Below are 57262 nucleotides of genomic sequence, written 5' to 3'. Positions count from 1 at the left end.
CCCCGCTGTTCAGCACCGCCGCCCTGGCTGTCGGCTACACCGGTCCTGGCGCCCAGGCCGTCACCACCGTCGCGGCGGCCAACGATGCCTCGGACGATACGCCGGTGGTGTTGCAGGGCCATGTGGTCAAGAAACTGAACAACGACGACAAGTACGAATTCAAGGATGCCAGCGGCACCATCACCGTTGAGATCGACGACGAAGACCTGCCGCCGGTGGCGTTCAACGAGAAGACCCAGGTCAGGCTGACCGGTGAGGTCGAGAAGGGGTTGATGAAGCGCGAGATCGACGTCGACCTGGTAGAAATCGTCAAGTAAGCCGATCGACAGATATCGCCCATGCCGGCGACCGGACCCCGCATATGGATCGCGGGGGCTGGTCGCCGGCATGTTGGTTTAGCGGCTACTGAGTGGCCAGCGGCGGCAGCTTGGCCAGCTTCAAGGCCACCAGCAGCGCCACCACCAGCAGGGCGCTGATGAACAGGCCGATGCCGTTCCACCCGGCCATGTGCCAGAACACCCCGCCCGCCGTCCCGGCGATGCTCGATCCGGCGTAATAGCTGAACAGGTACAGCGATGAAGCCTGGCCCTTGGCCTTGAGGGCGCGCCGGCCGATCCAGCTGCTGGCGACCGAATGGGCGCCAAAGAAGCCGAACGTGAAGATCAGCATGCCGATGATCACCACCGACAACGGGCTGAGCATGGTCAGGGCGAGGCCGGCGAGCATCAGCGAAATGGTGGCCCAGAGCATTTTGCGTCGCCCCAGGCGGTCGGCCAGGGCGCCGATTTTCGCCGAGCTGTAGATCCCCGACAGGTACACCACTGACAGCAGGCCGACGAAGGCCTGATCCATGTGATACGGCTCGGCCAGCAGGCGATAGCCGATGTAGTTGAACAGCGTGACGAACGCGCCCATCAGCACGAAGGCTTCAAGGAACAGCAGCGGCAGGCCGGCATCGCGAAAGTGCATGGTGAAGCCGTCCAGCAGGCTGCGCGGGTGCAGCGAGCGGGCGCGGAAGTTGCGCGATTCGGGGAGGATTTTCCAGAACACCGCCGCGGCGATCAGCGCCAGGCCACCGATCACCAACATCGCCGTGTGCCAGCTGACGAAGTCGATCAGCACCCCGGTGATCAGGCGGCCGCTCATGCCACCAATGGCGTTGCCGCCGATGTACAGGCCCATGGCCAGGCCGATGTGCTGCGGATGGATCTCCTCGCTCAGGTAAGTCATCGCCACCGCCGCCAGGCCGCTCAGGGACAGCCCCACCAGCGCGCGCATCAGCAGCACGCCGTGCCAGCTCGGCATCAGGGCGCTGGCAATGGTGCACAGCGCGGCGGCGAACAGGGCGGCCACCATCACCGGCTTGCGGCCGATGCGGTCGGAAATCGGTCCGGTGACCAGCAGACCGACAGCCAGCAGGCCGGTGGCGACCGAGAGGATCAGGCTGCTCTGCGCGGCGTTGATGGAAAACTCCCGGGACAGCAGCGGCATCATCGGTTGCACGCAGTAGAGCAGGGCGAAGGTGGCGAAACCGCCGGAGAACAGCGCCAGCACCGTGCGCATGAACATCGGCGTGCCTTTTTCGATGTAGACCTCGTTCAGTTGCGCGACGACCTCATCGAGGGCGGTGGGAGGGAGTTCGTGGGCGAGTGGAGCGACAGCGGTTTTCACGGGAGACCTCGGGGGAGCGCAGCCGGTCAGGCAATGGAAAAAAGCATATAGCTGGCTAATGTTTCTTTCCAATATATTGTTCGACCTGATTGATATGTTTTACGACCTAATGAGGCGATCATGGAATTGCGTCACCTGCGTTACTTCATCGCGGTGGCCGAAGAGCTGCATTTCGGCCGCGCCGCCCAGGTTTTGGGCATCTCCCAACCGCCCTTGAGCCAGCAGATCCAGGTGCTGGAGCAGGAGGTCGGCGCGCGCCTGTTCGAGCGCACCAATCGTCGGGTCGAACTCAGCGAGGCCGGCAGGCTGTTCCTCGATGAGGCGCGACAGGTGCTGGCCCAGGTCGACAAGGCGGCGGATGTGGCCCGGCGGGCGCAACGGGGGGAGCTGGGTGAGCTGAAAATCGGCTTCACCTCGTCGGCGCCTTTCAACTCGAGCATTCCCCAGGCGATCTTCACCTTTCGCCAGCGCTTTCCCGACGTGCACCTGAAGCTGCGGGAGATGAGCAGCACCCAGGTGGCCGAGGCGCTACTGGACGAGTCGATCCAGGTCGGCATCATGCGGCCGTTGCCGCTGCCGGACTCCCTGAGCGTGGTGGAGTTGCTGCGCGAACCGCTGGTGGCGGTGCTTAGCTCCAAGCACCCGCTGGTGGCCGGCAGCGAAGCCGGCCTGGCGCTGTCGGCCCTGGCCCACGAACCCTTCGTGTTCTTCCCGCGCAGCTACGGCAGCGGCCTGTATGCGCAGTTGCTGACCCTGGCCCGGGATGTCGGTTTCACCCCGCATTTCGCCCAGGAAGCGGGCGAGGCCATGACCATCATCGGCCTGGTGGCGGCGGGGCTGGGGGTCTCGGTGTTGCCGGCGTCCTACCAGCGCATGCGTATCGACGGCGTGGTCTATCGACCGCTGCTCGACCCCGAGGCAGTCTCGGCGGTGTGGCTGGCGCAGCGCACCGACCAGCGCTCGCCAATGGCCAAGGCCTTTGTCGAGCTGCTGACCCGCAAGGCTGAGTTGTAACGGTCTGCTGGGCAAAGTGCGACATGCTCGCCACGGTCGGCTTGCCGCGACTCGATCGGATCAGGCGCAAAGGCCGTCATGGCCGACGAGTTTACGGAGTCTTGCAACTTACAGACGAAGAGCTCGCTGCCGTCAAAGCCGCTGTACGCAAGGCTTTGGGGCTCTGATACCGACTTTCCTGTGGAAAACGGCAATTGGCCACGGTTGCCGGGCGGCAGACTTCGAGCGACACTGCGCGCGTACCCGAAAGGGACTTGTGAGACTCTGAGGATCCTGGGCAACCAGCCATCGCAGAGCCAGACAGGCAGAGCGCGATGACAAGCCAGCCTGTTTGTGAAAGGGCGCCGAAAGGCGCCCTTTGTCGTTTCCGGGGGATGGAAACTGTGGATCAGGTCATGCCGATTTCATCGGCAGGCGCCTTACTGCACCTTCGCCAGATCGCCGCGCAGCGCGACGCCTGCCATCAGGGCGCCCGCGTGGCATTCGTAGGTTTTCGCGTCCTTGCGCTCGTTGCTCTTGTAGAAGCTGGCAATGTCGGTCACGGCATTGGCGCCGACTTTCTTGGCCGCCTGGTGCAGGGTGATCAGCGCCGATTGCAGGACCCATTCGCAGGCCACTTCGTCGCTCTTGTTGAAGGCATTGGTCTTCTTGTTGGTGACCGCGCCCGCGCTGATCACCGTGACCTTGCCGGCGGGCTGGTTGCCGGCCAGGTAGAACTTCACGCTGCCGTCGATCTTGCCGGTGCTGATGGCTTCGGCGACCACCTTGTCGAACGGCAGGTACAGCGCGGTATCACGGGCCTGGCTGACGCCGGGCAGGGTGCAGAGCAGCAGGGTGGCGGCAGCGGCCAGGGTCTTCAATTGCATGGTGGTCTCCTTGACGTAGAAAGCGGGTAGCGGCTGGCGCTCAATTAGGCGCGGCAATCGCCTGGGCCGAGCTGGACAGCTGTTGCGCGGTCCGTTCGTTCTGGTTGTCCTTCAGCTCGCGCAGGATGCCCTTGTCCAGCAGGCGCACCCAGCGGATGTAGTTCTTGTGGATCTTGCCGTCCGCGTAGCCCATGCCACGGCTGTCGCGGTAGAGGATCTTGTAGTGGGTCGGCGCGTACTGGATGTCGATTTCCACGTGGTATTGCTCGCGCACAGTGATCTCGGCCTGGATCAGCTCCGGGCTGATGCGCTGCACGGTCCACTTGCGGGCGACCAGGTTTTTCAGGATCGCCTGTTTCATTTCCTCATGGTCGGCCTTGAGGGTGGCGGGCAGGACCCGGTCCGGGGTGTACATGCGCTTGCTGGTGCACGAGACGCAGGTCAGCAGGGCCAGCACGATCAGGCAGGCGCGAAGCAGGGAGGGCATTCCATTTTCTCCAGGGGGTAACGTCATTGAGGCCAGCGGCGGAAGATCAGCGAAGTGTTGACGCCGCCAAAGGCAAAGTTGTTGTTCATCACGTACTCGCAGCTCATCTGCCGGAATTCGCCGCGCAGGTAATCCAGCTCGCCGCAGCGCGGGTCGACCGTGTCGAGGTTGAGGGTGTGCACGTAGAGGTCGCGGTTGAGCATCTCGATGCTGAACCAGGACTCCAGCGCGCCACAGGCCCCCAGGGTGTGGCCGAGGAAACTCTTCTGCGAACTGATGGGCATCCGGCTGCCGAACAGGCTGCTGGTGGCCAGTGTTTCGGCAATGTCGCCCTGTTCTGTAGCGGTGCCGTGGCCATTGACGTAACCGATGGCCGAAGGCTCGAGGCCGGCGTCTTCCAGGGCCAGCTCCATGGCCCGGCGCATGGTGGCCTGCTCCGGACGGGTGGTGTGCTGGCCGTCGGCGTTGCTGCCGAAGCCGACGATCTCGGCATGGATATGCGCGCCGCGGGCCAGGGCGTGTTCCAGCTCTTCGAGCACCAGCATGCCGCCGCCCTCGCCGATCACCAGGCCGTCGCGGTCGCTGTCGTAGGGCCGCGGGCTGGTGTGCGGGGCATCGTTTTTCAGGCTGGTGGCGTAGAGCGCGTCGAACACCATGGCTTCGGTCGGGCACAGCTCTTCGGCGCCGCCGGCGAGCATCAGCGGCAGACGGCCGAACTTGATCGCCTCGTAGGCGTAGCCGATGCCCTGGCTGCCGCTGGTGCAGGCGCTGGACGTCGGGATCAGCCGGCCGGTGAGGCCGAAGAAGATGCTGATATTGGCCGCGGTGGTGTGCGGCATCATGCGCACGTAGGAGTTGGCGTTGAGGCCTTCGGCGACCGAGTTCAGCAACATGTTGCCGAACGCCTTGATCTCGTCGGTGCTGCCGGTGGACGAGCCACAGGCCACGCCCATGCGCCCGTCCTTGATCGACTCGTCACCCAGCAGGCCGGCATCGGCCAGGGCCTGCTCGGCAGCCCCCACGGCGAGCCGCGACACCCGGCCCATGCTGCGCAGCTGCTTGCGGGTCCAGTGGTCCGGTACCTTGAAGTCGTCCACGGGGCCGGCCAGGCGGGTATTGAGTTCGCTGAAGCGATCCCATTCGTCCATCCGGCGAATGCCGCTGCGGTTGGCGCCGAAGTTGGCGGCGATGGTGTCCCAGTCGCTGCCCAGCGAAGTGATGCCGGCCATGCCGGTGACGACCACACGTTTCATCAGACCAGGCCTCCGTTCACCGCCAGCACCTGACGGGTGATGTAGGCGGCCTCGGCGGACATCAGGAAGTTCACCGCGCCGGCGACTTCTTCCGGGGTGCCCATGCGCTGGGCCGGGATCATCTTCAGCAATTCGTCCACCGGCACGTTCTCGTCGAGCATGGCAGTGTCGATCAGGCCTGGCGCCACGCAGTTGACGGTGATCTTGCGTTTGCCCAGCTCGATGGCCAGGGCCTTGGCGGCGCCGATCAGGCCGGCCTTGGACGCGCTGTAGTTGACCTGGCCACGGTTGCCGACCTGCCCGGACACCGAGGCGATGCAGACGATACGCCCGGCGGTGCGGCGCCGGATCATCGGCATCATCACCGGGTGCAGGACATTGTAGAAACCGTCGAGGTTGGTGCGCAGCACGGTGTCCCAGTCGTCTTCGCTCAGGGCCGGGAAGGCGCCGTCGCGGGTCAGGCCGGCGTTGAGCACCACACCGTAGTAGGCGCCGTGGGCTTCCACGTCGGCTTCGAGAACGGCCTTGCAGCTGGCGCGGTCGGTCACATCGAATTGCAGGATGCGCGCCTGGCGCCCCAGGGCCTCGACTTCGGCCTGCACGGCCTCGGCTTCGCTGCGGCCACTGCGGCAATGCAGGATCAGGTCATAGCCGCTCTGGGCCAGGCGCAGGGCGATGGCGCGGCCGATACCACGGCTGGAGCCGGTGACCAGTATGGATTCAGTCATGGCTGGACTCCTGTTGATAAAGCGGGTGATTCGTTCAGGTAGCTGTCCGCCTGGGGCGGACAGAACACGTTGAGGCGGGCGACGGCCTGGATGCCGGGGGCACTCAGGTGGCATTCGAATACGCCCATGCCGTTGTCGTCTTGCAGGGAGCGCAAGGCGTGAATCTGCAGTTCGCTGCCGGCCGGGAAGTGGTCCACATTGCATTCGAACTTGCGGGTGCCGAGCAGGAACCCCAGCTCGACGGCCTGGCCTTTCTGGCGCGCATGGCAACCGGCGTAGGCGGCGATGCTCTGGGCCATTATTTCGATGCCGACCCAGGCCGGCAGGCTGCCGTCGGCACGGTTGAACAGGCCATCGGGTTTGACGGTGAGGCGGGTGCGGATCTGCTCTTCATCGAACGCCAGGACCTGATCGATCAGGATCATGTCGCCCGCGTGGGGCAGCAGTTCGGCGAGCGGCCAGTCAATCATGGGGCGTCTCCGATAATCAGGCTGACGTTGTTGCCGCCGAAGGCAAAGGAGTTGCTCATCAGGCAGCGCGGAGCGTTCTGCTCCAGACGTGTGGTGGCGGTGACCCAATGCAGCGGCGGCAGTTGCGGGTCGGCCTGGGCGTCCCATACATGGGGCGGCAGGGCGTGCGCGCTGTTCGCGGCGGACAGGCTCAGCCAGCAGAACGCCGCTTCCAGGGCGCCGGCGGCGCCCAGGGTATGGCCGCTCATGGGTTTGGTCGACGAGCAGGGCACGCCAGCCGGGAACAATTGGTCGACCGCCAGGCTTTCCATGGCGTCGTTGTGCTGGGTGGCCGTGCCGTGCAGGTTCAGGTAGCCGATCTGTCCGGCCTGCAGGCCGGCATTGTGCAAGGCCTTCTGCATGGCTTGCAGGGCGCCGCGCCCGCTGGGTTCGGGCGCGGAAATATGGTGCGCGTCGGAGCTGGCGCCGGCGCCGAGCAAGGCGATCGGTTGTGCGCCGAGGGTTTCCTTGCTCATCAGGAACAGCACGGCGGCTTCACCGATATTGATGCCATCGCGGTTGACCGAGAACGGATTGCAGCGCTGGTCGGACACTGCTTCCAGGGCCGAGAAACCGTTGAGGGTCAGCTTGCACAGGCTGTCGACGCCGCCGCACAGCACCGCGTCGCACAGGCCCAGGTCGAGCAGGCGGCGGGCGCTCATCAGCGCGCGGGCGCTGGAGGTGCAGGCGGTGGAGATCACATAGGCCGGGCCGCTGAGGTCGAGCCAGTCGGCGAGAAAGTTCGCCGGCGCGCCGAGCTCCTGCTGCCGGTAGTCGTAGTCGGCCGGGAAATGCCGGTCGCGCAGGTAGTGGGCGATGCCGCGGCTGGCTTCGTCGATGCCCGAGGTGCTGGTGCCGAGGACGATGCCGATGCGGCTGTGGCCGTAGCGGGCGATGGCCTGGTCGATGTCGCCACGGATCTGCAGGGCGGCCTCCAGCAGCAGCTGGTTGTTGCGGCTGCTCTGCTGTCCCAGCTCCGGCGGAATGCTCGCTAGCGGCCCCTGGACGGCTGCCACCGGCACGCTGCGCTCCGGCACCCAGCCGGCTGCGGCGCGCATGCCGGAGCAGTCGCCGGCAAACAGGCTGCGGGCCACTTGCTGCTTGTCGCGCCCAAGGGCACAGATCACCCCGAGGGCATTCAGGTAGGCCGTCATGAGGCGTTCTCGGCGGTCAGCGGGCTGATGTGGTAGTACAAGCCCTGGGGCAGCTCCAGGCGAAAATCCAGGGCCTGGCGATAGCGGACCTGCCAGTGCGGGGCGAGGTCGCGCTGCGCGCCGTGCTGCCGGGCGGCTGGATAATTATCTCGCAGTTCGCCCGCGGGCGTCAGGGCGAATAGCAGGGCGGCGAACAGTTCGCGGGCCTCCGGGTTCGGCGGCAGCAGGCCATCGGCCTGCCAGCGACCGTCGATCAGTTGCTGGCGCGCCAGGGGAATGCCCAGCGGGTCGAGCAGCGACCAGCGGATGCCCGGCCCTTCGGCCTGGATCACCAGCAGCCAGTCCTGGCGCTGCCCGGCCTGTTGCCGCTCGATATGCAGTTGCAGCGGCAGGGCCAGGCTCGGGGTTTTCTCGGGCAGCGGCGGCTGGCTGGCGCAGGCGCTCAGCAACAGCAGGCAGCCGACGAGCAGGGCACGGATCATCCGGCGGCACCTTCGTGCAAGGGTTTGCGGGCGACCACATTGACCAGGGTTTCTTCCCGTTGGCCAAAGGGTTTCGGGCGGCGCAGGCCGAAGCGTTCGAGCAGCCCGAAGTCCTTGGCACGGCTCCACCACAGATAGGGATAAGACACATTGCGCGGGGTAAATTCAAAACCCTGTCGTCGGATCATTTCCAGGTACTGCGCCGCGCTTTTCTGTACATGCATCGGGTGGCGGAACAGCCAGCGGATCACCCAGGTGTCGATGTAGGCCTCGGTGGATTCGGCGAACAGCAGGTAACCGCCCGGCTTGAGCACGCGATAGAACTCGGCCAGGGCTTTTTCCTGTTCCACCAGGTGGTGAAAGGTCTGGTGGCAGAACAGCAGGTCGACGCTGGCATCGGCCACGTCCAGGGTCGCGCAGTCGCTGCCGATCAGCTCGACCTGCAGGCCCTGGCGCGCCGCCTCTTCGCTGCTGAGTTTGAGGCTGTGCGGGTCGGCGTCCAGGCCGATCAGGCGCCGCGGGGCGAACACCTGGCGCAGGTACTGGAACGACTTGCCCTGGCCGCAGCCGGCATCCAGCAGCACCGGGTTGGCCGGTGGCTGGTTGTCGAACAGGCGGCGCAGGTCGTTGATCGCCACCCGCAGCACATGGTGCTGCCAGGTATGGCTGCGCAGGAACCAGAAGCCGAAGCGGGTTTCCTCGACGTAGCTGGCGCTCAGGTACTGTGGCTGGGCGTCGTTCATGGAGCCTCCATGGCGCAGATTTCCGAGAGCATGCGCAGCCGGCGCTTGGGTTCGCTGACGAACGGGTTGCGTTCGTCCCAGGCATAGCCGGCGAGAATCGAACTGATCATCCGGCGAATCTCCGGCGAGCTGCCCGGGTGGTAGATCACGTCCTGGAAGGTGCCGGCGTACCAGCCTTCGACGTAGCAACGGAAGGTGTCGACACCGCGCTTGAGGGGGATGGCGAACTCTGTTTCCCAATCCACGCTTTCGCCCTGCAACTGCCGATGCAGCACGGCGGCGGCCATGCTCGCCGAACGCATGGCGATGGTCACGCCGGAGGAGAACACCGGGTCGAGGAACTCCGCGGCGTTGCCCAGCAGCGCGAAGCCCGGGCCGTGCAGGGTCTTGACGTTGGCCGAGTAGCCGCCGATTGCCCGCGCCGGGGTGTCCCAGACGGCGTTGTGCAGGACCTTGGCCAGGCTCGGGGTCTCCTCGATGAAACCGCGCAGGCACTGGTCCAGGTCGCCGTCACGACCGTCGAAGTGCTCCTTGGCCGCCACCACGCCGATCGAGCAGCGGCCGTTGCTGAACGGGATGGTCCAGAACCACACATCGCGTTTGCTGGGGTGAGTGGTGATGAGGATCTTTTCCCGCTCGAAAGCCGGGCTGTCGATGTGGTCTTCGATATGGGTGAACACCGCCTGGCGGACCGGGAAGTTCGAGGGTGCTTCCAGGTCCAGCAGGCGTGGCAGCACACGGCCGTAGCCGCTGGCGTCGAGCACGAAACCGGCCTCCACGCGGTACTCGCTGCCGTCTTCGCGCAGCACCTGCAGCTGCGGCCTGGCCAGGTTGAAGTCGGCGCTGACGATGGCCTCGCCATAACGCACTTCAACGCCTTGCAGGGCGGCCTGATCGGCCAGCAGTTTGTCGAAGTCGGCGCGTTGCACCTGAAAGGTGGTGGGCTTGCCCTCGCTGAAGGTGTCGCCGAAATCGAAGGCACTGTAACGCTCGCCCCAGGCGAACGCGGCGCCGTTCTTCAGCTGGAAGCCCGCCGCCTTGACCGCCTCGAGCATGCCGGCCTCTTCGACGAAATCCAGGCAGTGGGACAGCAGGCTTTCACCGATCGAAAAGCGTGGGAAATGCTGGCGCTCGACGATCAGCACGTCGTGGCCTTTGCCCTTGAGCAGCGCGGCGGCGATGGCGCCCGATGGGCCGGCGCCGATCACCACAATCTGGCGGCGTTCCATTTCAACTGTTGGCACTGGGGCTCCTTGCCGGTTCGGCGATGTTCGGGTTCGAAGGGACCAAAGGTGTTCGGTGCAGCCCGGCCAGGGCCGGCATCAGGGTAGCGATCAGGCCCATGAGCATCAGCGCGAAATACAGCGCCGGGCTGATCAGCTGTTGTTGCAGCAGCAGGTTGAGAAAAACGATCTCGCTCAGCCCGCGAATATTCAGCAGCAGGCTTTCCCGCCAGCGGCTGGCGCCCTTGAAGGAGGCGCCGGCCCAGCCCAGGCCGAGCCAGTTGCCGAGCAGCTTGCTGGCAATCGGCAACAGCAGCAACGCCCCCAGTTGCACCCAGCCGAGGCTGTCCATGGCGCTGTGCACATTGATCTGCACGATGCCGAACGTGAGGATCAGCGGAATGGCGATAAAGGTCTGCAAACGGCTCATCCAGGCTGCCTTTAACGGCAGCACTAGCGGCACCTTGAGGGCGGCCATGCACAGCAGGTAGCCGATGCCGAAAATCAGCGCGTTGAGTTTGTAGTGTTCGGCCACCACCAGCAGGCCGAAGAAGCCCAGGCTGTGCAGCAGCGGCTGGCGCAGGCCGAGGCCGCGCAGGAGCAGCGGCAGGCAGGCGCCGGCCAGCGGCAGCAGCAGGCTGCTCAGGTGCAGGCTGCCCTGGGCGACGCCGAACAGGGTCCAGCAGCCGAGGTCGATGAGGATCGCGGTCTGCACCAGGCGCCGGGTGGCCAGCGGCGGGTAGTCGATGTGCCGCAGGTACAGGTACAACACCGGAATTGCGGTAATGGCGAACAGCAGGCCGACCGCCAGGGAACTCAGCCAGGGTTGCGCCGGCAACAGCCAGACCGCCGTGGCCAGGCCGCAGGCGAAGGGAATGGCGAAGCTCGGCAGGGCGATCTTCAGGCTCTGGCGGTCCAGGCGCAGGTCGATCACGTCGCTGAGGATATGCCCCAGCAGCAGGGCGAAACTCAAGCCGTACAGGTTCTTCAGCCAGACCGGCGCGACCAGTTGGGCGCCACTCAACTGCCAGTGCGGCTCGATCCAGAACAGCATCAGCAGCGGCAGGCCGAAGGTCGCCAGCAGCAACTGGCTGACGATCGGGATCAGGCCGAAACGGCTGCCGATGCGGGTGGCGAGCGCGAACAGCAGCAGCGCCATGAGCCAGAACAGGGCAATCATCACAGGGCGGGCTCCGTAACGGTCTGGCGATGGCGCTGGCGACCGGCCCAGGGCGCCAGGATAAAACTGAAGGCCAGGCCCAGGCTCACCGCCAGGCCGAAGTTGCTGACCGCCGGGGTGCTGGAAATCGCCAGCAGGCCGAACGACAGCCAGGTGGTCAGCGCTGCAAGCAAGGTGCCGAGCAGGCTCACGGCGGCCCCGCCGACCTGTTCACGCATGAGGATGGCGTAGTCGACGCTGATGGCGGTCACCAGCAACAGGCCGAACAGGCTGAACAGGGTCAGCGGTTGCCCCAGCCAGCCCAGGCTGGCGAGGCTGCACAGGGCCGCCAGCAGCGGCAGGGCGACCAGGCGTAGGGCGCCGCCGAGGCCGAACGGCAGGATCAGCAGTAAGACGATCAGCACGCAGGAGGCGAGTTTGAGCTCGGCGGCGCTGACCTGGGTGGCAGCGAACACTTGGTTCAGCTCGCCCAGGCGATCCACCAGTTGCACCCCCGGCAGATCCTGCGCCTGGATCCGCAATAGCTGTGGGTTGTTCAGCCCCTGCAGGCTGACCATGGCCGCCACGCCGTTGTCGGTGGGGCCCAGCCACAGGGTGCGGTAAGGCTCGGCCAGCGGGCCTTGCAGGGCCGCGTCGATGTCTTCGTCGGGCAGCGCCCGCAGTTGCGCGAGTTCCGCGTTCAGGGCCGTGACCGGGACTCCGAGATCCAGCAGCGGCTGCCAGTGCCGCGGCAGCGCGTCCAGGGCCTGGCGCAGGCGCTGTTGCTCACTGGGCAGGCTCACCAGTTGGTTGAGCGACAGGTAGCCCTGGAGTTTCTCCAGGTTGACCAGTTGCTCCAGGCGCTCGCTCAGGGCGCCGAGGCGTTCGAGCAGCTGTTGCTGATCGGCCCCGCGCACCAGGAAGAACTGACTGGTGGGCTGGTAGCCGGTAATCCGCGCGATGGCCTGGGCTTCGTTGAGCAGTTGTGGCGGCGCGCCGATCCACTGGCGGATATCGTTTTTGCTGTCGAGCTGCCACAGGCCGCCGGCGCAGAAGGCGATCACCAGCGCCAGCAGCCAAGGGCTGGACACGCGCTTGAGCAACTGCGTGCGCAGGTTCAGCAGCCATTCGGCCACGCGCAGCGGCCATTGCGCCGGTTGCAGCTCGACGCCGCGCAGCAGCGCCGGCAGCAGGCACACCGCGCTCAGGTAGGCACCCAACAGGCCGGCGGCGGAAAACACAGCGATCTGGGTCAGGGCCGGGAACGGTGTCCAGGCCAATGCCAGGTAGCCGATGCAACTGGTGGCCAGGCTCAGGCTCAGCCCCGGCAGGGTCAGGCGCAGGGCTGGCCAGCTGTGCCAGGGGCGCAGGCTCCAGCTCTTGGACAGGTAGTGCAGGGGGTAGTCGACGGCGACGCCGATCAGGCTCGAACCCAGCACCAGGGTCATCACGTGCATATGGCCGAAAAAGACCACGCAGGCCACCGCGCCGAACAGCATGCCCACCAGCACCGGCACGAACGCCAGCAACACCCGCCAGCGACGGAAGGCCAGCAACAGCAGCAGGAGGATACCGACGGTGGCGCCGCCGCCGACCCAGGTGATCTCGCGGGAGGCTTGCTGCTGGCCGTTGGCGGCGTAGAGCAGGCCACTGGCGGCCAGCAGCTGGACGTCGGCCTGGGCGGCCTGTTCACGGCTGTGCTGAAGCAAGGCCGCCACCTGCAGCGGCAGTTGCATGTCGAAGGCGTTGCCGGTGGTGCGTGCTCGCAGCAGCACCCAGCTCTTGCCGTCGGCATCGGCGATCAGGGTGCCGCTGCCGATGTCCAGTTGCACCGCGCCGCGTTGCGGCTGGCTGTTCTGGATGCGCCCGGTCAGGCCCAGCCAGTCGTCCTGGCTCGAGACCAGGCTGAAACCGCTGAAGGGGTCGAACAGCGCCTGTACGCGTTGCTGGATAAAGGCCTCGGGGTGCTCGATCAGTTGCTGGCGATCGGCAGCAGCAAGCATCGCCAGGCGGCCTTGCAGCAATTGCGTGCGCAGCGCCGGCAGGTCGGCCTGCAGGTTCCACTGGACCTTCTCGAACAGCCCGCTGGCCTGCCATTGCTCACCCAGGCGCTGGGCCATGGCGATGGCCTGCTGGCGTTCGGCGTGGCCCACCAGCACCAGCATTTCGCGGTTCAGCGGCTCCTGCATGCGCTGCTCGGCCTTGAGCTCCAGGGCATCGGGGTCGGTGCCCGGCACCAGCTCCATGAGGTTGGCCGACAGCGGCGCGCCATGGCGCCATTGCCAGCCGGCCAGGGCCAGCACGGCCACCAGCAGGAGCAGGAACAGGCGCGGCCACCAGCGTTCACTCGGCAAAGTCATGCTGCTCCGCGTCGCTCAAGGGCTGGTTGCTGATGCTGTCGTGCATCTCCAGCACGGTGCTGTCGCCCTGGGTTTCCAGTAGCTCGATGCGCTGCACCAGTTCGCCACCGTCGATGTTGATCTGGTTGAACACCTGCTTGAGCAGCAGCGAACGTGGGGTCAGGGTCAGTTTCCAGGCCTTGGCGTCGCCGGCCAGGGCCAGCTCGAAGTCCCGTTGCAGGCCGCTGCTGTCGCCTTGCAGCACGGCGAGGAACAGGCGGTTCTGTTCGGCCCCGGCGCTCTTGTTCGGCAGCATTTGCCAGCCGCCGCCATCCCGGCGGGCGATGCCTTTGCCGGTGATGCGGTAGTCCTGTTGCAGCGGTGTTTTCAGCAGCCACAGCAGGCCATGGTTCTTCGCCAGGACGAAGCTGCCCTTACTGGTCAGCGGCTGGGGCAGGGCGCGCAGGTGTTTCTCCTGGACGAAGCTGCCGTGGATCACCTCGGGTCTGGCCAACTGGTCGCTGAGCTGTTGCAGGTCGAAGGCATTGGCCAAGCCTGGAGTGCCCAACAGTACGAGCACGGTAGGAGCGAGCTTGCTCGCGAAAAACCGCAGAACGCCGTGACGTGTCAGGTAGCTCGCGCAATCGTTGACGATTTTCGCGAGCAAGCTCGCTCCTGCAGGAAGCGGTCGGCTCATGGCAGAAGCCTCTCGACGGCATCGGTGAACACCTTGGGCGAGGCCAGTTGCATCTCGCGGCTGGCGATCTCCACCGCCACCTGCACCGAGCTGGCGCGGGTCAGGCGTTCGCCGGTTTCCAGGTCGCTGATCAGGTAGTTGATCTTCAGGCGGTTTTCCCACTCCACCAGGCTGGCGCGGACCTTGAGCTTCTGGCCGAATACCGCGCCGCGCACATAGCGCAGTTGCAGGTCGATCACCGGCCAGGCGTAGCCGGACTCGAGCATCTGGTTGTAGTTGTGGCCGAGCTTGTCGAGCAGGGCGCAGCGGGCCACTTCCAGGTACTTCACGTAGTGCCCGTGCCAGACCACGTGCATGGTGTCGACGTCGAAAAACGGCACCTGGATCTCGGTGTCCGCGTGCAGCACGCCCCGACTACGCATGCAGCCTCCAGTGTTGCTCGGCAATGCGTTGCAGGCACAGGCGCAGTTCGCCTTCCAGGGCGCGGTCCTCGATCACCGGCGGGAAGTCCTTGGCCAGCTCCTGGTGCATGGCGGCCAGGGCTGGCGGCAATGGCCGTGCATCCTCGGCTCGGCCGCGCAGCCAGACGCCCTGGTTGGCGGCCAGCAGGGTGGCTGCGGCGACCTGTTCGGTCAGCTCCAGCACGCGGATCGCATCGCGGGCGGCGATGGTGCCCATGCTCACCTTGTCCTGGTTGTGGCATTCGGTGGAGCGCGAGAACACGCTGGCCGGCATGGTGTTTTTCAGCGCTTCGGCGGTCCAGGCGCTGGTGCCGATCTGCACCGCCTTGAAGCCGTGGTTGATCATGGCGCGGTCCGTCGGGGCGCCGGACAGATTGCTCGGCAGGCCGTGGTTGTAGCGCTCGTCCACCAGCAGCGCGAGCTGACGGTCCAAGAGGTCGGCGACGTTGGCTACCAGGTTCTTCAGGCTGTCCATGGCGAAGGCGATGTGCCCGCCGTAGAAGTGCCCGCCGTGCAGCACGCGTTCGGCCTCGGCATCGATGATCGGGTTGTCGTTGGCGCTGTTCAGCTCGGTTTCGATGAAGCCGCGCAGCCAGCCCAGGCTGTCGGCCAGCACACCCAGCACATGGGGCGCGCAACGCAGCGAGTAGCGGTCCTGCAGGCGGTGCAGCGGCGCGGTCGGTGCGTCGATGGCCAGGTCCTGGCGCAGCCAGGCGGCGACTTGCATCTGCCCCGGGTGCGGCTTGGCGGCGAACAGGCGCTCGTCGAAGTGTTCCGGGTTGCCCTGCAAGGCGACCACGTTCAGCGCGGTGATGCGCGTGGCCAGTTGCAGCAGGTAGTCGGCGCGGGCGAAGGCCAGGCAGGCCAGGCCGGTCATCACCGCGGTGCCGTTCATCAGCGCCAGGGCTTCCTTGGGCCGCAGCACCAGCGGCTCCCAGCCCAGCTCGCGGTGCACCTCGGCCGAGGTTCGGCGCTCGCCGCGGAACATCACCTCACGCTCGCCGGACAGGGTCGCGGCCACGTAGGACAGCGGCGTCAGGTCGCCGCTGGCGCCTACCGAACCCTCTTCGGGAATCAGCGGCAGGATGTCGTGTTCGAGGAACGCCTGCAGGCGCTCCAGCAGTTCCACGCGCACCCCGGACACGCCGTGGCACAGCGACTGCAAGCGCGCCGCCAGCACCGCGCGGGTGGCTTGCGCGTCCAGCAGCTTGCCCAGGCCGCAGCCGTGGAAGGTGTACAGATGACGGGGCAACGCCTCGACGTGCTGCAGCGGCACCGCGACCACGCAGGAGTCGCCGTAGCCGGTGGTCACGCCGTAGATCACGCCTTCCTTGTCCAGCAGCGAATCGAGGAATTGCGCGCCCTTGGCGATGCGCTGGCGGAATGCGCTGTCGTCCTGCAGCCGGGTCGGCGCCTGACGGTTGGCCAGGGCCAGCACGTCTTCGATGCGCAAAGGGAGTTCGCCGAAGGTTACCGGCTCAAGCGGATGCGTCGTCATCGGTCTTCCAGAAAGGGTAAAAGTTGAACCATTGTTGGGGCGCTTCGAGGCAGTACTGGCCCAGACGCTCGGCGTAGCGGGCAGTCCACTGGGCGATGACCTGCTCGCGGTCGCTGCGTTTCCACGCCACGGCCTCGGTGAAGGGTTCGAGGAACACTCGATAGCGACCATTGTTTTTCAGGCACAGCAGCAGGTTGACCGGGCATTTCAGCAGGCCCGCCAGCAGCCACGGCCCCTGGGGAAAGGGCGCCGGATGGCCGAGGAAATCCACCCGCACGTTGCGCCCGCCGTGCAGCGGTACACGGTCGCCGGCAATCGCCAGCCACTCGCCGCGATCCAGGCGCTGGCTCAGTTGCAGCATGACCGCCGGATCCAGCTCGCTGACCTGGATCAGCCGCAGGTTGGTGGCCCCGGCCTCGCCCAGCAGACGATTGAAACGTTCGGCGTGCTTGGTGTGCACCAGCACGTTCATGGTGACCTTCTCGCCCAGCTCGGCCAGGGCGCGGCAGACTTCGAGGTTGCCCAGGTGCGCGCCCACCAGCATCTGTCCGCGGGTGCCGCGCAACTGGTCGCGCAGCCGGGCCGGGTCGACGATCTCGATCTGTTCCAGGCGCAGCTTGCCGTTCCACACGTCGAGCTTGTCCAGCAGGGAGTCGGCGAACGCCATGAACTGGCCGAAGACCCGCCAGTGGCTGGGACGCAGCTCGGCCTTGCCGCTCCAGTCGGCCAGGCGCCGCTGGTACAACCAGGCGCTGCGGCGGGCACCGCGGCCGAACAGGAAAAAGTAGAAAACGATGATGTACAGCACCGGGCTCAACACCCGGCGCCCGAGCACCCGCACGCCCAAGGCGGTGAGCTTCATCAGCCAGAAGCTGCCGCGCTCCTTGTGCTCGGCCCAATGTTGCTTGTCCGGCTGTTTGTCCTGTTTGTCTGGTAGCGCCGTCATGCTTGCCACCGTCGCCAGAGGATCAGCGGCGCGCGCAGCAACATGCCGAAGAACAGCCGGGCGTGCATGCTGGAAATCAGCAGGTTGTCGTGGAACAGGCGAAAGTGCGACAGGCCATCCACCGGGTAACGGACCTGGGTCGGCAACCAGCGCATCGGCTGGTTGCGCCAGGACAGGCGCACCAGAATGTCGGTGTCGAAATCCATGCGCCGGCCGATCTTCACCGAGTCGATCAGCGCCAGGACTGGCGGCAGGGGGTAGACCCGGAAGCCGCACATGGAGTCGGGGATCTGCAACGACAGGGTATTGATCCAGACCCAGACGTGGGTCAGGTAGCGCGCGTAAAAACGGCCCTTGGGCACGCTGGCGTCGTACTGTGGATAACCGCAGACCAGCGCTTCGGGGTGGGTGCGGGAGGTGGCGATAAAGTTATCCACATCGCGCAGGTCGTGCTGGCCGTCGGCGTCCACTTGCAGGGCGTGGCTGAAGCCCAGGCGCGAGGCTTCGCGCAGCCCGGCCATGACCGCGCCGCCCTTGCCCTGGTTGACCGCGAGCTTGACCAGGAACACCTGTTCGCGCTCGGCCAGCTGTTCCAGCACGGCGGCGCAGGCCGGGCTGCTGGCGTCGTCCACCAGCACGCAGGGCAGGCCGCTGGCGAGCAGGGCATCGACCACCGTCGGCACGGCGGCTTCATGGTTGTAGACCGGGATCACGGCGCAGGGGTTATGCATGGGGGCTGTCTCCCAGGCGTCCGCTGCGCGGCCGATCGCAGCCTTCGGCAGCGGCTACAAAAGCCCGCAACGCTGGCAGCAGCAGGGGGCTGCGCTTGCCTGGGGCCAATAACTTATCCACAGGCGTTCTCCAGCAGGATGCGGCCGCTGGAGCAGGCGGCGGTGTCATTGCGGTAGGCAAAGTAGAGTTTGCCGCGCTCATGATCGAAGCGCAGGTGCAATTGCACCTGGTCTCCGGGGCGCACCAGTTGCTGGAACTTCAGTACTTCCATGCCGGCAAAGCGGCCCGGCAGATCGAGCAACTGCTGGCCCAGGGCCAATGCCCAGTCCACCTGGACCACGCCCGGCAGCACCGGGGTCTGGGGGAAGTGGCCGCTGAAGTAGGCCAGGTCCGGCGGGATCGCCAGTTGCAGGCTCCATTCGCCGTCGGCCTCGAGCTGTTCCAGCACTTCCGGCGCCCGTGGGCGCGGGGCCAGCAGCAGGGCTTCGACGTCGGCCTGGGGCAGCTTGCCCTGGCTGTTCAGGGGCAACTGGCGCAGCAGGCGCCAGCGGCGTGGCAGCGCCAGGGCCTCGCAATGCTGGCTCAGGTGCTGGCGCAGCGCTTGGGTGAGGGCCCGACGACCCTGATTGCGCAAGGCGTGCAGGCCTTGTTCGCTGAGGACCAACAGCGCGCCGAGGGAGGCGCGGTTTTCCCGGACCACCCCAAGGCGCGCTTCGGCGACCCAGGCATGCCCGGCCAGGGCCTGTTCCAGCATCGGCAGGGAAATGCGTTTTTCTTCCAGCTTGACGATCCGGTCCAGGCGCCCGAGCAGCTCGAAACGCCCATCGGCGGCGATGCGCGCGGCATCGGCGGTGTGTTCGATATGTCCGGCCGGCAGGTAGGGCGAGGCGATCAGCAGGGCGCCGTCGCTGTCCTGGCTCAGCTCGACCCCGGCGAAGGCTTGCCACAGGCTGTCGCCCTGGCGCCAGGCAATGCCGCCGGTTTCCGAGCTGCCGAGGATCTCCGTTGGCCATTGTCGCAGGCGCTGGTGCAGGCCTTGCGCGGCGTCGGCGGGCAGCGCGCCGCCGGAGGAAAACACCCGGCGCACCGGGCTCAGGGCCGGCCAGTCGAGGTTGTCGCCCATGCGCTTGAGCAACGCCGGGCTGGCGACCCAGGCAAAGGCCGGGTGTTCGCGGCTGGCGCGCTGCAGGTCTTCCGGGAACGGCAGTTGCCGACGGACGAAGGTGCGCCCGGCGCAGAGCGGCCAGAGCACACGGAACAGCAGGCCGTAGATATGTTGGGTGGCGACGCTGCCGATGATGCAGGCCTGGCCCAATCCTTCGCCCCACAGTTGCTCCAGGGCCTCGACTTCGTTGGCCAGCTGGCGCAGGGATTTGTCGATGCGCTTGGGTTCGCCGCTGGAACCGGAGGTGCACAGGCTCAGGCGGCAGGTGTCGAGGTCGAGTTCGGCGGCGGGCAATGGCGGCTGGTCGAAGTCAGCCAAGTGGGCATCACCGGGCTGGTCGGTCAGCCACAGGTCGACCTGGGTCGACCAGCGTTGCCGGGTCTGCGGTTGCAGGTCGGCGGGCAGCAGTACGCTGACCCCGGCGCGCCAGGCGCCGAGCAGGGCGATGGCCAACTCGGCGGCATCTTCCAGGTGCAGGGCCAGGCGCTGTACGCCCCTGGCCCGCAAGCCCGCGGCCAGGCTCAGGGCCTGGTGCTGCAGCTTGCTGTGATCGAGTGCCGGTTCGAGCGTGACGGCCCGTTCCGGCAACGACTTGAGCAGCAGGTGCTCAAGCTTTATCCAATTCATGCGCGGCCTCGTACGCGTTGTCGTAACAGCCATTCAATGGCAAACAGCAAACCCATCAACCCGTAGGCGATCAGGCCGTTGTACAACGTCCACCAGCTCAGCGGCGCCCACAGGGTCAGGGCGGCGGCGAGAAATCCGTTACAGAGGAAAAATACACTCCAGGCGACAGTCACCTGGCGGGTGTAGCGAATCGCTTTTTCCGGCAGTTCCGGCTCGCTGAGGCGGGCCAGGCGTTCGGCCACCGGCGGACCGAATTTCAGGCTCAGGCCGAACAGCGTGAGCATGAAGCCGCTGACCAGCACCGGGTACCAGCGCAATAACGATGGGCTGTCGAACAGCGCCAGCAACACGCAGAAGACCAGGGCCGCGCCCGCCATCAACAGGCTGCCGGGACGCCGTTCGCCGGTCAGGGCCCGGGCCAGCCACAGGCTGCCGAGCAACAGGCCGAACTGCCATGGCGCGAAATGCTCCATGCCGAAATACACCGCAAAGGGATACAACAGGCCCGCCAGCAGCAGGCCAAGGCCGATCAGCCGGCTCATGCGGCCGGCTGGACCAGACGGTATACCGCCTCGACCACGTCATTGACGGTACGCACCGACTTGAATTCCTCGGCGGCGATTTTCTTGCCGGTCTTGCGCTTGATGTGATCGATCAGGTCGACGGCGTCGATGCTGTCGATTTCCAGGTCTTGATACAGGTTGGATTCCAGGCTTACGCGTTCCGGTTCCAGTTCGAAGAGTTCCACCAGGGCATCACGCAAGGTGTTGAAGATGTCGTCGCGAGTTTGCATGGTCCGGTCTCAAGCTGCCTGTTTTGCAGTGACGAACGCCGCAAGGCTCGCCACGTTGGTGAAGTGGTTGCGGGTGTCCTTGGCGTCGGCGTCGATCTTGATGCCGTAGCGTTTCTGGATCGCCAGGCCCAGCTCCAGGGCGTCGACCGAGTCCAGGCCCAGGCCTTCACCGAAGAGCGTCTGCTCGTTGCCGATGTCTTGCACGCTGATGTCTTCGAGGCCCAGGGCATCGATGATCAGCATTTTAATTTCCTGGTGCAGATCGCTCATCTTCGGCGAGCTCCTTAATGAAGTAGTGATGCAAATAATCGTTGAGCTTGCGCGAGGCCTGCGGTGCGGGGCCTTGGGCGGCAAAGGCATACGGGTCTATATCGGCTCCGACGCGAAAACTGAAGTGCACGCGGCGCATCGGGATGCGATACCAGGGTTCGGCCTTGGTCAGGGTGGTCGGGCTGACCTTGATGACCACCGGGGTGATGATTCTCGCACCCCGCAAGGCGATTGCCGCGCCCCCCCGATGAAAGGCCGGCGCCTGGCCCGGCGGGGTGCGGGTGCCCTCGGGGAAGATCACCAGGGTCTGGCCATTGCGCAGGGCTTCGCCGGCGGCGTCGAGCATGTCCATGCTGCCGTCGTTGCTGATGTATTCGGCTTCGCGTATCGGGCCGCGAGTGAACGGGTTCTGCCACAGGCTCTGCTTGACCACACAGTTGGCGTTGCGCACCAGGCCGATGAGGAACACCACGTCGATCAGCGACGGGTGGTTGGCGATGATCATTTGTCCGGGGCGGCCGAGCTTTTCCGCGCCTTCGACGTCATAGGTCAGCACGCCGCTGCGGGCCATGAACCGGATGAACAGCCAGAACAGTCGGCCAATGGTGCGCCGCGCGCGCTGGCGATGCGCTTCGGCGTCGCCGGGCAGGCAGGCGAGCAGCGGGAAAATCACCAAGCGCAGGCACAGGCCACCGAGGCCGAACAAGGCAAAGCTGGCCGCGGTGGCGACCAGGCGCCAGTAGTAGGCGTCGCGGGGTTTTGTGTTTACAGGTTGCGTTGCCAGTTCCATACACGGTTCTTCCAGGCATGTTGGCAGGAGGTCTGCTCGCCGAGCAGGGTACGCAAGAGATTCAGGGCATGGGGCCACCCGGCGCGCGGCGCTTCCTCGGTGGCGGCACCGAGCGTCAGTTGCCACTCTTTGCCGGGGGTCAGCAACAGGCCCACCGCATAGGGAAAAGGCACGTCGTCGATCCAGGTGGCATAGGCGGCGGGCGGCTGCTCTTCGGTGACCACCAGCAGCACTGCCGGGGCGCCTTCCTCGAGCAGCGCCGCGGCCTCTAGCATGCCGTGTTCGAGGCCGTCGCCGGCGGCGGCGAGGGCGGTCATTTCGCTGGTTTCGCCACGCATGATCGACCACAGGCCGATCACCGCGTTGTGCACCGAGAGGCTGAACTGGGTCGGGGACAATGGCTGGTCGGCCGCCAGGTCGCTGAGGATGTCGAAGGTCCGCGGTGTTTCGCCATGCCGGGAAATAAAGACCAACGGTAGTTGTTCCAGGCCTTCGGCCAGCGGCCAGCCCACGCTGAAGGCCATGCGCGCCAGACGGCTGAGGCGCCGGCGTTGCATGGCCGGTAGAAACGACACGTCGGGGGCGGCATCGCTGCTCTCGAGCACGACCGGTTGTCGGCTCCAGGCCTGCCAATCGTCCACGCTTTCGAGCCCAGGGGCCCACGCGCGCCATTGAGCGATGTTGAAGTTGATCACTTGAAAATTCATCCCGCCCCTGCGGGCTTACTTGACGTGGTCAGGCGTTTCGATCGAAGACTCACCTGGCACGGAGCTACAGCCGAGTGGCGCGCATTATCCCGGTGTGACTGGCTGGTAGCAAACATTGGTTATGTTTCACTCAGTGAAAACGGCCCATTCGACAGAAGAAAAGTGTCATTTGGCCATTATTGAGCGGCACCGGGCGGGAGGTGCGCAGACTTTCAGAAAGTCTAGGCCGATTCCGGTCATTGCAACGGGCTTGGCGCTCTGCCGTCAGCGAGGTAGCGAAGCAGCGCTGCTCGCTACTACACTCGGTGATCTTTGATGCAGGGAGGTTCTGACATGCGGCGCGTGGTGTTCAATCAGAAAGGGGGAGTCGGCAAGTCGAGCATTGCCTGCAATCTGGCGGCTGTGAGCGCCAGCGAAGGGTATCGCACGCTGCTGGTGGACCTGGATGCCCAGGCCAACTCCACTCAATACCTCACCGGCCTGACCGGCGACGACATTCCCATGGGGATCGCCGACTTCTTCAAGCAGACCCTGTCTTCCGGACCGTTCTCGAAGAAGAACCAGGTCGATATCTACGAAACGCCGTTCGACAACCTGCATGTGGTGACGGCCACCGCCGAGCTGGCGGATCTGCAGCCCAAGCTTGAGGCGAAGCACAAGATCAACAAGCTGCGCAAACTGCTGGACGAATTGGCCGAGGACTACGACCGGATCTACCTCGACACCCCGCCGGCCCTGAACTTCTACGCGGTTTCGGCGCTGATTGCCGCTGATCGCGTATTGATTCCCTTCGACTGCGACAGCTTTTCCCGCCAGGCGCTGTACGGCCTGCTGGCTGAAATCGAAGAGCTCAAGGACGACCACAACGAGGACTTGCAGGTCGAAGGCATCGTGGTCAACCAGTTCCAGGCCCGCGCCAGCCTGCCCCAGCAGATGCTCGATGAACTGATTGCCGAAGGCCTGCCGGTCTTGCCGGTGTACCTGGCCAGTTCGGTGCGCATGCGCGAATCCCACCAGGCCAGCCTGCCGCTGATCCACCTTGACCCCCGGCACAAGCTGACCCAGCAATTCGTCGACCTGCACAACCTGCTGGAAAGCGCCTGACGCTCTTCTGTAGGAGCGAGGCTTGCCCGCGATAACGGTCTGACAACCGACGACGATGTTGAATGTCAGGCACTCATCGCGGGCAAGCCTCGCTCCTACGGTTCAAGGTGCTTTTGAAATAGCGGTCAGAGGCCCTGGCTGCGCAACCAGCTCATCAACTGCGGTAACGGGAAGGCGCCACTCTGGCGTGCTACTTCCCGTCCGTTCTTGAACAGAATCAGGCTCGGAATCGAGCGAATTCCCAACTGCGCCGACAATTGCTGGTTGGCCTCGCTGTCGAGCTTGGCCAGCCGGCATTTGCCCGCCAATTGCGCCGCCGCCTGCTCGAATACCGGCGCGAAGGATTTGCACGGCCCGCACCAATCCGCCCAGACATCCACCAGCAACGGCAGGTCGCCCTTGATCTGGCTGGCGTAGTCGCCTTGTTTCAGTTCGAAAGGCTGGCTCAGCAACACCTGGCCTTTGCAGCGCCCGCATTTGGGCTGGTCGCCCAGGCGCTCGGCGGGGATGCGGTTCAAACCGTTGCAATGGGGGCAGGGGATCAGCAGTGGATCGGACATGAGGGGGGCTCCGGGATAAGTGGGCGATGGGCGTTATCTGGAGTCTGGCGCAAGGTTTATCAAGCGAGGGGCGGGTCTGTTGCATTCCTTCATACATCTTTGAGATGCGTGGCGGCTGGTGAATCTAGGCTGAAACGGAGCCATGGGTTTATGCCGTTGGTCTGTTCAAGCGCATAGCAACTTGCTATGGCGCGCTTCCGACACTACCGTCTATAGCAATATGCGATAGGGACATTGCATGCATATCATCACCGCCAAACGAATCTGGGAGGCCAAGAGCCGCTGGCCACAATCGGCCAATGCGCTGGAGACCTGGTACAGAAAAGTCAAAAGCCTCAATCCGGCCGATTTTGCAGCCATCAAGGCAGTATTTCCGGCCACCGACAAAGTGGGGGCGTTTCACGTCTTCGATATTGGCGGCAACAAGTTACGAATCATCACCGTGGTGCGTTATGAGGTGCGACGTCTCTATATCAGGCACGTGCTGGACCATCACGAATACGACAAGGGCAGGTGGAAGGAGGAGACCGGATGAACGTTCTGGTGAAGCAGGCGGCGGATCATTGGCATTTCGTGGCCCCTGTGTTGCGTAAACCCAATACTGAAGCCGATTACGATGCATTGGTCGCGGCGCTGGATGAACTGCTGGATCTCATGGGAGAGGACGAGAACCATCCAGTGACTTCGCTGGTGGACATCATCGGCGATTGGATCGAAGCCTACGACGAAGAGCATCGACCGATGCCGATAGCCAGTGGCGTTGACGTCTTGCGCTCCCTGATGCGCGAACACGGCCTGACCCAGAGTGATCTGCCAGGCGTGGGTGCGCAGTCGGTGGTTTCGGAAGTACTGAGCGGCAAGCGCCAGCTCAACCTGCGACAGATCCGCTGGCTGGCCGAGCGCTTCGGTGTTTCGGCCGAGGTATTTATCTGAGGCTCAGGACGAGCAACTGATTTCCAGGTGCTTGCCCCATTCGGGCGGTCGTTCGGCGTAGCTGTCCATGCCGGCCTGTTGTTCGAACGGCTTGCTCAGCACCGCATGCAGTCGGCGCACCTCGGAGTAATCCCCTTGCTCGGCGGCATCGATGGCCTTCTGTGCCAGGTAATTGCGCAGGATGTACAGCGGGTTGACCGCATGCATGCGCGCGCGGCGCTGTTCTTGAGTGTCGTCTTGTTCGCGGGCGACCCGGGCCTTGTACAGATCGGCCCAGGCATCGAAGCCCTGGCGGTCGACGAAGTCGTCGCGCAGCCGGGCCACGGCCAGTTCAGCTGATTCATCCCCCAGGCGGCGGAAGAACAGGCTGTAGTCCACGCCGCTGCCCTGCATCAGTTGCAGCAGGCGCTCCACCAGCTTCTGATCCTCTTCTTCGGCGCTGGTCAGGCCGAGGCGGCGGCGCATCAGGTCCAGGTAATGGGCCTGGAACAACGGCAGGAACAGGCCGAGGGTTTCCCGCAGGGCCTCGACGCTGATGAAGGGCGTCAGGGCCTGGGCCAGGGCACTGAGGTTCCACTGGCCGATCGGCACCTGGTTGCTGAACGAGTAGCGCCCCTGGTCGTCGGAATGGTTGCAGATGAAATGCGCATCGAAGTCGTCGAGGAAGGCGAACGGCCCGAAGTCGAAGGTCACGCCGAGGATCGACATGTTGTCGGTGTTCATCACCCCGTGGCAGAAACCGTAGGCCTGCCACTTGGCGATCAGTTCGGCATTGCGCTCGACTACTTCGCGGAACATCGCCAGGTAGGGTTCCGGCTGTTCCAGGCACTCGGGAAAGTGCATGGCCAGCACGTGCTCGCCCAGCTGTTTCTGCTGCTCGGGGCGCTTTGTGTAATAGAAGTATTCGAAGTGGCCGAAGCGGACATGGCTGGGCGACATGCGCAGCAGCATCGCCGCGCGCTCCTGTTTCTCGCGCCAGACCGGGGTGTCAGAACCGATCACGCACAGCGCCCGGGTAGTCGGAATACCCAGGGCGTGCAGCGCTTCGGAGGCGAGGAATTCACGGATCGACGAACGCAGTACGGCGCGGCCATCGCCCATGCGCGAGTAGGGGGTCTGGCCGGCACCCTTGAGGTGCAGGTCCCAGTGTTCGCCGGCGGCGTTGTACACCTCGCCCAGCAGCAAGCCGCGACCATCGCCTAGCTGGGGGTTGTAGGAGCCGAACTGATGCCCGGAATAGACCATCGCCCGAGGCTCGGCTTCGGCCCATAGCTTGTGCCCGCCGAACAGCTCGGCGAACACCGGGCTTTCGGCGGCCTCGGGGTCCAGGTCCAGCAGCGCCATGGCCGCCGGGCTGGCCACCACCAGGCGTGGATGGTCGATCGGTTCGGGCAGCACATGGGTTGAGAACGCGTCGCCCAGGCGGGCGAAGCGATTGTCGAAGCTCAGTTCGTCGAGGGCTTTCAACGGCCATCTCCAGCAGAATGTCCGAGCATTCTGCTAGGGATAGCGCCCTTAGTCGAGCCTGCTGGAGGGCGGTTCCTGCTGCGGTTTGCCGTCGGGCAGCGGGACGATGGTCTTGGTCTCCGGCTCGATGGGCACCATCTTGTATTCCTGGCCATGGAGGTTCTTCAGGTAGACCTCCATCTGGCGGAACGAGATGTTGATGTGCTGCTTCTTGAACTCGCGGTTGATGAAGCGGTTGACCTCGTCGAGCACCGGGTTGCGGTCCCCCAGCTCGCGCACGTGCATGCGCAGTTCGTGGTCCAGGGTGCTTTCGCCGAAGTTGAGGAAGTACACATGCGGCTCGGGTTCTTTCAGTACCCGCGGGTTATCGCGGGCGGCCTTGAGCAGCAGCTCCTTGACCAGGTCCAGGTCCGAACCGTAGTCGACGCCGAGCTTGAGGGTCACCCGGGTGACGGTGTCGGTCAGCGACCAGTTGATCAGTTGCCCGGTGATGAAGGTCTGGTTCGGGACGATGATGTCCTTGCGATCGAAGTCGGTGATGGTGGTGGCGCGGATGCGGATCTTGCTCACCGTGCCCGACAGGTTGCCGATGGTGATGGTGTCGCCGATGCGCACCGGCCGCTCGAACAGGATGATGATGCCGGAGATGAAGTTGGCGAAGATCGCCTGCATGCCGAAACCCAGGCCCACCGACAGCGCAGCCACCAGCCATTGCAACTTGTCCCAGCTGACGCCGAGGGTCGACAGGGTCGAGACGAAGCCGACGCCGGCAATCACATAGGACAGCAGCGTGGTGGTCGCGTAGGCGCTGCCCTGGGCCAGGTTCAGCCTGGACAGTACCAGCACCTCCAGCAGCCCAGGCAGGTTGCGCGCCAGGGCGAAGGTGATGCCGACGATGATCAGCGCGCCGAGCATGTCGCCGATGCTGATGGGCACCATGCTCATGTTGGCGCCGGTACCGCTGGTGTATTCGTAGAGGGTGATGTTGTCCAGGTAGGAGAACACGCTGATCAGGTCCGACCAGACCCAGTACAGCCCGGCGATGAAACCACCGAGCAGGGCCAGGCGGATCAGGCGCAGGGACTGTTCGTTGACCTTCTCGATGTCCAGGGTCGGCTCTTCGACCACCGCTTCGCCGTCGCCGGCTTCCTTGGCGGCCTGGCGTTTGGCCAGGGCCCGCTGGTAGGCCAGGCGCCGGGCGGCGACGCCCAGCCCGCGGACGAAAGTGGCTTCGATCACCAGCCAGAACATCAGCAGGTACAAGGTATTGATCAGGCGGTCGCTGAGCTTCAGCGCGGTGTAGTAGTAGCCGAAGCATACGGCGATGAACAAAGCGATCGGCAGCGCGGTGAACAGCACCGCCACCGCCTTGCGGAACAGCGAGGCGTTCTGGTGCGTCGGGCTGCTCAGCAGCAGGCGGCTGAGCAGCCAGGCCATCAGGGCGTAGCAGGTGAGGACCACGGCGATGCCGAGCACGTCATCGGCCAGCGCCGCCGGTTGATGTTCGGCCACGGCGACCACCGCCACCAGCGCCATGACCACCAGCCCGAGGCGACGGACCCAGCTCTGGAGGAATTCGACCTGGGGCTTTTCCCAGCGAAAGTGCAGTTCCGCCACGCCGCCGGGGGCGAGGATCCGGTAGGCGGTATAGAACACCAGCCAGGCCTGGGCCATCTGCAGCAGCGCCGCGCCGAGGTTGGCGTTCTGCCCGCGGGCGTCGATCTGCAAGGCCAGGCCGCACAGCGCCAGGCCGAGGGCGACCGGCATCGCCAGCAGGATGTTGACCAGGATCGCCTGCGGCGTGTGCCATTGGCTGTCGCGCTTGAAGTGACCGATGTCCTTGTGAACCTTGTTCAGGCGCAGGTACAGGTTCTTGCGCCGCCACAGCAGGGCCGCGATCAGCAACAGCAATGGCAGGAACAGCAGCGGCCGTTGCGCCAGGCCGTCGGCCAGCTCGCTCAGGCTGGACGACCAGGGCAGGGTGGTGACCTGTTTTGCCAGGCGCAGCGGTATGGTCTGCAGCCATTCGCTGTCCAGCGGCTTGTTGCTGGGAATCCAGAACATCTGTTCGTCGAGGGTTGCGCGCAGGCTTTGCGAGGTGCTCAGCAGTTGCTTCTGGTTGAGCTGCAGGGTGATGGATTCGTTGAGCAGCGCGCTCAGCTCGCGGCTCAGGCGTTCCAGCAGGTCGGCGCGGGTGATGGCCAGGTCCAGCAGGGTTTTGCGCAGCTGCGGGGTGACTTGTTCGGATGGCTGGGTAGCCAGCAGGTTGTCGACGTAACTGCTGGGGCTGCTGATCAGCTCGCGTTGCTGGTTGACCTCGAACTGGTACAGGCGGATGTCGGCGATCTGGTCGGCCAGGTCGCGGTCGAGCCGCAGGTGCGGCAGCGCCTGCTTCTGTTTATAGAGGATCTTCGACAGCAGCAGGCTGCCCTTGAGCACGCTGATCTGCTCGTCCAGCGCGGCATCGCTCTGGGTCACGCTGTCGAGCTGCTGCTTGGTCTGCAGGTTCTGCTGGGTCAACTCGTTGAGGCGGTCGGTGCTTTTGAGCAGGTAGTCGGAGAGCTTCAGGTTGGCCGCGCTTTCGGTGGCCAGGAGGCTGCTGCTGCCGGCCTTTTGCGCTTCGATCGATTGCTGGGTGACGGTTTCCTGGGACTGGGCCAGGCGCTTCTGGTTGATCAGGGTCTGCAGGTCCTGGATTTCCTGCTCCAGGCGCGCGGTCTTCTCCATCAGCAGGTCGTGCTGGCTGTTGCCCAGGTCCTGCAGCTGGCTGTTGCCGGCCAGTTCCTGGCGGCGCAGCGGGATCAGCGCGTTGATCGCCGCCAGTTCGGCATTGAGCTGATTGCGCTGGTCGGCATTGATCGGCTTGCCGGCGTCCTTGCCGTTCTTGAGGATCGTATTGATCTGCTGGGTGCGGGTCTGGCTGCTGCTGATCTCGGCCTGGGCGCGCTCGGGGCGGGTCTGCGCGGTAATCGCCAGGCTGTTGGCCTCGGCCAGGGCTTTCTGCATGTCACCCTGCTGGGTGGTGCGCTCGGTCAGCAACTGTTCGAGCTGCGATACCGGCAGGTTGGCGTAACGTTGGGCCACCGGCACCACCTTGGTGGCTTTCAGGCGGGTCAGCTCGCGCTGGTTCTCGCTGGTCTGGCGCGGGGCATTGCTCAGCTGCTGCTTGAGATCGTTCAGGCGCTGCTCGTAATCCTGCTTGTTCGACAGTTGGGTCAGCGTCTGTTGCAGCACCGCTTGCAGGGCCTTTTGATCGGCTTCCGGCAATTTGCGCTCGGCGATTTTATCCAGGCTCTGCTGGACGGACTCGGCACTGGGCGGCTCGGCCGCTTGCAATGGGCCGACAGAAAGGCTCAGGCCCAGCAGGGCAATGGCGAAAAGGGTACGCAGGATTGGCATAAAGACCGGTCAAGCTGGATGAGAAGTTAGGCAGTTTAGAGGAAGAGTCCGGGGCCCGGGCGACTTCCTTCGGGGAATCTGACGCCCACTTTGCTGATCTTGTTCCCGTCCATCACGGCAACGGTCCAGATGGTGTTGTTCCATTCCACCTGGTCGCCGACCACCGGAGCGCCCCCCACTTTCTGGGTGATGAAGCGGCTCAGCGGCATGTCCGGATCGAGCCCTTCGAGTTTCAGCCCGTACAGCGCCGAAACCGCGCCCAGCTGGGCGTCGCCTTCGAGAACGAAGTCGCCGAAGAAGCGCAGATCGAGGCCCCGTTGCGGTGCCTGGCTGAAGAGTTTTCCGAGGGCTGGCAGGTTGTGTTCATGGCCGATGACACAGAGCAGATCGTCGGCTTCCAGCACCGTACTACCCGACGGATGGAGCAGTTGCTGGTGGCGAAACAGGGCGGCGATACGGGTGCCTTCGGGCATTTTCAGCTCGCGCAACGCTGCGCCGATGCACCATTTTTCCGCGCCGAGGCGGTAGACGAACAGCTCCCATTCGCTGGTGACATGCACTTCCAGGGCGGCGCGGGAGATCGGCGCCGGCTCCGGTGGCACCGTGACCTTCAGCAGCTTGGCGACCCACGGCAGGCTGGTGCCTTGCACCAGCAGGGACACCAGCACGATAAAGAAGGCCAGGTTGAAGTACAGCTGGGCTTCGGGCAGCCCGGCCATCAACGGGAACACCGCGAGAATGATCGGCACCGCGCCGCGCAGGCCGACCCAGGAAATAAAGGCTTTCTCGCGGCCGTGGAAGGCCTTGAACGGCAACAGGCCGACCATCACCGACAGCGGGCGGGCGAACAGGATCATCCACAGCGCCAGGCCCAGCGCCGGCAGAGCGATGGGCAGCAGGTCGTGGGGCGTGACCAGCAGGCCGAGCACCAGGAACATGCCGATCTGCGACAGCCAGGCCATGCCGTCGAGCATATGCAGGATGCCGTGGCGGCTGCGCACCGGGCGGTTGCCGATCACCAGGCCGCACAGGTACACCGCGAGGAAGCCGCTGCCATGCAGAGCGTTGGTCAGGGCGAAGACCACCAGGCCGCCGGCGATCACCAGGATCGGGTACAGGCCGGTGGCCAGGTTGATCCGGTTCACCAGTTGCAGCATCAGCCAGCCGCCGCCCAGGCCGATCAGGCCGCCGATGCCGAATTCGCGCAGCAGATGCCCCAGCAGGCTCCAGTGCAGGCCGGTCTGGCCGCTGGCGAGCATGTCGATCAGGGTCACGGTGAGGAACACCGCCATCGGGTCGTTACTGCCCGACTCGATCTCCAGGCTGGCGGTGACCCGCTCGTTCAGGCCCTTGCCGCCCAGCAGCGAGAACACCGCCGCGGCGTCGGTGGAGCCGACGATGGCGCCGATCAGCAGGCCCTGGATCAGGTTCAGGTCGAACAGCCAGGCGGCCGCCATGCCGGTCAGGCCGGTGGTGATCATCACGCCGACGGTGGCCAGCGATAACGCCGGCCACAAGGCCACGCGGAAGCTCGAGACCCGGGTGCGCAGGCCGCCGTCGAGGAGAATCACCGCGAGTGCGAGGTTGCCCACCAGGTAGGCGGTCGGGTAGTTGTTGAAAATGATGCCACCGCCGTCGACGCCAGCGGCCATGCCCACGGCCAGGATGATCACCAGGATCGGGATACCGAGGCGGGACGAAAGGGAACTCACCAGAATGCTCGCACCTACCAGCAACGCGCCGATCAAGAACAGGCTGTTGATGGTCGTCGCATTCAAAGGCAGTACTCCAGAAGCAGAAAGGCGGGCACAAACTGACCATGCAGTCTGCGTGCCAGCGATTCTAACCTGTTGAAATACGATGCTGTCAAAAAGCTTTTGCGCCTGTTTACAGGCGGCAAAAAATCGCCGCCTGGCGCCGACCACTGACGGACTTCATGGCAGTCCGTAGTGGCTGGCGCAGGCGGCGATCGCAGCTGTTGGCGACTGGGTGCGGGGCCCTACAACGTGAACCGCGCCACCATGTTGTTCAGGTCCACGGCCAGGCGTGACAGCTCGTGGCTGGCGTCGCTGGTCTGGTTGGCGCCGGTGGCCGATTGCACCGACAGGTCGCGGATGTTCACCAGGTTGCGGTCCACTTCGCGGGCCACCAGGGCCTGCTCCTCGGCGGCGCTGGCGATGACCAGGTTGCGCTCGTTGATCTCGTTGACCGCGGTGTTGATGGTGTCCAGTGCACCGCCGGCGCCACGGGCGATGCTCAGGGTCGAGTCGGCGCGCTCGGTGCTGGTGCGCATTGACTCGACGGCGTGCTCGGTGCCGCTCTGGATGCTGCCGATCATGCGTTCGATTTCACTGGTCGATTGTTGGGTGCGATAAGCCAGGGCGCGTACTTCATCGGCGACTACGGCGAAACCGCGTCCGGCATCGCCAGCCCGGGCGGCTTCTATCGCGGCGTTCAAGGCCAGCAGGTTGGTCTGGTCGGCCAGGCCGCGGATCACGTCCAGCACCTTGCCGATGTCGCGCGACTCCTCGGCCAGTTCGCTGATCCTGTTGGCCGAACTCTGCACTTCGCTGCTCATGAGCTCTATGGCGCTGACGGTTTCTCGCACCAGGTTGCGGCCTTCGCTGGCCGACTGGGTGGCGTCGTTCGAAGCCTCGGCGGTGCTCACGGCGTTGCGTGCGACTTCCTCGACGGCGCAGGTCATCTCGTTCACTGCGGTGGCCGCCTGTTCGATTTCGTTGTTCTGCTGGGTCAGGCCGCGGGCGCTTTCGTCGGTGACGCTGTTCAGCTCTTCGGCGGCCGAGGCTAGCTGGCCGGCGGAGCCGGAAATATGCAGCAGGGTCTGGCGCAGTTTTTCCTGCATGGTCGCCATGGCCTGCAACAGACGCCCGGGTTCGTCGCGGCCGTTGACCTGGATGCTCTGGGTGAGGTCGCCTCCGGCGATGTGTTCCGCGGCATGCAAGGCGTCGGCGATGGGCTGGGTAATGCTGCGGGTCAGCAACCAGGCAAACACCACGGTCAGGGTGGTAGACAGGACCAGCAGGGCCACCACCAGGTTGAATGCCGAGGCGTATTCCTCGGCGGCCTGCTCGTTGGCGGCCTTGGAGCGCTGGCTGTTGATCTGTACCAGCAGGTTCAGGACCTTGTTGATCTGCTGCGAGTTCTTCATCAGCTCGTTGTTCAGCACCTCTTGCAGTTCACTCAACTGGTTGTTGCGCGACAGCTCTTTGATGCGCTCTTCGAGCTTGCGGTATTCGGCCAGCAGCTTGAGGTAGTGGTCGTAGGCTTCGCTCTCTTCCGGGCTGCTGACCAGCTTTTCATAGGTGGTGCGGATCTTTTCGATCTGCTGGTTGCCGAGTTCGAGCGACTCGCGGGTCTTGGCCTGCACCTCGGAACCGCGGTTGATCACCAGGCGATAGGACAGCACCTGCAGGCGCAGCATCTGCTGGGTGAACTCGTCGATGCTCTGGATGCTGGGCATGTTGTCGGTGGAGATGGTGACGGTCGCCGCGCGAATATTGCTCATCTGGTTCAGGGCGAAAATGCCCAGGAACAACATCAGGCAGCCGATGAATGCAAAGCCGAGAAATGCCCTCGGTGCGATGTTCATGTTGCGAAGAGACATGGGGATTTACCTCAAGAGTGCGCAATCCATGCCGCGGTGGTTGATAGGGCTCCCCAGACCTATCGCGCGGAAAAATGGATTCTTGAAGCTGGAGCAAGAGTTTCAGAAAGATCTGATGGGCGACGAAGTGTCAGGAACCAGATGGGTGAATGACAGTCTTTAAAGTTCGCAGGCAAGGTCACCCGCCAGGCAGGTCAAGGCGTTGCGCCGGGATAACCCTGGCATCCAGGGTGACTTTTCTTTATCGTACGCGCCCTTTGAAAAATGCTCGGAAAATCAAAATGTTGGAAGCATCCCTAAGCCAATTGGAACAGCTTGTCAGTGACCTGGTGCAACAGAACCAGGAACTGTCGGGCACGAACGAAACCCTCAAGGCAGAACTGGCCCAGGCCAAGGATGAGAACGAAAGCCTGCAACTGAGCCTGATGGAACAGGAAGAGAAGCAAGGCGCCACCGCGGCCCGTATCCAGGCCCTGGTCGAACGCGTCAGCGCCGGTCCTGTCAGCGCATGAGGCAGGGGGCCGACGGGGTAAAAGTCGTCTCGATTCTCGGTGAGGACTACTCGATCAAGGCGCCGGCCGGGGAAGAGCAGACCCTGCTGGATGCCGCGTTGATGTTGAAGGCCACCCTGGCCGAGACCAAGAAGAAATACCCGACGCTGATCGGTGACCGCTTGCTGGTGCTGGCGGCGATGAACCTGTGTTCCCAGCAGCTCGAGATGCAAAAGCGCCATCAGCAGGAACTTGACCGTTACCAAGAGCAAGTCAGCGCCACGGTCGAAGTGATCTCCAAGACCATCAGCCAGAACTGATGGGTTTACCTACAACCTGCAACGCCGTTGCGGTTGTGTCGGACTGATTGTTTTCGCGAGCAGCCGGGCGGCGCTCGATTGCTCGCGATGCTTTTAGCGCTTCAGAACCACTCGTCCTGCATGCCCAGGCAGGTATCGTCCCGTGCTTCCAGCAAGGCCAGTTCGTGATGACAGGCCGGCACTTCCCAGGTCAGGAAGTAGCGCGCCGCCTGCAGCTTGCCCTTGTAGAACCCCACATCCGCCGTGTTGCCCCTGGCCAGGCCTTCCTGTGCGCGAATCGCCTGCTCCAGCCAGCGCCAACCGATCACCGTATGACCGAAGGCTTTCAGGTACAGCGCCGAGTTGGCCAGGCTGCTGTTGACCTTGCCCTGGGCCAGGTCGGTGAGCAGGCCGATGGTTACGCCTTGCAGGCGCGCCACCAGTTTTTCCAGCGGTTGGCGCAGCACCGTCAGGGCTTCGTGGGCCTGGGCTCGCTCGCTGGTGTCGGCGATCAGGCGGATCAGTTGTTTCAACCCCGCGCCGCCGTTCTGCGCCAGCTTGCGCCCCAGCAGGTCCAGGGACTGGATGCCGTGGGTGCCTTCATGGATCGGGTTCAGGCGGTTGTCGCGGTAGTACTGTTCCACCGGGTATTCACGGGTATAGCCGTGGCCGCCGAGGATCTGGATCGCCAGTTCGTTGGCCTTCAGGCAAAACTCCGAGGGCCAGGATTTGACGATGGGCGTCAGCAGGTCCAGCAGTTCGTGGGCCTGTTTGCGCTGGTCTTCGTCGGGCAGGGTGGTGGTGTCGTCGAACAGCCGCGCGGCGTACAGGCCTAGGTCGAAAGCGCCTTCGACATAGGCCTTCTGGGTCAGCAGCATGCGCTTGACGTCGGCGTGCTGGACGATCGACACCGGCGCGGTAGTCGGGTCCTTGCTGTCCGGCAGGCGGCCTTGCGGGCGTTCGCGGGCGTATTCCAGGGAGTACAGGTAGCCGGCGTAGCCAAGCATCACCGCGCCCATGCCGACGCCGATCCGCGCTTCGTTCATCATCTGGAACATGTAGCTCAGGCCGTGGTGCGGCTTGCCCACCAGATAGCCCACACACTCCCCGTTATCGCCGAAGTTCAGCGCCGTGGAGGTGGTGCCGCGCCAGCCCATCTTGTGGAACAGGCCGGCCAGCAGCACGTCGTTGCGCGGGCCCAGGCTGCCGTCGTCGTTGACCAGGAACTTGGGCACGATGAACAGCGAGATGCCTTTCACCCCGGCCGGTGCGTCCGGCAGCTTGGCCAGCACCATGTGCACGATGTTCTCCGACAGCGGGTGATCGCCGCCGGAGATGAAGATCTTGTTGCCCTTGAGCCGGTAGGTGCCGTCCGCCGCCGGTTCGGCGCGGGTGCGGATATCCGACAGCGACGAGCCGGCATGGGGCTCGGTCAGGGCCATGGTGCCGAAGAAGCGCCCGTCGATCATCGGCTGCAGGAAGCGCCGTTTCTGCTCCTCGGTGCCGAAGCTTTCGATCAGGTTGGCCGCGCCCATGGTCAGGAACGGGTAGGAGGTGGAAGCCGCGTTGGCCGCCTGGAAGTGAGCGAAGCAGGCCTGGGACAACAGCGTCGGCAACTGCATGCCACCGGCCTCGAAGCTGCGCGCGGCGTTGAGGAAGCCGGCTTCGAGAAACGCGTCGACCGCGGGTTTCACTTCCGGAATCAGGATCGCCTTGCCGTCTTCATAACGTGGCTCGTTTTCATCGCCTTTGCGGTTGTGTGGGGCGAAGAACTTCTCGGCGATGCTGCGCGCGGTGCCGAGGGCGGCGTCGAAGGTTTCCCGGTTGTGCTCGGCGAATCGCTCGCGCTGGGTCAGGCCCTCGGCATCGAGGACTTCATACAGCTCGAAAGCCAGATTGCGGGAACTGAGCAGCGTCTCGGACATGGCGGCCTACCTGTGATTGGACTCAGCCGAGTCTAGGCGGGTGAATAAACTCTGGATAGCAAGATTGATGAAGGTGATAAAGGTGCCAAACACAGGGGATGGGGACGGCAGGTGTAGCCGCTGTCGAGCGCCAGCGAGGCTGCGATCGCCTGCGCAGCAGGCGCCAAGCCAGACGACCCCATCCATCAGGCATACCGCGTCGCCTGGTTTTACGGGGCTACGCCCCGATCGCAGCCTCGCCAGGGCTCGACAGCGGCTACGGGGGATTTGCGAAGGGCATGAAAAAGGGCGCCGGTGAGGGCGCCCTTTTCATGTTGCTGACTGACGGCTTAGCCGATAGTCATCAGGCTGGCGTTGCCGCCGGCCGCCGCGGTGTTGACGCTCAAGGCGCGTTCGATCACCAGGCGTTCCAGGGCAATCGAGGTTTCGCCTTGCGACAGGCCATGAACCCCGACGATGGCGCCGGCACGCTTGGCCACTTGCTGGCAGACCGCGCGCAGCTGGTCGGAGTGGCCGTGATGCAGGACCGCATCGAACACCACTTCGTCCTTGGTCCAGTCGGCCACGCGCTGGATGCGCGCTTGCACGTCCTTCGGCAGGCGGGCGTAGAGCGCCTTGCCCGGCTCGCCTTCTGGCCAGACTGCCGAACCGCCCACGGCCAGGACGGCCGCCAGTTGGCTCAGCAGGTCGCCTTCGACTTCCGCCAGGCACAGTACGTGTTCGCGCGGCAGGATGGCATAGCTGTTGCGTTCGCCGGTCGGGCCGGCCAGGACGCGGGTGATACCGCTCTGCGACTGCGCCGTGAACTGCACGCACAGGGCGCTGAGGTCCGCCAGCTTGTTGCTGTCGGCCCAGGCTTGCAGGGCGCTCAGCGGCTTACTCATGGCATCGCGCAGACGCACGTCCGGGGCGTTCAGGGCGTCGCCACGGGCGAACGACTGCTCGATGGCGTCGGTCGGACGGGTCGACAGCAGGCGGTACAGGTACAGCGGGCCACCGGCTTTCGGGCCGGTGCCCGACAGGCCTTCGCCGCCGAATGGCTGCACGCCGACCACGGCACCGACGATGTTGCGGTTGACGTAGACGTTACCGGCGTTGACGTTGTCGATCACCTTGGCGATGGTCTCGTCGATGCGGGTGTGCACGCCCAGGGTCAGGCCGTAGCCGGAGGCGTTGATCTGCGCGATCAACTGGTCGATGTCCTTGCGCTTGTAGCGCACCACGTGCAGCACCGGACCGAAGATCTCGCGTTGCAACTCGTCGAAGCTTTCCAGCTCGATCAACGTCGGCATCACGAAGGTGCCGCGCTTGATTTCTTCGCCATCGGCGATCGCCACCTGATACACGCTGCGGCCTTTGTCACGCATGGCCTGGATGTGTTTCTCGATGCCGGCCTTGGCTTCGGCGTCGATCACCGGGCCGATGTCCACGGACAGGCGCTCAGGGTTGCCCAGGCGACTTTCGGCCATGGCGCCCTTGAGCATTTCGATCACGCGGTCGGCGGAGTCTTCCTGCAGGCACAGTACGCGCAGGGCCGAGCAACGCTGGCCGGCGCTGTCGAAGGCCGAGGAGACGACGTCGATCACCACTTGTTCGGTCAGGGCCGAGGAGTCGACGATCATCGCGTTCTGGCCACCGGTTTCGGCGATCAGCGGGATTGGTCGGCCCTGGGCGTCCAGGCGGCCGGCGACGTTGCGTTGCAGCAGGCGCGCGACTTCGGTGGAACCGGTGAACATCACGCCTTTGACCCGATCGTCGCCCACCAGGCGGGCACCGACGGTTTCGCCGCGGCCCGGCAGCAGTTGCAGCACGCCTTCCGGAATGCCGGCTTCGAGCATCAGGCGCACGGCCTGTGCGGCGACCAGCGGCGTCTGTTCGGCCGGCTTGGCCAGTACCGGGTTACCGGCGGCCAGGGCAGCGGCGACCTGGCCGCTGAAGATCGCCAGCGGGAAGTTCCACGGGCTGATGCAGACCACCGGACCCAGCGGGCGGTGCGCGTCGTTGCTGAAATCGTTGCGTGCCTGCACCGCGTAGTAGCGCAGGAAGTCCACGGCTTCGCGCACTTCGGCGATGGCGTTGGCGAAGGTCTTGCCGGCTTCGCGGGCCAGCAGGCCCATCAGCGGCTGGATCTCGCCTTCCATCAGGTCGGCGGCGCGTTCGAGGATCGCCGCGCGCTCGGCCGGCGGCGTGGCCTGCCAGATCGGTGCGGCGTTCAGCGCGCACTGGATGGCGTTGTCGACGTCTTCGACTGTGGCCTCCTGGACATGGCCGACCACGTCACGGTGATCGGACGGATTCAAGACCTGCGCCGGGGTTTCGCTGCTGGAGGCGCAACCGAGCATCGGCGCGGCTTTCCAGTGGTTGTGGGCGGTGGCCAGCAGGGCGCAGGACAGCGACGCCAGGCGGTGTTCGTTGGCCATGTCGATGCCGGCGGAGTTGGCGCGCTCGCTGCCGTACAGGTCACGCGGCAATGGAATGCGCGGATGCGGCAGGCCGAAGCCGCCTTCCAGGGTCGCCATCTGCTCGATCTGGCTGACCGGGTCGGCCACCAGTTCCTGGATGGAGATGGATTGGTCGGCGATGCGGTTGACGAACGAGGTGTTGGCGCCGTTTTCCAGCAGGCGGCGCACCAGGTAGGCCAGCAGGGTTTCGTGGGTGCCGACCGGTGCGTACACGCGGCACGGACGGTTCAGCTTGCCATCGGCGACCTTGCCTACCACCTGTTCGTACAGCGGTTCGCCCATGCCGTGCAGGCACTGGAACTCGTACTGGCCCGGGTAGTAGTTCTGACCGGCGATGTGGTAGATGGCCGACAGGGTGTGGGCGTTGTGGGTGGCGAACTGCGGGTAGATGACTTCCGGTACCGACAGCAGCTTGCGGGCGCAGGCGATATAGGAAACGTCGGTGTACACCTTGCGGGTGTAGACCGGATAGCCTTCCAGGCCTTCGACCTGGGCGCGCTTGATCTCGCTGTCCCAGTAGGCGCCTTTCACCAGGCGGATCATCAGGCGGTGACGGCTGCGGCGCGCCAGGTCGATCACGTAGTCGATCACGTACGGGCAGCGCTTCTGGTAGGCCTGGATCACGAAGCCGATGCCGTTCCAGCCGGTCAGCTGTGGCTCGAAGCACAGGCGCTCGAGCAGATCCAGCGACAGCTCCAGGCGGTCGGCTTCTTCGGCGTCGATGTTCAGGCCGATGTCGTATTGCTTGGCCAGCAGGGTCAGCGACAGCAGGCGCGGGTACAGCTCGTCCATCACGCGCTCGTACTGGGCGCGGCTGTAGCGCGGGTGCAGGGCCGAGAGCTTGATCGAGATGCCCGGGCCTTCATAGATGCCGCGACCGTGGGAGGCCTTGCCGATCGAGTGGATGGCCTGCTCGTAGGACGCCAGGTATTTCTGCGCGTCGTGCTCGGTCAGTGCCGCTTCGCCGAGCATGTCGTAGGAGTAGCGGAAGCCCTTGGCTTCGAACTTGCTGGCGTTGGCCAGGGCTTCGGCGATGGTTTCGCCGGTGACGAACTGCTCGCCCATCAGGCGCATGGCCATGTCGACGCCCTTGCGGATCATCGGCTCGCCGCTCTTGCCGATGATGCGGCTCAGGGATGAGGTCAGGCCGGCTTCGTTGTGGGTGGCGACCAGCTTGCCGGTCAGCAGCAGGCCCCAGGTGGCGGCGTTGACGAACAGCGACGGGCTGTTGCCCAGGTGCGGCTGCCAGTTGCCGGTGCTGATCTTGTCGCGGATCAGCGCGTCACGGGTGCCTTTGTCCGGGATGCGCAGCAGGGCTTCGGCCAGGCACATCAGGGCCACGCCTTCCTGGGACGACAGGGAGAACTCCTGCAGCAGGCCCTGGACGATACCGGCACGGCCGCCGGCGCTCTTCTGGTTGCGCAGTTTCTCGGCGATGGTCGCGGCCAGCTTGTTGGTGGCTTCGGCCATGCTGGCCGGCAGGCGCGCCTGCTCCAGCAGCATCGGTACCACTTCTGGTTCCGGGCGGCGATAAGCAGCGGTGATCGAGGCGCGCAGCACCGATTGCGGCAGGATGCTTTCGGCGAATTCGAGGAAGCACTGGTGGGCGTGGTCGGTCTGTACTTCGCCGGCGTCATCGCCATCGGTGCGGGTCGAACCGCTCAGCTCGGTCAGGGTTGCACCACCCTCGAGTTTTTCCAGGTAATTGAAAATTGCCTGCTTGATCAGCCAGTGCGGCGTGCGATCGATCGAGGTCGCGGCGGCCTTCAGGCGTTCGCGGGTCGGGTCGTCGAGTTTGACCCCAAGGGTGGTGGTAGCCATATTTTTATCCTCATGTTTACCACGGTTGCGTGGCATCAGCTGGCGGCAAGATTAGCCGCGCGCCGAAAGAGGTGCAACCGGGTGCAACCTGTTTTTTATCGGAATAATAGGCAGCTCATCAGGAATTAATTTCTAGTTCCGCAGCGGCGCTTCTGCTTGGTGCTTTTAATTCTGTCGCACCGGGTTTTTGCTCCAAAAAGGAGCAAAAACGCGGCGTTCGCCGGAAAAATCGCTTAGGTGCAACTTATTCTCGCGAAACAGGTTGCACCTTCTTTGAGTTGTTGAATAGCATTCGCGCCCAAGGTGCAACCGGTCCTCGCGACTGGTTCATCGGCTGATGGCTTTCCTGGGGAAACATCAGTCATAAATGCGCGGAGTACCCAGCCGTCTCTCCAACGTAGTCGTTTGAGAGCGGTGGTGCTGACCGCCGCTACATAAAAACAAAGCCAGGGCGTAACTCAATGAGTGCAAGCAATCCAACCTTGATCACGTTCGTGATCTACATCGCAGCTATGGTGCTGATCGGCTTCATGGCCTATCGCTCGACCAACAACCTTTCTGACTACATCCTCGGTGGCCGCAGCCTGGGTAGCGTGGTGACCGCGCTTTCCGCCGGCGCTTCCGACATGAGCGGCTGGTTGTTGATGGGCCTGCCGGGCGCCATCTACATGTCCGGCCTGTCCGAGAGCTGGATCGCCATCGGCCTGATCGTCGGTGCCTACCTGAACTGGCTGTTCGTCGCCGGTCGTCTGCGAGTACAAACCGAACACAACGGCGATGCATTGACGCTGCCGGACTACTTCTCCAGCCGCTTCGAGGACAAGAGCGGGCTGCTGCGGATCATCTCCGCGATCGTGATCCTGGTGTTCTTCACCATTTACTGCGCTTCCGGCATCGTCGCCGGTGCCCGTCTGTTCGAAAGCACCTTCGGCATGCCCTACGAGACCGCGCTGTGGGCCGGTGCCGCGGCGACCATCGCCTACACCTTCGTCGGTGGTTTCCTGGCAGTGAGCTGGACCGACACCGTGCAAGCCACCCTGATGATCTTCGCCCTGCTGCTGACACCGATCATCGTGCTGCTGGCCACCGGTGGCGTCGACACCACCTTCCTGGCGATCGAAGCCCAGGACCCAAGCAACTTCGACATGCTGAAAAACACCACCTTCATCGGCATCATCTCGCTGATGGGCTGGGGCCTGGGCTACTTCGGCCAGCCGCACATCCTGGCACGCTTCATGGCCGCGGACTCGGTCAAGTCGATCGCCAACGCCCGTCGCATCTCCATGACCTGGATGATCCTGTGCCTGGGCGGCACCGTGGCCGTGGGCTTCTTCGGTATCGCCTACTTCTCGGCGCACCCGGAAGTGGCCGGTCCCGTGACCGAGAACCACGAGCGGGTGTTCATTGAATTGGCGAAGATCCTCTTCAACCCTTGGCTGGCCGGTGTGCTGCTGTCGGCCATCCTGGCGGCGGTGATGAGTACTTTGAGCTGCCAACTGCTGGTGTGCTCCAGTGCCCTGACCGAAGACTTCTACAAGGCCTTCCTGCGTAAACATGCTTCCCAGCTGGAGCTGGTGTGGGTCGGTCGTGCCATGGTGCTGCTGGTTGCCCTGGTCGCCATCGCCATGGCCGCCAACCCGGAAAACCGCGTACTGGGCCTGGTCAGCTACGCCTGGGCCGGTTTCGGCGCGGCCTTCGGCCCTGTGGTGCTGATCTCGGTACTGTGGAAAGGCATGACCCGCGACGGCGCGCTGGCCGGCATCATCGTCGGTGCCGTGACCGTGATCCTGTGGAAGCACTTCAACCTGCTGGGCCTGTACGAAATCATCCCGGGCTTCATCTTCGCCAGCCTGGCCATCCTGCTGGTGAGCAAGATGAGCGCGCCGAGCGTCGGCATGGTCCAGCGTTTCGAGGCGGCCGAGAAAGACTACAAGCTCAACCACTGATCGGGAGCCGCTGAGGCGGCGCCCTTGCAGTGACTCGAAAAGCCCGCATTCCCTGGGATGCGGGCTTTTTCATGGGTGCGTTTTGCGCCAGGGAGCTTCCCGACACGACCTGACGCCGGCCGTGGCACAGGGTAAACTTCGCCCCCTGCGCAGGAGCAACCATGAACTATCGTCACGCCTTCCACGCCGGCAACCACGCCGACGTCTTCAAACACCTGACCCTGACCCGCCTCATCGCCCTGATGTCGCGCAAGGAGCAGCCGTTCGCCTATCTGGACAGCCATGCCGGCATCGGCCTGTACGACCTCCAGGGCGATCAGGCCAACCGCACCGGCGAGTACCTGGAAGGCATCGCGCGCCTGTGGGGCGAGCAGGACCTGCCAGCGCTGACCGCCGACTACATGGCGGTGCTGCACAAGATGAACCCCGATGGCGAGCTGCGTTATTACCCGGGCTCGCCCGAGCTGGCGCGGCGCCTGACCCGCCCCCAGGACCGCGTGTTGCTCAACGAGAAGCACCCGGAAGACGGACTGCTGCTCAAGGAAAACATGAAGGGCGATCGCCGGGTGGCAGTCCACCTGGGCGAGGGCTGGCATGTGGCGCGGGCATTGTTGCCGGTGGCCGAGAAGCGCGCGGTGATGTTGATCGACCCGCCGTTCGAACAGCTCGACGAAATGCAGCGTTGCGCCGCGTCGCTGAAAGAAGCCATCGGCCGGATGCGCCAGACCGTGGCGGCCATCTGGTACCCGGTCAAGGATCAGCGGGCGCTACGCCGCTTCTACCAGGACCTGGCCGGTACCGGCGCGCCGAAGCTTTTGCGTGTGGAATTGCTGGTGCACCCGCTGGACACCCCGAACAGCCTGAATGGCTCGGGCCTGGCGATCGCCAACCCGCCGTGGGGGCTTGAAGAGGAGTTGCGCGAGCTGCTGCCTTGGCTGGCGCAGAAACTGGGCCAGACCCAGGGCGGCTGGCAGATGGATTGGCTGATCGCTGAATAATGTGAGGTTGTAGCCGCTGCCGAGGTACGAGGCTGCGATGGGCAGCGAAGCGGCCCCCGAGGGCGCTCCTGCGGACCGCATCGCAGCCTCGTGCCTCGTCAGCGGCTACGGGTCAGATCGGGCAGGTCACGCCTGTGCCGCCGATCCCGCAGTAGCCTTCCGGGTTCTTCGCCAGGTACTGCTGGTGGTAGGCCTCGGCGTAGTAGAAGGTCGGGGCTTCTTCGATTTCCGTGGTGATGGTGCCCAGCCCGGCCTTGGTCAGCTCGGCCTGGAACACTTTTTCGCTGGCCTTGGCCTGCTCCAGCTGGGTCGGGTTGGTGGCATAGATCACCGAGCGGTACTGGGTGCCGATGTCGTTACCCTGGCGCATGCCCTGGGTCGGGTTGTGCAGTTCCCAGAACATTGCCAGCAGTTCCTGGTAGCTGACTTTTTCCGGTTCGTAGACCACCAGCACCACTTCGCTGTGGCCGGTCAGGCCCGAGCAGACTTCTTCGTAGGTCGGGTTCGGGGTAAAGCCGCCGGCGTAGCCCACCGACGTGCTGAACACGCCCTCGCGCTGCCAGAACTTGCGTTCCGCACCCCAGAAGCAACCCAGGCCGAAGATGGCGAATTCCACGTTGCCCGGGAATGGGCCCAGCAGCGGGTTGCCGTTGACGAAGTGTTCGGCTGGCACGGTCATCGGGGTTTCGCGGCCAGGCAGAGCTTGTTCTTTGGTAGGTAGCACGTTTTTGTTCACCAGAATTTCCGAGCGCAGAACCATGATCAGTCCTCTCAGTCAGGGTGGGATTGAGTAATTAACCAGACTTGCAGTTTGCCCGAGTGTTACAGCGCTGTCAGGCGATTGGGCCGCGCGGATAACGTTTGAGCTTGTCGATCAGCTCCGAGCCGGGAATCGGCCGGTCGAACAGGTAGCCCTGGCCGACATCGCAGCGGTGGCGACGCAGGAAGGACAGCTGCTCCGCGGTTTCGATGCCCTCGGCCACCACCTGGATTTTCAGGTTGTGGGCCATGGCGATCACCGCCGAGGTGATTTCCATGTCGTCCTGGTTGGCGGGGATTTCATGGATGAAGCTGCGATCGATCTTGATGATGTCGATCGGGAATTTTTTCAAGTAGCTCAGCGACGAATAGCCGGTGCCGAAATCGTCCATGGCCAGGGTCAGGCCGAGCTTTTTCAACTGGTCGAGTTGCTGGTGGGTGTCTTCGGTGGCTTCCAGCAGCAGGCCCTCCGTCAGCTCGAGCTCCAGCAGCGAGGCGGGCAGCTGTTCTTCCTTGAGGATGCTGGCGATGGAAGCCACCAGGTCCGGGTCGGAAAACTGCTTGGGCGACAGGTTGATCGCCACCTGCAGATTGCCCAGGCCGGCGGCGGTGAGCTGCTTGCTCATGCGACAGGCCTGGCGCGCGATCCATTTGCCGATCGGGATGATCAGGCCGGTCTCTTCGGCGACGCTGATGAACTGGTCCGGGCGGATCATGCCCTTTTCCGGGTGGTTCCAGCGCAGCAGCGCTTCCAGGCCCAGCAGGCGTCCGCTGCGCAGGCACAGCTTGGGCTGGTAGAACACGTCCAGCTCGTTCTGGGTCAGGGCGCGACGCAGGTTGTTTTCCACGAACAGCTTGTAGCTGGCTTCGGCGTTCAAGGCTTCGGTAAACACCTGCACCTGATGCTTGCCGTTGGCCTTGGCCTTGTGCAGCGCCAGGCCGGCGTTGCGCATCAGGGTCTGCGGGTCGCGGCCGTGCAGCGGCGCGCAGGCCAGGCCCACGGAGCCGGTGACGCTGATGAGTTGGTTGTCGACGAACATCGGCTTGTCGAGGGTCATCAGCAGCTGGCTGGCGATCTGTTGGCCGGCTTCCAGGTCGGTGTCGTCCAGCAGTACGGCGAACTCGTTACTGGCGAAGCGCGCCAGGCTGCCGCTGGGGCTCAGGCTGTTGCGCAGGCGCCGGGCCAGGCTGATCAGCAGCTTGTCGCCCGTCTGGTGGCCGAGGCTGTCGTTGATCCGCTTGAAGTTGTCGATGTCCACCAGCAGCAGGCTGATGGGGCTGTCGCTGTCGCGGGCGAAGCGTTCGTCGAGATTGCGGATGAAGGCCGGACGGTTGCCCAGGTTGGTCAGGTTGTCGGTGTAGGCCAGGCGTTCGATGCGCTGCTGGGCGAGCTTGGTCTGGGTGATGTCTTCGTAGATGCCGATGTAGTGGGTCAGTTCGCGGTTGTCGCCATAGACCTTGGAGATCGACAGCTGGCCCCAGTACGGCTCCAGGTTCTTGCGCCGGCTCTTGAATTCGCCCTGCCAGCTGTTGCTCTTGGCCAGGCTGGAGGGCGCGTCGAACAGCAGTTCGCTGAGGTTCTCCAGCGCCGGCAGTTCCGCCAGCCGATGGCCGTGGACTTCCTCGGTGCTGTACTGGGTGATCGCGGTGAAGCTCGGGTTGACGTACTCCACCACGCCGTCGCAGTTGACCAGCAGAAAGGCATTGGCGCTTTGCTCGACCGCGCGCTGGAACAGGTGCAGGGCGCTGGTAGCGGTACGGCGGTTATGGTTGTTGATGACCTGGGCGAACTGGTCGGCCAGCTCGCCGGCAAAGGCGATTTCATCGGATTGCCAGGCGCGGGTGTTGCCCACTTGTTCCAGGCACAGCACGCCGACCACCTGACCGTCGATGCGGATGCTGGCGTCGAGCATGGCGTTGATATTTCGCGGGCGCAGGCTTTCGGCCATTTCCCGGGTGCGCGGATCGCGCATGGCATTGTGCGCATCGATGGCCCGGCTGGTGTGCAGGGCTTCGAGGTAGTCGGGGAAATCGCTGGCGTCGATCGCCTCCGGCAGGATGTATTGCTGCAGGTCGCGGTGATAGGCGCAGATCGGTACCAGCAACTGGCCTTCCAGGTTCCAGATGCTGGCACAGTCGATTTCGTAGATGTCGCAGGCGCTGCGGGTAATCAGCTCGGCGGCTTCCAGCAGGGGGTTGTTGGTGCTGTAGCGCTGGCGGGCCAGGAGCAGGATCAGGTCCTGCTGGGCGCGCACCCGTTCGAGGTGCTGGAGTTGTTCCTGCTGGGCCCGCTGGTTGAGTTCCAGGGCGATTTGCAGGCGGCTGTTCTGGGTTTCCAGGTCGGGCGCGGGGAGCGGCTGATCGTCGTTGAGCAGGCCGTCGACCACCAGGAAATAACCCCGCAGCAGGTGTCGATTGTGCTGTTTGTAGGCTTCGCCGAGTTCCAGCAGGCTGAGTGAGCCCTTGGCGGTGTGCAGGGTGTAGCGAATCAGGTAATGCGGGCTGTGGGTCAGTTGCTGCTGGATCGCGTCGTGCAACTGATAGCGGGCTTCCGGTTCCATCAGGCTGGCATAGGGCGAGCCGACCAGGGCACAGAGCTCGACGGCGGGCAGGCCGAATTGGCGTTCACAGTTCGGGTCGAGAAACAGCAGGGCCCAGCTCGCTTCATTCAGCCGTTCGAAACGCAGCATGCCGAGCCGCGAGGGCACGGGCAACTGCGTCACTACCTCGGCCACCATACGGCTGGCGGCATCGGGTTGGCTTTTCATGGGGAAACTCGCTTGGTAAATGCTGATCGCGCCGGGCTCGCGCCCTCTTTACTGTTGCCTGCGGCAAGGTTGCATCATGCGGCACTGACTGACAAGTGAGATGAAGGCTAAGTGCTATAAGAATCTATCGGCAGCGCGGAAGATTTCTGAAAGCTAATATTTTCTGGTGTTTTACCGGGCTTTGGCCGCTGGTTGCAGCGATTTTTCGGCAAAAAAAGCCCCGCCAAATTGGCGGGGTTGAGGTACGAGCGTGGCGCTCGAAAAGGGTGCAACGGCCGGCTTCCCCATGACAGGGAAGCCGGCCGGGTCTTACAGCAAGATGGTGCGGATATCCGCCAGCAGATCGCTCAGACGCTTGGTGAAGCGTGCAGCAGCGGCGCCGTTGATCACACGGTGGTCGTAGGACAGCGACAGCGGCAGCATCAGCTTCGGCTGGAAGGCTTTGCCGTCCCAGACAGGCTGGATGGTTGCCTTGGAAACGCCGAGGATCGCCACTTCCGGTGCGTTGACGATCGGCGTGAAGCCGGTGCCGCCAATGTGACCGAGGCTGGAGATGGTGAAGCAGGCGCCCTGCATGTCGTCCGCCGAGAGTTTCTTGGTCCGGGCTTTTTCAGCCAGGGAAGCGGCTTCGGCAGCCAGTTGCAGCAGGCTCTTCTGATCGACGTTCTTGATCACCGGTACCAGCAGGCCATCCGGGGTGTCGACCGCGAAGCCGATGTTCACGTACTTCTTGCGGATGATCGCTTTGCCGCTAGGCGCCAGCGAGCTGTTGAAGTCCGGCAATTCCTTGAGCAGGTGCGCACAGGATTTCAGCAGCAGCGGCAGGATGGTCAGCTTGACGCCGGCCTTCTCTGCGACGGCTTTCTGGGCGATCCGGAAGGCTTCCAGCTCGGTGATGTCGGCCGAGTCGAACTGGGTGACGTGAGGCACGTTCAGCCAGCTGCGATGCAGGTTCGATGCGCCAGCCTGCATCAGGCGGGTCATCGGCACTTCTTCGATCTCGCCGAAGCGGCTGAAGTCCACCACTGGAATCGGCGGGATGCCGGCGCCACCGGTTGCGCCGGCAGCTGCCGGAGCTTCCTTGGCCTTCTGCATCATGGCCTTGACGTAAACCTGCACGTCTTCCTTGAGGATGCGACCGTGCGGGCCGCTCGGGCTCACCGCGTTCAGCTCGACGCCGAACTCGCGCGCCAGCTGGCGCACGGCAGGGCCGGCATGAACTTTCGCGCCCGGTTGGGCCGGGGCGGCAGCTGGCGCTGCAGCAGGTGCCGCTGCTGCGGCCGCAGGGGCGGCTTCAGGCTTGGCGGCAGCCGGGGCTGCGGCAGGCGCCGGGGCGGCCGCTGGGGCAGCGCCTTTGACCTTCAGCTTGAGGATCAGGTCGCCGGTGCCGACTTCGTCGTCCAGCTTGATCGCAACGCTTTCCACGATGCCGGCGGCTGGCGATGGAATTTCCATGCTGGCCTTGTCGGACTCGAGGGTGATCAGCGACTGGTCGGCTTCAACGCTGTCGCCAGCCTTGACCAGGACTTCGATGATCTTGGCCTTGCCGGCCGAGCCGATGTCCGGAACGTGGATGTCCTGGACGCTGTCGGCTACCGGGGCGGCAGGTGCGGCAGCAGCCGGTGCCGGAGCAGCAGCGGCCGGAGCGGCGGCCTGGGCAGGCGCAGCGGCGGCAGGGGCGGCGCCGGCCACTTTCAGGGCCAGGATCAGGTCGCCGGTGCCAACTTCATCGTTGAGCTTGACGCTGATGCTCTCGACCACGCCCGCGGCTGGCGATGGGATTTCCATGCTGGCCTTGTCGGATTCGAGGGTGATCAGCGACTGGTCGGCCTCGACGGTGTCGCCGACCTTGACCTGGATCTCGATGATCTGGGCCTTGCCCGACGAACCGATATCCGGCACGTGGACCTGCTGGGTCGAAGCGGCGGCAGGTGCAGCGGCAGGGGCGGCAGGAGCCGGCGCTGCAGCTGGTTTTTTCTCGGCCTTGGCAGCCGGAGCGGCGGCCGCTGGCGCCGCGGCAGCGGCACCCTCGACTTCCAGTTCCAGCAGCTCGTCGCCTTCTTTCAGGCGATCGCCCAGCTTCACTTTCAGGCTCTTGATGACGCCGGCTTTGGGCGCCGGAACTTCCATGCTCGCCTTGTCCGATTCCAGTGTCAGGATGCTCTGGTCGGCTTCGATACGGTCGCCGACCTTCACAAACAGTTCGATTACTTCACCTTCACCGCTGCCGATGTCAGGTACGCGAATGAGTTCGCTCACAAAAAATCTCCTCAGCAGTCCAGTGGGTTGCGTTTTTCCGGGTTGATGCCGAACTTGGTGATGGCCTCGGCCACGACCTTAGGTTCGATGTCACCACGGTCAGCCAAGGCTTCCAGGGCTGCCAACACCACGAAATGACGGTCGACTTCGAAGAAGTGACGCAGCTTCTTGCGGCTGTCACTGCGGCCGAAACCGTCGGTGCCCAGGACTTTGAATTCCTTGGACGGGACCCACTGACGAATCTGTTCAGCGAACAGCTTCATGTAGTCGGTAGAGGCGATGACCGGACCTTTACGGCCGCTCAGGCACTCTTCGACATAGCTCAGCTTAGGCTTCTGGCCCGGGTGCAGACGGTTGCTGCGCTCGACTGCCAGGCCATCGCGACGCAGTTCGTTGAAGCTGGTAACGCTCCACACGTCCGCGCCCACGTTGAATTCTTCACGCAGGATCTTCGCCGCTTCACGGACTTCGCGCAGGATGGTGCCGGAGCCCATCAGCTGTACGTGGTGCGCTGCTTCGCGGGTGTCTTCCTCGAGCAGGTACATGCCCTTGATGATGCCTTGCTCGACACCGGCCGGCATGGCTGGCTGCTGGTAGGACTCGTTCATCACGGTGATGTAGTAGAAGACGTCCTGTTGCTCTTCGGTCATCTTCTTCATGCCGTCCTGGATGATCACCGCCAGCTCGTAGCCATAGGTCGGATCGAAGGTGCGGCAGTTCGGGATGGTGCCCGCCAGCATGTGGCTGTGACCGTCTTCGTGCTGCAGGCCTTCACCGTTGAGGGTGGTACGGCCGGCGGTACCGCCGATCAGGAAGCCGCGGGTACGGCTGTCGCCAGCGGCCCAGGCCAGGTCGCCGATACGCTGGAAGCCGAACATCGAATAGAAGATGTAGAACGGCAGCATCGGCTGGTTGTGGCTGGAGTACGAAGTACCGGCCGCGATGAAGGAGCTCATGGCGCCCGCTTCGTTGATGCCTTCCTCGAGGATCTGGCCCTTCTTGTCTTCGCGGTAGAACATCACCTGGTCTTTATCGACTGGCTCGTAGAGCTGGCCGACGGACGAGTAAATGCCCAGTTGACGGAACATGCCTTCCATACCGAAGGTACGGGCTTCGTCCGGGATGATCGGGACGATGCGCTGGCCGATTTCCTTGTCCTTGACCAGCTGCGCGAGGATCCGCACGAAGGCCATGGTGGTGGAGATTTCGCGGTCGCCCGAACCGTCGAGGATAGCCTTGAGGGTTTCCAGTGGCGGGGTCGGAATGTTGAAGCTCTTGGCACGGCGCTGAGGCACGAAACCGCCCAGTGCGGCACGACGCTCGCTCAGGTAACGGGCTTCGGCACTGCCTTCTTCCGGTCGGAAGAACGGCAGGTTTTCGATTTCTTCGTCCTTGACCGGAATGTCGAAGCGGTCGCGGAACAACTTCAGGCTGTCGACATCGACTTTCTTGGTGTTGTGCGCGGTGTTCTTCGCTTCGCCGGCGCCGGTGCCATAACCTTTGATGGTCTTGGCCAGGATGACGGTCGGTTGCTCTTTGTGGTTGACCGCTTCGTGGTAGGCCGCATAGACCTTGTACGGGTCGTGGCCGCCACGGTTGAGTTTCCAGATTTCCTCGTCGGACAGGTCTTCGACCATTGCCTTGAGTTCAGGCGTGTTGAAGAAGTGCTCACGCACGAAGGCGCCGTCTTTGGCCTTGTAGTTCTGGTACTCGCCGTCGATGACTTCGTCCATGCGGCGTTGCAGGATGCCGTGGGTGTCCTTGGCCAGCAGTGGGTCCCAGAAACGGCCCCAGATGACTTTGTTCACATTCCACTGGGCGCCACGGAACACGCCTTCGAGTTCCTGGATGATCTTGCCGTTGCCGCGAACCGGGCCGTCGAGGCGCTGCAGGTTGCAGTTGATGACGAAGATCAGGTTGTCCAGCTTCTCGCGGCCGGCCAGGGAGATTGCGCCCAGGGATTCCGGCTCGTCGCACTCGCCGTCGCCCATGAAGCACCAGACTTTCTGCTTGCCTGGCTGGATGAAGCCGCGGGCTTCCAGGTACTTCATGAAGCGCGCCTGGTAGATCGCCTGGATCGGACCCAGACCCATGGATACGGTCGGGAACTGCCAGAAGTCAGGCATCAGCCATGGGTGCGGGTAGGAGGACAGGCCGTTGCCGTCCACTTCCTGGCGGAAGTTGTTCATCTGGTCTTCGCTGATGCGGCCTTCCATGAAAGCGCGAGCGTAGACGCCAGGGGAGGCGTGGCCCTGGAAGTAGATCAGGTCGCCGCCATGTTCTTCGGTTGGCGCCTGGAAGAAGTAGTTGAAGCCGATGTCATACAGAGTCGCACTGGAGGCGAAGCTGGAGATGTGACCGCCCAGATCAGAATCTTTCAGGTTCGTACGCATGACCATGGCCAACGCGTTCCAACGTACCAGCGAGCGAATGCGGCGTTCCATGAACAGGTCGCCAGGCATGCGTGCTTCGTGGGTGACGGGAATCGTGTTGCGGTACGGCGTGGTGATGGCGTAGGGCAGTTGCGAGCCGCTGCGGGTCGCGAGTTCGCCCATGCGGGTCATCAGATAGTGAGCACGGTCTTCGCCTTCTTTGTCGAGAACCGATTCCAGGGCGTCCAGCCATTCCTGGGTTTCGACGGGATCGAGGTCTTGCATGGCTTGCTCCAGGGCGGAAAGGCTTCCAGAATCGGTTGCCTGAGTTTGCGACTGGCCTTGTGGGCAGACGATAAAATTCTTGGATTGCCGGAGGTTGATACGGCGGCGTGTAGTTTTACTACAAATCGTCGGCCATTTCAGCCTTTCGAATGTATAGACGAGTAGTAAAACTACAGAAGATTGGCTTGTGGCCTCCTGCTGTGTTGTGAGAATAATCGTTACTGTTGGTCGATTTCCAACACCAATGGGTAAGAATTTGATGCTGGCTGCCAAAATAATAAAAATTTCAGCTATTTCTAACTTTTGTTCGACAGTCCTTCAAGGGCCGCGCCCGCAGAATTTGCCCCGACCGCCCCTTTCTACGCCGATCAAGGATAGCCCATGAGCCTGCCCGCGCTTGCCGAACTCCCAGCGATTCTCCTGCCTTTTGTCAGCCGTGCGGAGCAGTCGTTCCGTAGCGCCGTGGCGACCCTGGACGACGATCATGGGCTCGCCGCCTGGCCCCCCGAACGCTGGGTCGAGTTCGCCCGGGTGAGCGCTGCCAGCGACTTCTTCATTGAACAGAGCCTTCGTGACCCTTTGATGTTGCTGGAGCTGGTGCACGGCGGCGAACTCGACCGCGGCTTCGGCCCGGGCGAGCTGTGCGCGCAGATCGCCGCAGCGGTGCAGCAGGCCACCAGTGAAGACGAACTGGGGCGGGTGCTGCGGCGTCAGCGCAATCGTCATCAGGTGCGGATCATCTGGCGCGACCTGACGCGCCAGGCGGATCTGGTGCAGACCTGCCGCGACCTGTCGGACATGGCCGACGCCTGCATCGACCAGGCCTATCAATGGTTGTACCAGCGCCACTGCGAGCAGTTCGGTGTTCCCACCGGCCGACGCAGCGGCGAGCCGCAGCAGATGGTCATCCTCGGCATGGGCAAGCTGGGCGCCGTCGAGCTGAACCTGTCGTCCGACATCGACCTGATCTTCGCCTACCCCGAAGGCGGGGAAACCGTGGGCGTGAAGCGTGCGCTGGATAACCAGGAATTTTTCATCCGCCTGGGGCAGCGCCTGATCAAGGCGCTGGACCCGATGACCGTCGACGGTTTCGTGTTCCGCGTCGACATGCGCCTGCGGCCCTACGGTTCGGCGGGCGCCCTGGTGCTGAGTTTCAATGCGCTGGAGCAGTACTACCAGGATCAGGGCCGCGACTGGGAACGCTACGCGATGATCAAGGCGCGGGTGGTGGCGGGCGACCAGGTTGCCGGCGCGCAGTTGCTCGATATGCTGCGGCCTTTTGTCTATCGGCGTTACCTGGATTTCTCGGCGATCGAAGCGCTGCGCACCATGAAGCAGCTGATCCAGCAGGAAGTGCGGCGCAAGGGCATGGCCGACAATATCAAGCTGGGTTCCGGCGGGATCCGCGAAGTCGAGTTCATCGCCCAGGCTTTCCAGCTGATTCACGGCGGGCGCGACCTGAGCCTGCAACAGCGTCCTCTATTAAAGGTGCTGACCACCCTGGAGGGGCAGGGTTACCTGCCGCCCGCGGTGATCGCCGAACTGCGTGAAGGTTACGAATTCCTGCGTTACACCGAGCACGCGATCCAGGCGATCGCCGACCGGCAGACGCAGATGCTGCCGGACAATCCGCAGGATCAGGCGCGCATTGCCTTCATGCTGGGGTTTGCCGACTGGGCGGCGTTCCATGAGCGCCTGATGTACTGGCGCGGTCGGGTGGAGTGGCATTTCCGCCAGGTGATCGCCGACCCGGATGAAGACGAAGGCAACGAGTGCGAAGTGGTGGTTGGCGGCGAATGGCTGCCGCTGTGGGAAGAAGCCCAGGACGAAGAAGCCGCCTGCCGGCAACTGCAGGAAGGCGGTTTCAATGACGCACCCAAGGCGCTCAGGGCGCTGGCCGGCCTGCGTGGCAGCCCGCAATTGCGAGCCATGCAGCGTTTGGGGCGCGAGCGCCTCGATGCCTTTATTCCGCGCCTTTTGGCCCAGGCGGTGGAACATGCTGATCCGGACCTGGTGCTGGAGCGCGTGCTGCCGCTGGTCGAGGCGGTGGCGCGACGTTCCGCCTACCTGGTGCTGCTCACCGAGAACCCCGGGGCCTTGCGCCGCTTGTTGACCCTGTGTGCCGCCAGCCCGTGGATCGCCGAGCAGATCACCCGCTTCCCGCTGCTGCTCGATGAGTTGCTTAACGAGGGCCGTCTGTTCAAGCCGCCATTGGCGCCGGAACTGGCCGCCGAGTTGCGCGAGCGCCTGACGCGCATCCCCGAGGACGATCTGGAACAGCAGATGGAGGCGCTGCGTCACTTCAAGCTGGCCCACCGTCTGCGAGTGGCGGCTTCGGAAATCGCCGGCAGCCTGCCGTTGATGAAAGTCAGCGATTACCTGACCTGGCTGGCCGAGGCGATCCTCGAGCAGGTGCTGGCCCTGGCCTGGCGCCAGACGGTGGCCAAATACGGCGCTCCGCAGCGCACCGATGGCACCTTGTGCGATCCCGGCTTCATTATTGTCGGTTATGGGAAAGTCGGCGGCCTGGAACTCGGGCATGGTTCCGACCTGGACCTGGTGTTCATCCATGACGGCGATCCGCAGGCGGAAACCGATGGCCCGAAACCGATCGACGGCGCGCAGTTCTTCACCCGCCTGGGCCAGCGGATCATTCACCTGCTGACCACCCAGACCAACTCCGGCCAGCTGTACGAAGTGGACATGCGCCTGCGGCCGTCCGGGGCGTCGGGCTTGCTGGTGAGTTCGCTGGGGGCGTTCGCCCGTTATCAGGAGAACGAAGCCTGGACCTGGGAGCATCAGGCGCTGGTGCGCGCCCGGGTATTGGTAGGTAGCCAGGATGTCGGCCAGGCCTTCGAGAAAGTGCGGGCTGCGGTGCTGGGGCGTGCCCGTGACCTACCCAAGTTGCAGCAGGAGGTCAGCGAGATGCGGGCCAAGATGCGCGACAACCTGGGGACCAAGGCGACGGCCGCCGGAACCGCGGCAAATGCCTTCGAGGCCACGGCGCCGTTCGACCTCAAGCAGGACGCCGGAGGTATCGTCGACATCGAATTTATGGTGCAATACGCGGCCCTGGCGTGGTCGCAAGAGCACCCGTCATTGCTGCGCTACACCGACAATATCCGCATTCTGGAAGGTCTGGAGGAAGTCGGGCTGATGCCCGCGACCGACGCCAGTCTGCTGCGCGAGGTCTACAAGGCCTACCGTTCCGCGGCTCACCGCCAGGCCTTGCAGAACGAGGCCGGGGTCATCGCCGGCGACCAGTTCGCCAGCGAGCGACGGGAGGTATTGCGGATTTGGCGCGAGCTGGGGCTAAGCTAGGCAGCGTGCGCTGCGTTGCCACAAATGTATCCGGCGAGCCCTGTTTTGGCTCGTCCACAATGAGCTGGCGGTGAATGCCGCAGGGCTGGATTCTCGAGGCGGGGAGGCGTAAGCCTCCCCGGTTCGTTTTTGGAAACCACATGAATATTCTGATCGTTGGGCCCAGTTGGGTCGGTGACATGGTGATGGCGCAGACACTCTTCCAGTGCCTGAAACAACGCCATCCTCAGTGCGAGATCGACGTGCTGGCCCCCGAGTGGAGCCGGCCGATCCTGGAGCGCATGCCGCAAGTGCGGCGGGCCTTGAGCTTCCCGCTCGGCCACGGCGTGCTGGAACTGGCGACCCGCCGGCGCATCGGCAAATCCCTGGCCGGCCAGTACGACCAGGCCATCCTGCTGCCCAACTCGTTGAAGTCGGCGCTGGTGCCGTTCTTTGCCGGCATCGCGCAACGTACCGGCTGGCGCGGCGAGTTCCGCTACGGCCTGCTCAACGACGTGCGCACGCTGGACAAAGAACGTTATCCGCTGATGATCGAGCGCTTCATGGCGCTGGCTTACGAGCCGGGCGCCGAGCTGCCCAAGCCGTATCCGCGTCCCGACCTGCAGATCGACCCGGCCAGCCGCGAAGCGGCGCTGGCCAAGTTCGGCCTGACCCTGGACCGCCCGGTGCTGGCGCTGTGTCCGGGGGCCGAGTTCGGCGAGGCCAAGCGCTGGCCGTCCGAGCATTACGCCAAGGTCGCCGAGCTGAAGATCCGCGAGGGCTGGCAGGTCTGGCTGTTCGGTTCGAAGAACGATCACGTGGTTGGCGAAGATATTCGCGCCCGGCTGATTCCGGGGCTGCGCGAAGAATCGGTCAACCTCTGCGGCGGCACCTCCCTGGCCGAGGCCATCGACCTGCTGTCCTGCGCCGATTCCGTGGTGTCCAACGACTCCGGGCTGATGCACGTGGCGGCGGCGCTGAATCGCCCGCTGGTGGCGGTGTACGGCTCGACATCGCCGGGTTTCACCCCGCCGCTGGCCGACCAGGTCGAAGTCGTGCGCCTGGGCATCGAGTGCAGTCCGTGCTTCGATCGCACCTGCCGCTTTGGCCATTACAACTGCCTGCGCCAGCTGCTGCCAGACTCGGTGGACCAGGCCTTGCAGCGGTTGCAGGGCACCGCGGTCGAGGTTCGGTAAGTGCGGGTACTGTTGATCAAGACCTCCTCCCTGGGTGACGTGATCCATGCGCTGCCGGCGTTGACCGATGCGGCGCGGGCGATTCCGGGGATCAAGTTCGATTGGGTGGTGGAAGAGGGTTTCGCGGAAATCCCGACCTGGCACCCGGCTGTGGATAAAGTGATCCCGGTGGCGATTCGCCGCTGGCGCAAGAACATCTGGCAGACCATCAAGAGTGGCGAGTGGCGGCGCTTCAAGCAGAGCGTGCGTGCGACTCAATACGACTTGGTGATCGACGCCCAGGGCTTGCTGAAAAGCGCCTGGCTGACGCGCTACGTCAAGGCGCCGGTGGCCGGCCTGGACAAACAGTCCGCGCGCGAGCCCTTGGCGGCGCGTTTCTACTCGCGGCGCCTGGCCGTTGCCCGCGGCCAGCATGCCGTGGAGCGTGTGCGCCAGCTGTTCGCCGTGGCCTTGGGGTATGACTTGCCCCAGGGGCTGGGCGATTACGGCCTGAACGTCGAGAAGCTGGTGGAACTGCCGCGGCCCAAGCCGTTCGTGGTGTTCCTGCACGGCACCACCTGGGACACCAAGCACTGGCCGGAAGCCTACTGGCGCGAGCTGGCCGAACGCATGGGCCAGCTGGGCGTCGAGGTCAAGCTGCCGTGGGGCAACCCGGCGGAAAAGGCCCGGGCCGAGCGTATTGCCAAGGGCTTGGGCAACGCCACGGTACTGCCGAAGCTGAACCTGGCGGGTGTCGCCAAGGTGCTGGCGCAAGCCCGGGCCTGCGTCGCGGTGGATACCGGGCTTGGCCATCTCGCAGCGGCGCTGGATGTGCCGACCATTTCCCTGTTCGGCCCGACCAACCCGGGCCTGACCGGCGCCTATGGCAAGGCGCAGATCCATATGGCCAGCGACTTCCCTTGCGCGCCGTGCCTGCAGAAAAAATGCACCTATCAACCGACGGCTGAAGATCAGCGGCGGTTCGACCTGAAACGCGAGT

Annotated in this window: 45 protein-coding genes and 2 pseudogenes (2 of these 47 cut by a window edge); 12 read left to right on the top strand and 35 right to left on the bottom strand. The window is 64.3% G+C overall.

The features are described 5' to 3' along the window. Positions 1–317, top strand: partial view of a YgiW/YdeI family stress tolerance OB fold protein gene (locus PVZ80_RS16560; RefSeq protein ID WP_009046606.1) — the 3' portion only. The gene continues 31 nt to the left of window position 1, outside the view; 317 of the gene's 348 nt are visible here — the last part of the coding sequence; its start codon lies beyond the left edge, outside the window; the stop codon is at positions 315–317. 85 nt (positions 318–402) lie between these two features. Here PVZ80_RS16560 and PVZ80_RS16555 read toward each other — a convergent pair whose 3' ends face one another. Beyond that, positions 403–1671 carry an MFS transporter gene (locus PVZ80_RS16555; RefSeq protein ID WP_016704450.1) on the bottom strand — a complete coding sequence of 423 codons (1269 nt, stop codon included), beginning with the start codon at positions 1669–1671 and terminating at the stop codon, positions 403–405. Positions 1672–1791: 120 nt separating this feature from the next. Here PVZ80_RS16555 and PVZ80_RS16550 point away from each other — a divergent pair, with 120 nt between their 5' ends. Beyond that, positions 1792–2685 (top strand): LysR family transcriptional regulator, encoded by an 894-nt coding sequence (locus tag PVZ80_RS16550; RefSeq protein WP_009046608.1) that lies wholly within the window; start codon positions 1792–1794, stop codon positions 2683–2685. Between the two features lie 419 nt (positions 2686–3104). Here PVZ80_RS16550 and PVZ80_RS16545 read toward each other — a convergent pair whose 3' ends face one another. The 22 genes from PVZ80_RS16545 to PVZ80_RS16440 all read right to left on the bottom strand — a co-directional run bounded on the left by PVZ80_RS16545 (position 3105) and on the right by PVZ80_RS16440 (position 22314). Further along, entirely contained in the window at positions 3105–3551 is a 447-nt protein-coding gene (locus PVZ80_RS16545) for a hypothetical protein (protein ID WP_009046609.1), read from the bottom strand. Between the two features lie 40 nt (positions 3552–3591). After that, on the bottom strand, positions 3592–4038 hold the full coding sequence (locus PVZ80_RS16540; protein WP_009046610.1) for a hypothetical protein: 447 nt from the start codon (positions 4036–4038) through the stop codon (positions 3592–3594). Between the two features lie 23 nt (positions 4039–4061). Then, on the bottom strand, positions 4062–5291 hold the full coding sequence (locus PVZ80_RS16535) for a beta-ketoacyl-ACP synthase (RefSeq protein WP_016704452.1): 1230 nt from the start codon (positions 5289–5291) through the stop codon (positions 4062–4064). Next, on the bottom strand, positions 5291–6019 hold the full coding sequence (fabG, locus tag PVZ80_RS16530) for a 3-oxoacyl-ACP reductase FabG (protein WP_028683771.1): 729 nt from the start codon (positions 6017–6019) through the stop codon (positions 5291–5293). The genes PVZ80_RS16535 and fabG overlap by 1 nt, the downstream gene beginning before the upstream one ends. Further along, positions 6016–6489 carry an ApeP family dehydratase gene (locus PVZ80_RS16525; RefSeq protein ID WP_101281697.1) on the bottom strand — a complete coding sequence of 158 codons (474 nt, stop codon included), beginning with the start codon at positions 6487–6489 and terminating at the stop codon, positions 6016–6018. Before PVZ80_RS16525 ends, fabG begins: the two co-directional genes overlap by 4 nt. Continuing rightward, positions 6486–7682 carry a beta-ketoacyl-[acyl-carrier-protein] synthase family protein gene (locus PVZ80_RS16520; protein ID WP_016704455.1) on the bottom strand — a complete coding sequence of 399 codons (1197 nt, stop codon included), beginning with the start codon at positions 7680–7682 and terminating at the stop codon, positions 6486–6488. Before PVZ80_RS16520 ends, PVZ80_RS16525 begins: the two co-directional genes overlap by 4 nt. Next, the gene (locus PVZ80_RS16515; protein ID WP_009046615.1) at positions 7679–8164 is read right to left on the bottom strand and encodes a DUF3261 domain-containing protein; all 486 of its coding nucleotides are present in this window, start codon (positions 8162–8164) and stop codon (positions 7679–7681) included. Before PVZ80_RS16515 ends, PVZ80_RS16520 begins: the two co-directional genes overlap by 4 nt. Continuing rightward, complete coding sequence (locus tag PVZ80_RS16510) at positions 8161–8907, bottom strand: class I SAM-dependent methyltransferase (RefSeq protein ID WP_273864216.1); 747 nt, start codon at positions 8905–8907, stop codon at positions 8161–8163. The genes PVZ80_RS16515 and PVZ80_RS16510 overlap by 4 nt, the downstream gene beginning before the upstream one ends. Further along, positions 8904–10151, bottom strand: a complete 1248-nt coding sequence (locus PVZ80_RS16505; protein WP_273864215.1) for an NAD(P)/FAD-dependent oxidoreductase — start codon at positions 10149–10151, stop codon at positions 8904–8906. Before PVZ80_RS16505 ends, PVZ80_RS16510 begins: the two co-directional genes overlap by 4 nt. Continuing rightward, positions 10138–11313 carry a hypothetical protein gene (locus tag PVZ80_RS16500; protein WP_009046618.1) on the bottom strand — a complete coding sequence of 392 codons (1176 nt, stop codon included), beginning with the start codon at positions 11311–11313 and terminating at the stop codon, positions 10138–10140. The genes PVZ80_RS16505 and PVZ80_RS16500 overlap by 14 nt, the downstream gene beginning before the upstream one ends. Further along, positions 11310–13649 (bottom strand): MMPL family transporter, encoded by a 2340-nt coding sequence (locus PVZ80_RS16495; RefSeq protein ID WP_273864214.1) that lies wholly within the window; start codon positions 13647–13649, stop codon positions 11310–11312. Before PVZ80_RS16495 ends, PVZ80_RS16500 begins: the two co-directional genes overlap by 4 nt. Continuing rightward, on the bottom strand, positions 13633–14325 hold the full coding sequence (locus tag PVZ80_RS16490; protein ID WP_273864213.1) for an outer membrane lipoprotein carrier protein LolA: 693 nt from the start codon (positions 14323–14325) through the stop codon (positions 13633–13635). Before PVZ80_RS16490 ends, PVZ80_RS16495 begins: the two co-directional genes overlap by 17 nt. After that, positions 14322–14747, bottom strand: a complete 426-nt coding sequence (locus PVZ80_RS16485; protein WP_016704462.1) for an acyl-CoA thioesterase — start codon at positions 14745–14747, stop codon at positions 14322–14324. The genes PVZ80_RS16490 and PVZ80_RS16485 overlap by 4 nt, the downstream gene beginning before the upstream one ends. After that, positions 14740–16284, bottom strand: coding sequence for an HAL/PAL/TAL family ammonia-lyase (locus PVZ80_RS16480; protein WP_273829304.1), 1545 nt, complete (start codon positions 16282–16284; stop codon positions 14740–14742). The genes PVZ80_RS16485 and PVZ80_RS16480 overlap by 8 nt, the downstream gene beginning before the upstream one ends. Next, entirely contained in the window at positions 16265–17230 is a 966-nt protein-coding gene (locus PVZ80_RS16475; RefSeq protein ID WP_009046623.1) for an LpxL/LpxP family acyltransferase, read from the bottom strand. Before PVZ80_RS16475 ends, PVZ80_RS16480 begins: the two co-directional genes overlap by 20 nt. Continuing rightward, positions 17227–17961: a glycosyltransferase family 2 protein gene (locus PVZ80_RS16470; RefSeq protein ID WP_009046624.1), complete on the bottom strand. Its 735-nt coding sequence runs from the start codon at positions 17959–17961 to the stop codon at positions 17227–17229. The genes PVZ80_RS16475 and PVZ80_RS16470 overlap by 4 nt, the downstream gene beginning before the upstream one ends. Before the next feature lie 113 nt (positions 17962–18074). Next, positions 18075–19754 (bottom strand): acyl-CoA synthetase family protein, encoded by a 1680-nt coding sequence (locus tag PVZ80_RS16465; protein ID WP_273864212.1) that lies wholly within the window; start codon positions 19752–19754, stop codon positions 18075–18077. Continuing rightward, positions 19751–20296: a hypothetical protein gene (locus PVZ80_RS16460; protein WP_273864211.1), complete on the bottom strand. Its 546-nt coding sequence runs from the start codon at positions 20294–20296 to the stop codon at positions 19751–19753. The genes PVZ80_RS16465 and PVZ80_RS16460 overlap by 4 nt, the downstream gene beginning before the upstream one ends. Continuing rightward, complete coding sequence (locus PVZ80_RS16455; protein WP_007926835.1) at positions 20293–20547, bottom strand: acyl carrier protein; 255 nt, start codon at positions 20545–20547, stop codon at positions 20293–20295. Before PVZ80_RS16455 ends, PVZ80_RS16460 begins: the two co-directional genes overlap by 4 nt. Positions 20548–20556: 9 nt before the next feature. Continuing rightward, a complete protein-coding gene (locus tag PVZ80_RS16450) occupies positions 20557–20817 on the bottom strand; it encodes a phosphopantetheine-binding protein (RefSeq protein ID WP_007926834.1) in 261 nt (86 codons plus the stop codon). Next, positions 20792–21607, bottom strand: coding sequence for a lysophospholipid acyltransferase family protein (locus tag PVZ80_RS16445; protein WP_016704468.1), 816 nt, complete (start codon positions 21605–21607; stop codon positions 20792–20794). The genes PVZ80_RS16450 and PVZ80_RS16445 overlap by 26 nt, the downstream gene beginning before the upstream one ends. Then, positions 21583–22314 (bottom strand): beta-ketoacyl synthase chain length factor, encoded by a 732-nt coding sequence (locus PVZ80_RS16440; RefSeq protein WP_273864210.1) that lies wholly within the window; start codon positions 22312–22314, stop codon positions 21583–21585. Before PVZ80_RS16440 ends, PVZ80_RS16445 begins: the two co-directional genes overlap by 25 nt. A gap of 333 nt (positions 22315–22647) precedes the next feature. On the opposite strand from PVZ80_RS16440, the gene PVZ80_RS16435 reads away from it, so the two are divergent. After that, the gene (locus tag PVZ80_RS16435; protein ID WP_007926828.1) at positions 22648–23418 is read left to right on the top strand and encodes a ParA family protein; all 771 of its coding nucleotides are present in this window, start codon (positions 22648–22650) and stop codon (positions 23416–23418) included. 125 nt (positions 23419–23543) lie between these two features. Here the strand turns inward: PVZ80_RS16435 and trxC are convergent, their stop codons facing one another. Then, on the bottom strand, positions 23544–23978 hold the full coding sequence (gene trxC / locus PVZ80_RS16430; protein WP_016704469.1) for a thioredoxin TrxC: 435 nt from the start codon (positions 23976–23978) through the stop codon (positions 23544–23546). A 238-nt stretch (positions 23979–24216) separates the two neighbouring features. Here trxC and PVZ80_RS16425 point away from each other — a divergent pair, with 238 nt between their 5' ends. Both PVZ80_RS16425 and PVZ80_RS16420 read left to right on the top strand, forming a co-directional pair. Beyond that, positions 24217–24513 (top strand): type II toxin-antitoxin system HigB family toxin, encoded by a 297-nt coding sequence (locus tag PVZ80_RS16425; RefSeq protein WP_016704470.1) that lies wholly within the window; start codon positions 24217–24219, stop codon positions 24511–24513. Further along, the gene (locus PVZ80_RS16420) at positions 24510–24911 is read left to right on the top strand and encodes a helix-turn-helix domain-containing protein (RefSeq protein WP_009046631.1); all 402 of its coding nucleotides are present in this window, start codon (positions 24510–24512) and stop codon (positions 24909–24911) included. Before PVZ80_RS16425 ends, PVZ80_RS16420 begins: the two co-directional genes overlap by 4 nt. Before the next feature lie 3 nt (positions 24912–24914). Here the strand turns inward: PVZ80_RS16420 and selO are convergent, their stop codons facing one another. From selO to PVZ80_RS34000, 5 genes and pseudogenes are all read right to left on the bottom strand, one after another. After that, positions 24915–26378, bottom strand: coding sequence for a protein adenylyltransferase SelO (gene selO / locus PVZ80_RS16415; protein ID WP_016704471.1), 1464 nt, complete (start codon positions 26376–26378; stop codon positions 24915–24917). 48 nt (positions 26379–26426) lie between these two features. Further along, positions 26427–29777 (bottom strand): mechanosensitive channel MscK, encoded by a 3351-nt coding sequence (gene mscK, locus PVZ80_RS16410; RefSeq protein WP_009046633.1) that lies wholly within the window; start codon positions 29775–29777, stop codon positions 26427–26429. A gap of 35 nt (positions 29778–29812) precedes the next feature. Beyond that, positions 29813–31555, bottom strand: a complete 1743-nt coding sequence (locus PVZ80_RS16405; RefSeq protein ID WP_038630427.1) for a potassium/proton antiporter — start codon at positions 31553–31555, stop codon at positions 29813–29815. Positions 31556–31776: 221 nt separating this feature from the next. After that, positions 31777–32373 (bottom strand): annotated as a pseudogene (locus PVZ80_RS34005) (methyl-accepting chemotaxis protein); the annotation flags it as partial. A gap of 258 nt (positions 32374–32631) precedes the next feature. Further along, positions 32632–33336, bottom strand: a pseudogene (locus PVZ80_RS34000) (MCP four helix bundle domain-containing protein); the annotation flags it as partial. 347 nt (positions 33337–33683) lie between these two features. Here PVZ80_RS34000 and PVZ80_RS16395 point away from each other — a divergent pair. Together PVZ80_RS16395 and PVZ80_RS16390 are read left to right on the top strand one after the other, a co-directional pair. Next, positions 33684–33914, top strand: a complete 231-nt coding sequence (locus PVZ80_RS16395) for a hypothetical protein (protein ID WP_007926810.1) — start codon at positions 33684–33686, stop codon at positions 33912–33914. After that, positions 33911–34213 carry a cell division protein ZapA gene (locus tag PVZ80_RS16390; RefSeq protein WP_009041856.1) on the top strand — a complete coding sequence of 101 codons (303 nt, stop codon included), beginning with the start codon at positions 33911–33913 and terminating at the stop codon, positions 34211–34213. The genes PVZ80_RS16395 and PVZ80_RS16390 overlap by 4 nt, the downstream gene beginning before the upstream one ends. 101 nt (positions 34214–34314) lie before the next feature. Here the strand turns inward: PVZ80_RS16390 and PVZ80_RS16385 are convergent, their stop codons facing one another. After that, positions 34315–36117 carry an acyl-CoA dehydrogenase gene (locus PVZ80_RS16385; protein WP_028683760.1) on the bottom strand — a complete coding sequence of 601 codons (1803 nt, stop codon included), beginning with the start codon at positions 36115–36117 and terminating at the stop codon, positions 34315–34317. 329 nt (positions 36118–36446) lie between these two features. Beyond that, positions 36447–40400 carry a trifunctional transcriptional regulator/proline dehydrogenase/L-glutamate gamma-semialdehyde dehydrogenase gene (gene putA, locus PVZ80_RS16380; RefSeq protein ID WP_124339511.1) on the bottom strand — a complete coding sequence of 1318 codons (3954 nt, stop codon included), beginning with the start codon at positions 40398–40400 and terminating at the stop codon, positions 36447–36449. A gap of 461 nt (positions 40401–40861) precedes the next feature. On the opposite strand from putA, the gene putP reads away from it, so the two are divergent. Together putP and PVZ80_RS16370 are read left to right on the top strand one after the other, a co-directional pair. Beyond that, the gene (gene putP, locus PVZ80_RS16375) at positions 40862–42346 is read left to right on the top strand and encodes a sodium/proline symporter PutP (protein WP_009046639.1); all 1485 of its coding nucleotides are present in this window, start codon (positions 40862–40864) and stop codon (positions 42344–42346) included. A gap of 161 nt (positions 42347–42507) precedes the next feature. Next, a complete protein-coding gene (locus PVZ80_RS16370) occupies positions 42508–43344 on the top strand; it encodes a 23S rRNA (adenine(2030)-N(6))-methyltransferase RlmJ (RefSeq protein ID WP_016704476.1) in 837 nt (278 codons plus the stop codon). A 112-nt stretch (positions 43345–43456) separates the two neighbouring features. On the opposite strand, the gene msrA is transcribed toward PVZ80_RS16370, so the two are convergent. From msrA to aceE, 4 genes are all read right to left on the bottom strand, one after another. Next, a complete protein-coding gene (gene msrA, locus PVZ80_RS16365) occupies positions 43457–44104 on the bottom strand; it encodes a peptide-methionine (S)-S-oxide reductase MsrA (protein WP_009046641.1) in 648 nt (215 codons plus the stop codon). A 73-nt stretch (positions 44105–44177) separates the two neighbouring features. Further along, the gene (locus tag PVZ80_RS16360) at positions 44178–46871 is read right to left on the bottom strand and encodes a putative bifunctional diguanylate cyclase/phosphodiesterase (protein WP_016704477.1); all 2694 of its coding nucleotides are present in this window, start codon (positions 46869–46871) and stop codon (positions 44178–44180) included. A gap of 309 nt (positions 46872–47180) precedes the next feature. Beyond that, a complete protein-coding gene (aceF, locus tag PVZ80_RS16355) occupies positions 47181–49130 on the bottom strand; it encodes a dihydrolipoyllysine-residue acetyltransferase (RefSeq protein WP_273864208.1) in 1950 nt (649 codons plus the stop codon). An 11-nt stretch (positions 49131–49141) separates the two neighbouring features. Further along, complete coding sequence (gene aceE, locus PVZ80_RS16350) at positions 49142–51787, bottom strand: pyruvate dehydrogenase (acetyl-transferring), homodimeric type (RefSeq protein WP_009046644.1); 2646 nt, start codon at positions 51785–51787, stop codon at positions 49142–49144. Between the two features lie 381 nt (positions 51788–52168). On the opposite strand from aceE, the gene glnE reads away from it, so the two are divergent. The 3 genes from glnE to waaC all read left to right on the top strand — a co-directional run. Continuing rightward, positions 52169–55108 (top strand): bifunctional [glutamate--ammonia ligase]-adenylyl-L-tyrosine phosphorylase/[glutamate--ammonia-ligase] adenylyltransferase, encoded by a 2940-nt coding sequence (gene glnE / locus PVZ80_RS16345; protein ID WP_009046645.1) that lies wholly within the window; start codon positions 52169–52171, stop codon positions 55106–55108. A gap of 140 nt (positions 55109–55248) precedes the next feature. Further along, complete coding sequence (gene waaF / locus PVZ80_RS16340) at positions 55249–56283, top strand: lipopolysaccharide heptosyltransferase II (protein ID WP_009046646.1); 1035 nt, start codon at positions 55249–55251, stop codon at positions 56281–56283. Next, on the top strand, positions 56284–57262 hold the 5' portion of the coding sequence (gene waaC / locus PVZ80_RS16335; RefSeq protein ID WP_110175391.1) for a lipopolysaccharide heptosyltransferase I. Its footprint extends 83 nt past the window's final position; only the first 979 of its 1062 coding nucleotides appear in the window; it begins with the start codon at positions 56284–56286; the stop codon falls past the right edge of the window.

The sequence above is a fragment of the Pseudomonas sp. B3G-3 genome (assembly GCF_028640915.1).
GTDB lineage: Bacteria > Pseudomonadota > Gammaproteobacteria > Pseudomonadales > Pseudomonadaceae > Aquipseudomonas > Aquipseudomonas chlororaphis_I.
The sequence above is the reverse complement of the archived record's forward strand: the minus strand, read 5'-3'. Positions and strand labels throughout refer to the sequence as shown.

Bases quoted from the DNA above. Each gene is read 5' to 3' on its own strand.
- PVZ80_RS16550 (WP_009046608.1), top strand. From the start codon at position 1,792: ATGGAATTGCGTCACCTGCGTTACTTCATCGCGGTGGCCGAAGAGCTG.
- PVZ80_RS16545 (WP_009046609.1), bottom strand. From the start codon at position 3,551: ATGCAATTGAAGACCCTGGCCGCTGCCGCCACCCTGCTGCTCTGCACC.
- PVZ80_RS16540 (WP_009046610.1), bottom strand. From the start codon at position 4,038: ATGCCCTCCCTGCTTCGCGCCTGCCTGATCGTGCTGGCCCTGCTGACC.
- PVZ80_RS16535 (WP_016704452.1), bottom strand. From the start codon at position 5,291: ATGAAACGTGTGGTCGTCACCGGCATGGCCGGCATCACTTCGCTGGGC.
- fabG (WP_028683771.1), bottom strand. From the start codon at position 6,019: ATGACTGAATCCATACTGGTCACCGGCTCCAGCCGTGGTATCGGCCGC.
- PVZ80_RS16525 (WP_101281697.1), bottom strand. From the start codon at position 6,489: ATGATTGACTGGCCGCTCGCCGAACTGCTGCCCCACGCGGGCGACATG.
- PVZ80_RS16520 (WP_016704455.1), bottom strand. From the start codon at position 7,682: ATGACGGCCTACCTGAATGCCCTCGGGGTGATCTGTGCCCTTGGGCGC.
- PVZ80_RS16515 (WP_009046615.1), bottom strand. From the start codon at position 8,164: ATGATCCGTGCCCTGCTCGTCGGCTGCCTGCTGTTGCTGAGCGCCTGC.
- PVZ80_RS16510 (WP_273864216.1), bottom strand. From the start codon at position 8,907: ATGAACGACGCCCAGCCACAGTACCTGAGCGCCAGCTACGTCGAGGAA.
- PVZ80_RS16495 (WP_273864214.1), bottom strand. From the start codon at position 13,649: ATGACTTTGCCGAGTGAACGCTGGTGGCCGCGCCTGTTCCTGCTCCTG.
- PVZ80_RS16490 (WP_273864213.1), bottom strand. From the start codon at position 14,325: ATGAGCCGACCGCTTCCTGCAGGAGCGAGCTTGCTCGCGAAAATCGTC.
- PVZ80_RS16485 (WP_016704462.1), bottom strand. From the start codon at position 14,747: ATGCGTAGTCGGGGCGTGCTGCACGCGGACACCGAGATCCAGGTGCCG.
- PVZ80_RS16480 (WP_273829304.1), bottom strand. From the start codon at position 16,284: ATGACGACGCATCCGCTTGAGCCGGTAACCTTCGGCGAACTCCCTTTG.
- PVZ80_RS16475 (WP_009046623.1), bottom strand. From the start codon at position 17,230: ATGACGGCGCTACCAGACAAACAGGACAAACAGCCGGACAAGCAACAT.
- PVZ80_RS16470 (WP_009046624.1), bottom strand. From the start codon at position 17,961: ATGCATAACCCCTGCGCCGTGATCCCGGTCTACAACCATGAAGCCGCC.
- PVZ80_RS16465 (WP_273864212.1), bottom strand. From the start codon at position 19,754: ATGAATTGGATAAAGCTTGAGCACCTGCTGCTCAAGTCGTTGCCGGAA.
- PVZ80_RS16460 (WP_273864211.1), bottom strand. From the start codon at position 20,296: ATGAGCCGGCTGATCGGCCTTGGCCTGCTGCTGGCGGGCCTGTTGTAT.
- PVZ80_RS16455 (WP_007926835.1), bottom strand. From the start codon at position 20,547: ATGCAAACTCGCGACGACATCTTCAACACCTTGCGTGATGCCCTGGTG.
- PVZ80_RS16450 (WP_007926834.1), bottom strand. From the start codon at position 20,817: ATGAGCGATCTGCACCAGGAAATTAAAATGCTGATCATCGATGCCCTG.
- PVZ80_RS16445 (WP_016704468.1), bottom strand. From the start codon at position 21,607: ATGGAACTGGCAACGCAACCTGTAAACACAAAACCCCGCGACGCCTAC.
- PVZ80_RS16440 (WP_273864210.1), bottom strand. From the start codon at position 22,314: ATGAATTTTCAAGTGATCAACTTCAACATCGCTCAATGGCGCGCGTGG.
- PVZ80_RS16435 (WP_007926828.1), top strand. From the start codon at position 22,648: ATGCGGCGCGTGGTGTTCAATCAGAAAGGGGGAGTCGGCAAGTCGAGC.
- trxC (WP_016704469.1), bottom strand. From the start codon at position 23,978: ATGTCCGATCCACTGCTGATCCCCTGCCCCCATTGCAACGGTTTGAAC.
- PVZ80_RS16425 (WP_016704470.1), top strand. From the start codon at position 24,217: ATGCATATCATCACCGCCAAACGAATCTGGGAGGCCAAGAGCCGCTGG.
- PVZ80_RS16420 (WP_009046631.1), top strand. From the start codon at position 24,510: ATGAACGTTCTGGTGAAGCAGGCGGCGGATCATTGGCATTTCGTGGCC.
- mscK (WP_009046633.1), bottom strand. From the start codon at position 29,777: ATGCCAATCCTGCGTACCCTTTTCGCCATTGCCCTGCTGGGCCTGAGC.
- PVZ80_RS16395 (WP_007926810.1), top strand. From the start codon at position 33,684: ATGTTGGAAGCATCCCTAAGCCAATTGGAACAGCTTGTCAGTGACCTG.
- PVZ80_RS16390 (WP_009041856.1), top strand. From the start codon at position 33,911: ATGAGGCAGGGGGCCGACGGGGTAAAAGTCGTCTCGATTCTCGGTGAG.
- PVZ80_RS16385 (WP_028683760.1), bottom strand. From the start codon at position 36,117: ATGTCCGAGACGCTGCTCAGTTCCCGCAATCTGGCTTTCGAGCTGTAT.
- putA (WP_124339511.1), bottom strand. From the start codon at position 40,400: ATGGCTACCACCACCCTTGGGGTCAAACTCGACGACCCGACCCGCGAA.
- putP (WP_009046639.1), top strand. From the start codon at position 40,862: ATGAGTGCAAGCAATCCAACCTTGATCACGTTCGTGATCTACATCGCA.
- PVZ80_RS16370 (WP_016704476.1), top strand. From the start codon at position 42,508: ATGAACTATCGTCACGCCTTCCACGCCGGCAACCACGCCGACGTCTTC.
- msrA (WP_009046641.1), bottom strand. From the start codon at position 44,104: ATGGTTCTGCGCTCGGAAATTCTGGTGAACAAAAACGTGCTACCTACC.
- PVZ80_RS16360 (WP_016704477.1), bottom strand. From the start codon at position 46,871: ATGAAAAGCCAACCCGATGCCGCCAGCCGTATGGTGGCCGAGGTAGTG.
- aceE (WP_009046644.1), bottom strand. From the start codon at position 51,787: ATGCAAGACCTCGATCCCGTCGAAACCCAGGAATGGCTGGACGCCCTG.
- glnE (WP_009046645.1), top strand. From the start codon at position 52,169: ATGAGCCTGCCCGCGCTTGCCGAACTCCCAGCGATTCTCCTGCCTTTT.
- waaF (WP_009046646.1), top strand. From the start codon at position 55,249: ATGAATATTCTGATCGTTGGGCCCAGTTGGGTCGGTGACATGGTGATG.